The sequence below is a fragment of the Streptomyces sp. NPDC020422 genome (assembly GCF_044386705.1).
Taxonomy (GTDB): domain Bacteria; phylum Actinomycetota; class Actinomycetes; order Streptomycetales; family Streptomycetaceae; genus Streptomyces.
The window spans coordinates 110,348-167,189 of record NZ_JBIRVJ010000001.1 but is presented as its reverse complement, the minus strand read 5'-3'; the positions used below and the strand labels follow the sequence as shown (position 1 = coordinate 167,189).

Here is a 56,842-nt window from a genome sequence, read left to right as displayed (position 1 = left end):
CGAACAGGATCAGGACCACCCCGGGTCGACCGAGGCGATGGACCCCCGCCCCGACCACGGCGAGGACAGCTACCGGGGCCACGACCTGCTGGCCGGCCGCAAGGCGCTGGTCACCGGAGGGGACTCCGGGATCGGCCGGGCCGTCTGCCTGGCCTTCGCGCGGGAAGGCGCCGACGTCGTCTTCACCCATCTCCCCGAGGAGGGCGCCGAGGCCGAGGAGACCGCCCGCCTGGTCCGCGAGGCGGGCCGCACGGCGCTGGCCGTCGCGTGCGACCTCCGGGTGGAGGACGAGTGCACCGCCCTCGTCGACAAGACCGTGGCCGAACTCGGCGGCATCGACCTGCTCGTCAACAACGCCGCCTACCAGATGGCCCAGCCGGACGGGATCGAGGCGATCACCACCGAGCAGTTCGACCGGGTGATGAAGACCAACCTCTACGGGATGTTCTGGCTCACCAAGGCGGCGCTGGCGCACATGCCGCGGGGCGCGTCGGTGATCAACACCGCCTCGGTGCAGGGCTACCAGCCCAGCCCGCACCTCCTGGACTACGCCATGACCAAGGCCGCGATCATCTCCTTCACCCACAGCCTCGCCCAGCAGCTCGCCGAGCGCGGCATCCGGGCCAACGCGGTCGCGCCCGGACCGGTCTGGACGCCGCTGATCCCCGCGACGATGCCGGACGCGACGCGGTTCGGCGAGCAGTCGCCGCTCGGCCGGCCCGCGCAACCCGTGGAGATGGCACCCGCGTTCGTCTTCCTCGCCTCCCCGCAGGCCTCCTACGTCACCGGCGAGATCGTCAACGCCACGGGCGGAACCCCGCTGCCGTGACTCCGGACGAGGCCTTGCGGCAGATCGCCTTCCTGCTGGAGTGGCGCGGGGCGTCCCCCTACCGGGTGCGGGCCTTCCACACCGCGGCCGACGCCGTCCGCGAGCTGCCGCCCGGCCCGGTGGACGCCGACCGGGCCCGCCGTCTGCGCGGGGTGGGTCCGGTCACCGCCGAGGTGATCGCCCAGGCCTCGACCGGGGACGTACCGCGCTACCTCGCCCGGCTGCGGGCCGAGGCGGGGCCCGAGGCCCGGGCCGGCTGGGAGCTCGCGGCCACCAGCACCGGGGACTGCCACCTGCACTCCGACTGGTCGGACGGCGGCAGCCCGCTGGAGGAGATGGCGGCCGCGGCACGCGCCCTGGGCCACGAGTGGGCCGTGCTGACGGACCACTCACCGCGGCTGACGATCGCCCACGGCCTGAGCCGGGAACGCCTCACGCGCCAGCTGCGTGCCGTGGCCGCCGTGAACTCCGCGCAGGGCCCCGGGTTCCGCCTCCTCACCGGCATCGAGTGCGACATCCTCGAAGACGGCTCGCTCGACCAGGACGAGGACCTGCTCGGCCGGCTCGACGTCGTCGTGGCATCCGTGCACTCCAAGCTCCGCTCGGAGCCCGGACCGATGACCGCGCGCCTGCTGGCGGCGGTGCGCAACCCGCACGTCGACGTCCTGGGCCACTGCACGGGGCGGCTCATCACCGGCAAGGGGCGCCCGCAGTCCCGCTTCGACGCCGAGGCCGTGTTCGCCGCGTGCGCGGAGTCCGGCACCGCCGTGGAGATCAACTGCCGCCCCGAGCGTCGGGACCCCCCGGACGACCTCCTCGCCCGGGCCGCCGCGGCGGGCTGCCGCTTCGCCGTGGACACCGACGCCCACGCCCCCGAGCAACTGCACTGGCAGAGCACGGGCTACGCCCGTGCGGCGCGCGTCGGTCTGGGCCCTGACCGCCTGATCACGAGCTGGCCGCTCAGCCGGCTCCTGGCCGGGCGGACCGGCCGCTGACCCGCTCCTCGCGGGCGTGGTTCAGCCGGCGGTCCAGCCGCCGTCGAGGGGCAGGGAGGTGCCCGTCAGATAGCCGGAGTGGGGGCCGCACAGCCAGAGGACGGCGGCGGCGACCTCCTCGGACTCCAGGAGGCGCTTGACGGGCGAGCGGGCCAGCATCACGTTCGACAGGACGTCGCCCTCGCTGATGCCGTGGGCGGCGGCCTGGTCGCGGACCTGGCCCTCGACCAGCGGGGTGCGGACGTAGCCGGGGTTGACGCAGTTGCTGGTCACCCCGTGGGGGGCGCCTTCGATCGCCGCCACCTTGCTCAGTCCCTCCAGGGCGTGCTTGGCGGCGACGTAGGCGGACTTGTAGGCGCTGGCCCGCAGCCCGTGGACGCTGGAGACGTTGACGACACGACCCCAGCCCTGCGCGTACATGTACGGCAGCGTCCGCCGCATGAGCAGGAACGGGGCGGTGACCATCACCTTCTGGATCAGCTCGAAGCGCTCCGTCGGGAAGTCGACGAGCGGCGCGACGTGCTGGAGGCCGGCGTTGTTCACCAGGATGTCGGCCTCGGCGGGGAGGCGGTCGATGGCGGCCGCGTCGGCGAGGTCGACGACATGGGCCCGGCCGCCGACGCTCTCGGCGACCGCCTCGGCCGAGGCGGCGTCCCGGTCGACCACGTGGACGGTGGCTCCCGCCTGGGCCAGAGCGAGCACACAGGCCCGGCCGATGCCGCTGCCCCCGCCCGTCACCAGGGCCGTGCGCCCGCCGAGATCGATCTCGGCGGCGGGCGAGGGCAGAGCGGCCGGGGCAGGAAATGTGTTCGTCATGGCCGCAAACAGTAGGGAGGGCCTTCCGCCCGGCCCATGTATCAACCCACCACAGTCCTGGGCGCATCCATGGAGTGGAACACCATAGGGCCCCCGCACATCAGGGCAGCGGGCGCTCAGGAGGATGCCCCCGCGGCCCTCCCCGTGTCCAGGGAGCAGCTGTTGGCCAGCGTCGCGGGGTCCTGGCCGGGCCGCAGCGCGACGGTGCCCGAGGCGGGCGGCCGGTGGCCCGTCCGGAGCCAGTCCTCCAGGGCGGTGACGGCGGTGTGGTGGCACGGGGTGAGCGGGCGCAGCCTGCCCGGGAACGCGTCGGTGAGGGCGTCGGTGTGGGTGCCGCCCTCGATGCGGTAGTAGCGGTGCAGGAAGCCGCGGCCGCTCTCGCGGACCATGCGCGCGTAGACGTCCGAGTCCCGGCTGATCGGCAGCAGCGCGTCCAGCGTGCCGTGCAGGGTGATCAGGGGCTTGCCGATCCGGCCGGTCAGCCCGATCCTGGCGACGGCCTGCCGGACCTCGTCGGGCCGGGCCGGGTAGTCGTAGTCGGTGTCGCAGGCGGGCGTGCCCGTCGGGCAGTACGGGGTGCCGGCCTCGGTCGCGCCGTCGAAGCCGGGGTCCAGCTCCTCGCGGTAGATGCGCTGGGTCAGGTCCCAGTAGACCTTGTGGTGGTACGGCCAGAGGAACTCCGAGCCCTCGGGAAAGCCGGCCGCGTACATCTGCTGCCGGGCCGCTTCGGCGCCTTCCCCGCCCGCCGCGTACACGGGATAGGCGCGCAGGGCCTTCGGCAGGAAGTCCAGCAGGGTGGGGCCGTCGGCCCGCCACAGGGTGCCTTCCCAGTCGACGCCGCCGTCGTACAGCTCGGGATGGTTCTCCAGCTGCCAGCGCACCAGGTAGCCGGCGTTGGACAGGCCGGTGACCAGGGTGCGGGCGGGGGGCCGGTGGTAGCGCTGGGCGACCGTGGCGCGGGCGGCGCGGGTGAGCTGGGTGACCCGCTCGTTCCACTCGGCGATCGCGTCGCCCGGCGTCCTTCCGTCCCGGTGGAAGGCGAGGCCCGTGTTGCCCTTGTCCGTGGCGGCGTACGCGTAGCCCTGGGCCAGCACCCGGTCGGCGATGGCCCGGTCGTTGGCGTACTGCTCGCGGTTTCCGGGGGTGCCGGCGACCACGAGGCCGCCGTTCCACCGGTCGGGCAGGCGGAGGACGAACTGGGCGTCGTGGTTCCACCCGTGGTTGGTGTTGGTGGTGGAGCCGTCCGGGAAGTAGCCGTCGACCTGGATGCCCGGTACCCCGCTGGGAACGGCAAGGTCCTTGGGCGTGAGCCCGGCCCAGTCGGCCGGGTCGGTGTGCCCCGAGGCGACCGTGCCGGCGGTGGTGAGTTCGTCGAGGCAGGCCGCCTGCTGGAGTTCCGCGCCGGGGACGTGGAGGCGGGCGAGGCGCGCGCAGTGTCCGCCGGGGGCGGCGGGCCCCGCAGTCGGCGCCGCCGTCGCCGTCGCCGGGGCGGTGCCGAGCGTGAGCGCGGCCAGGGCGAGTGCCGCGGGGGCACCCCGCCGCCAGAGGCGGGGCGCGGAGCGGTAGGGGGGACGACGCATGTCGGTTGCCTCCGGGGCTCGTGGTTGAGGACCTGCGGGAGGCTATGACGCCGCTCGACGCCTGGACATGGGTGGGCGACCCACCATCAGCGGGCTTCGGGTGGATCTTCCCACCACCCGGCCGGGCGTCTGAACGAAGCCGGGAGCCCGGTCCCCCCTCACTCCCTACAAGTCCGGTCGGGGGACGAACCATGGATGGCCGGCACACTGACCCTTCGTCAAGGCTGGCTGTCCCGCCCATGTCGGCGCCCCTGCTCCGGCCCGCATGATGCACGCCACACCGGGGCGGCGCGAGCCGCTTCCGCCCCGGTGTGCCGCCCCCTGTTCCCCCCTCCTCCACCTCCTCCACCTCCTCCACGGAAGGCTTCAGCCATGGGACAGCCGTATCCACCGTCGCGCTCCGCGAGGGGCCGCCGCCCCCTCGGCGGGCTGCGCCGCGGGCTCGCCGTCGTCGCGGGCCTCCTCGCCCTGACGGGCGGTCTGGTCGCCGTCGGCCCCCGGGCGTCCGCCGCCGGACTGACGCAGGTGACCGGCTTCGGCACCAACCCCGGCAACCTGACCATGCACGCGTACGTCCCGGACGGCCTGGCGACGGGCGCGCCGCTCGTCGTCGCCCTGCACGGCTGCACGCAGAGCGCGAGCGACTACTACGCCAAGTCCGGCTGGCCGAAGTTCGCCGACCGGTACGGGTTCGCCCTCGTCCTTCCCCAGACGACCAGCGCGAACAACTCCAACTCCTGCTTCAACTGGTTCGATTCGGCCGACAGCACCCGCGGCCAGGGCGAGGCCCTGTCGATCCGGCAGATGGTCGACAAGGCGGTCTCCCTCTACGGCAGCGACCCGCGGCGGGTGTACATCACCGGCCTGTCCGCGGGTGCCGGCATGACCGCGGACATGCTCGCCGCCTACCCCGACGTCTTCGCCGGCGGCTCCATCGACTCCGGCCTCCCGGCGTACTGCGCGACGAGCGTGTCCGCCGCGTACACCTGTATGTACAGCCCGCCGAACAAGACGCCCGCGCAGTGGGGCGACCTCGTGCGCTCGGCCGCGCCCGCCGGAACCACCGCCTGGCCCCGGGTGGCGATCTGGCAGGGCACCTCGGACACCACCGTCGCCCCGGCCAACGCGACCGAGCTGCGCGACCAGTGGACGAACGTGTGGGGCATCGGCCAGGCGCCCACCCGCACGGAGAGCCTCTCCGGGGACACCACGCTGAGCGAGTACGCCGACGCCTCCGGCAAGCCGGCCGTCCGGGTCTACTCGGTCTCCGGGATGGCCCACGGCCTCGCGGTCGACCCGGGCAGCGGTCCCGAGCAGTGCGGCGCCACCGGCACGTACTACCTGGACACCATCTGCTCCAGCTACCACACGGCCCGCTTCTGGGGTCTCGACGGCGGCGGGGGCGGTCAGACGCCGGGCGGCCTGCCCGCGCCCGCGGGGCTCACGGTCGGAGGCACCACGGACACCTCCGTGTCGCTGAGCTGGACCGCGGTCACCGGCGCGAGCTCCTACGAGGTCTACCGCGGCGGCGCGAGGGTGGGCACCACGACGTCGGCCTCCTACACCGACGCGGGCCTGGCCGCGGCCACCACGTACGCCTACACGGTGGCCGCCGTGGACACGGCCGGGGCGGTGGGGGCGGTCTCCTCGCCGGTGTCCGCGACCACCACCGGCCACCCGCCCACCTGTTCCACGGCGAACAACTACCAGCACGTCGCCGCCGGCCGGGCGTACCAGAGCGGCGGCCAGACGTACGCCACGGGTTCCGGCCAGGCCATGGGGCTGTACAACACGTTCGTCACGCACACCCTGAAGCAGACCGCGCCCGGCTACTACGTCGTCGCCGACGCGGGCTGCTAGGCGCGGGGCCTGGTGACGGCCGCCGCCCGGAGGCGGTGGCCGTCGCCATGAGAGCACCCCTTGGTGTGTGGACGACAGCCATGGTCGCGTCCGTACCGCCTGCCTAGGCTCCCGCCCATCGGTTGTATCGGCCACCGGTGGTGACCAGCGAGGTCGTGCCGGCGGCCCGAAGGAAGGGATCCGTATGGGTCTGGACAAGACGGTCGCGAGTGCCGCGGAGGCGGTGGCCGACATCGCGGACGGCGCCTCGCTCGCGGTGGGCGGATTCGGGCTGTGCGGGATACCGGGCACGCTCATCCACGCGCTGTGGCAGCGTGGGGTCGGCGGCCTGGAGATCGTCTCGAACAACTGCGGCGTCGACGACTGGGGCCTGGGCCTGCTGCTCGCGGCCGGGCAGATCTCCCGCATGACGAGCTCCTACGTGGGCGAGAACAAGGAGTTCGCCCGCCAGTACCTGAGCGGGGAGCTGGAGGTCGAGCTCGTCCCCCAGGGCACGCTCGCGGAGCGGCTGCGGGCCGGCGGCACCGGCATCCCCGCCTTCTACACCCCGGCGGGCACCGGGACCCAGGTCGGCGAGGGCGGGCTGCCCTGGCGCCACGCCCCCGACGGCTCCGTCGCCGTGGCCTCGCCCGCCAAGGAGACCCGGGAGTTCGACGGGCGCCCCCATCTGCTGGAACACGGCATCACCACCGACTTCGCCCTGGTCCGCGCGACCATCGGCGACCGGCACGGCAACCTCGTCTTCCGCTCGTCCGCCCGCAACTTCAACCCGCTGGCCGCGATGGCCGGCCGGATCACCGTCGCCGAGGTGGACCATCTCGTCGAGCCGGGCGAGCTCGACCCCGACGAGGTGCACCTGCCCGGCATCTTCGTCCAGCGCGTCGTCCGGGTCACGCCCGGCGACCCCGCTGCCGAGCGGCGCATCGAGCGCCGGACCGTACGACCGGAAGGCGACGCCTGAGATGGCCCTCACCCGCGAGCAGATGGCGGCCCGCGCCGCCCTCGAACTGACCGACGGCAGCTATGTCAACCTCGGCATCGGCCTGCCCACCCTCGTCCCCAACCACCTCCCGCCCGGCGTCGAGGTCGTCCTGCAGTCCGAGAACGGCATCCTCGGGGTGGGCCCGTACCCGACCGAGGACGAGCTGGACGCCGACCTCGTCAACGCGGGCAAGGAGACCGTCACCACCCTGCCGGGCGCCTCGTTCTTCGACTCCGCCCTGTCCTTCGGCATGATCCGCGGCGGCCACATCGACGCCGCGGTCCTCGGCGCCATGCAGGTCTCCTCCCGCGGCGACCTCGCCAACTGGCTGATCCCCGGCAAGATGGTCAAGGGCATGGGCGGCGCCATGGACCTCGTCCACGGCGCCGGCCGGGTCATCGTCCTGATGGAGCACACCGCCAAGGACGGCACCCCGAAGCTCGTCGACGCCTGCAGCCTGCCGCTCACCGGCAAGGCCGTCGTGCAGCGCGTCATCACCGACCTCGCCGTCGTCGACGTCACCGAGCGCGGCTTCGTCCTGGTCGAACTCGCCCCCGGCGTCACCGTCGACGAGGTCCGGGCCGCGACCGCCGCCGAGCTGACCGTGCCGGCGGGCGTCGGCGGCGCGCCGGCCGGGTGAGACCTGCGCGAGGCCCGCGAGGCCGCGGTCCCGCGGGGGCCGCGGCCTCGCCCGTTTTTCCGGCTCCTCCACCGCCCCGGCGCGTGATTCGATCGCGTGCACTCTTGATTCGAGCGTCCAGTTCGGGCACTGTGCTGGAAACGAGCGCATGACCTGCCGCCCGGGCGGGGCCGGAGAGGTGCTTCATGGACGAGATCGACCGCGCCATCCTGCGGGAGCTCCAGGTCGACGGCCGGATCCCCTACGCCGAACTGGGGCCGAAGGTGGGTCTGTCGCCCTCGGCCGCCCGGCTCAGGCTGCAGCGGATGATCGACGCCAAGGCCGTCCAGGTCGTCGGAGTGACCGACCCGATGACGATGGGCCGGCAGACGATGGCGCTCCTCGGCGTGCGCGTCGACGGCGACCCCCGGGCGGTGGCCGACGAGCTGTCCCGGCACGACGAGGTCGTGTACACGGTCCTGACGTCCGGCGGCTTCGACCTGTTCGCGGAGGTCGTGTGCGCCCGGCCGCCGGACCTCCTGGACTTCGTCAACGACGTCGTCCGGCCCGTCGAGGGGGTCACGTCCGTGGAGAACTTCCCCTACTTCGGGATCCACACCCACCGCTTCCTCTGGCACGTCGACTGAGGGCACCGCCCCGTCCCAGCCCGCCCCGACCGTCCGCACCAGCCGAGGAACCCGCATGCCGCACGACGAGCACCGCACCGTCGACTTCTTCTCCGAGGACGCCCTTCCCGTGCCGCGCGTGACGCGGGCCGACGCCGAACACATCGCCGCCCGGCACCTCGGGTTCGAGGCGCACGCGCGGGAGCTCGGCAGCCAGCAGGACGCCAACTTCCTGCTCCGCGACGAAAACGGCGCCGACCTCGCCGTACTGAAGGTCGCCAACCCCGCCTTCGGCGCGGTGGAGACCGAGGCCCAGGACGCCGCCGCCGACCTGGTCTCCTCGGCCCACCCCGACCTGCGCATCGCCACCGTCCTGCGCCGCCCCGACGGCTCCGCGCGGCGTGCCGTGGTGGACACCGGCAGCGGGCCGGCCGTGGCCAGGCTGCTGCGGCACCTGGCCGGCGGCACGCTCTCGGGCCCCCGCCACCTCTCCCCCGGCACGGTGGCGGCGATGGGCACGATCGCCGGAAAGGTCAGCACCGCGCTGCGGGACTTCGCGCACCCCGGCCTCGACCGCGTGCTCCAGTGGGACCTGCGGCACGCCGACCGCGTCGTCGCCCGGCTCGCCGGACACGTCACCGAGCCCGACCGCCGCGCCGCCGTCCACGCCGCGACCGCCGAAGCATGGGCCGCCGTCCGCGGCGTCGCCGACGCACTGCCCACCCAGGCCGTGCACCTGGACCTCACCGACGACAACCTGATCCGCCGGCCCGGCAGTGTGCCGCCCGACCCGGACGGCGTCATCGACTTCGGTGACGTGACGACCAGCTGGGCGGTGAGCGAACTCGCCGTGACGCTCTCCTCGATGCTCCACCACGACGGGATGGAGCCCCACCACGTGCTGCCGGCCGTCCGCGCCTTCCACGCCGTCCGGCCGCTCGCACCCGAGGAGGCCGAGGCGCTGTGGCCGCTCGTGGTGCTGCGCACCGCCGGCCTGGTCGTCAGCGGCCGCCACCAGGCGGCCGTCGACGAGGACAACGCCTACGCCAAGGGGGCGCTGGACCGCGAGTGGCGCATGTTCGAGCAGGCCACCCGCCTGCCGCTGCCGGTGATGAGCCACCTGGTCAAGGACGCGGCCGGCCCGGCCGGCGTCCCCGCCCGGGCCGACTCCTCGCCGCTGCCCCTGCTGCGGGACCTGCCCGCCGCCGGCATCGCCGTCGTCGACCTGTCCGCCGAGGCCGACTGTCTGGACGCCGGCGCCTGGACCGACTCCGGCACCGAGGACCGGCTGCTGGCCGCGGCGGTCGCGGACGGAGCGGCCGCGGCCGCCACCCGGTACGCCGAGGCGCGGCTCACCCGGGCTCCGGCCCTGTCGGCCGTCTCGGCGGCCACGGTGCCCACGGGCGTCGACCTGCGGCTCGGCCGGGCAGCCGTCGCCCAGGCCCCCGCACCGGGGAAGGTCCTCGGCGCGGCACCGGGCCGGGTGGAGTTCGGGTACGGCCCGCTCGTGCTGGCCCTGACCTTCCCGGACACCGTCCGGCCGCTGGTCGCCTCGGGCGCCACCGTCCAGGCGGGCGAGGACCTCGCCCACCTGCCGTCCGGGGCGCGGCTCCACCTGGCCCTCCGGGACGCCGCGGGCCCGGCCGTCCCTCCCCTGGTCCGACCCGAGTACGCCGCCGGCTGGCTCGCGCTCACCGCCGACCCCGCCCCGCTGCTCGGCCTGCCCGCCGGCCTCCGCGGCCGGGACGGCATGCGGGACGGGGACCTGTTGGAGAGGCGCGGCGCCGTGTTCGCGACCGTGCAGGGCCACTACTACGCCGAGCCGCCCCGTATCGAGCGGGGCTGGCGGCACCACCTCCTGTCCACCGAGGGCCGCTCGTACCTGGACATCGTCAACAACGTGACCCCGCTGGGCCACGCCCACCCCCGGATCGAGCGGGCGGTGTCCCGGCAGCTGCGCAGGCTGAACACCAACTCGCGCTTCCACTACGCGTCGGTGGTGGAGTTCACCGAGCGCCTCGCCGCGCTCCTGCCCGCGCCCCTGGACACCGTGTTCCTCGTCAACTCCGGCTCCGAGGCGGTGGATCTGGGCCTGCGGCTGGCCATGGGGGCTTCCGGCAGGCACGACGTCGTCGCGCTGCGCGAGGCGTACCACGGCTGGACGTACGCCTCCGACGCGGTGTCCACCTCGCTGCAGGACAATCCCAACGCCCTGGCCACCCGCCCGGGTTGGGTGCACACGGTGGACTCGCCGAACTCCTACCGGGGCCGGCACCGCGGTCCGGACGCCGTGCGGTACGCCCCGGAGGCGGTCGCGGTGATCGACGGTCTGGCCGCCGCCGGGCGCCCGGCGGGGGCGTTCATCGGCGAGACCTTCTACGGGAACGCCGGCGGTGTCCCGCTGCCCGCCGGCTATCTCTCCGAGGTGTACGCGGCGGTGCGCCGGCACGGTGGCCTGGCCGTCGCCGACGAGGTCCAGGTCGGTTACGGACGCCTGGGCGAGTGGTTCTGGGGCTTCGAACAGCAGCAGGTCGTCCCCGACATCGTGTGCGTCGCCAAGGCCATGGGCAACGGGCACCCCCTCGGCGCCGTCATCACCTCCAAGGAGGTCGCGGAGCGGTACCGCGAGCAGGGCTACTTCTTCTCCTCCACCGGCGGCAGCCCGGTCTCCAGCGCCGTGGGCCTGACCGTCCTGGACACCCTGCGCGACGAGGACCTCCAGGGCAACGCGGTACGTGTCGGCGGGCATCTGAAGCGCCGGCTGGAAGCGCTGGCCGACCGCTTCGGCCTCGTCGGCGCCGTCCACGGCTCCGGCCTCTACCTCGGGCTCGAACTCGTCCGGGACCGCGTGAGCCTGGAGCCCGCCACGGAGGAGACCGCCGAGCTCTGCGACCGGATGCTCGACCTGGGTGTCATCGTGCAGCCCACCGGCGACCACCTCAACATCCTCAAGATCAAGCCGCCGCTGTGCGTCGACACCGCCGCCGCCGACTTCTTCGCCGACATGCTGGCGCTGGCCCTCGCCCAACTCGGGCACGGTCCCGCGTCCGCGCCCTCCGGAGCGGGGAGCCGAGTGCGGGTGTCCCGTGGCGCGGCGGCCACCGGGTGACGGCGCCGGCCCTGCTCGCGTTCCCTGCGCGGGTCATTCGGCGGTGAGCGTGTCCAGGAGCCGCTGCGCGGCTTTGGGCTCCTTGCCGTCGATCGCGTCGCCGAAGGCGACGACCCGCTGGAGGCAGGCGCGGGCCTCGGCCGGTTCTCCCCGTTCGATCAGGGCCTCTGCCAGATGCAGGAGCGCGCTGCTCTCGATGTGGGGAATGCCGATGCGGTGGGCCTGCGCCGCGGCGTCGCGAAGGTGGTCGGCGGCCTCGCGCCATCGGCGCAGGGCGGCGTGGCCGCGGCCGAGCGCGCCGGTCGTGTTGGCGCGGTACATGTCGGCCAGGTGCCCGTTCACCGGGCAGTCTGGCGCGTCCAGGAAGGTGATGATGCGCTGGTGCTGGACCAGGGCCTCCTCGGCACGGCCGAGCAGGCGCAGAGAGGTTCCGTGGGTGAACACGGCGCCCAGCCAGCCCGCGCGGTCGTCGGTCTCCTCGTAGAGGCCTATGGCGGCGAGCGACGTGTCGGCCGCCTCCTGGACCTCGCCGAGCTCCGACTGGGCCCACGCCGCCAGCGCCAGCGCCGAGGCCTGTTGGGCGCTGTTGCCGGCGCGGCGGGCGCACTCCAGCCCTTCGCGGGCCCGTGCGACGGCCTCCGCGTACCGGGACGCGCAGGAGAGGGACCAGGAGTGGACGTTGAGGTGGAACGCCTGCATGGACGGGTCGTCGAGCACGGCGGCGGCCTCGGCGGCCAGGCGGAAGACCTCGGGCCAGTGCCCCCAGTGGACCCACAGGTTGCAGAACCATTCCATCGCGTAGGCCGTCTCCACCACCCGGGTGTGCTCACCCCGCCGAGCGGCGACGCGCAGCGCGGCGAGCCAGGAAGGCGCTTCGCTCTGGAGCCAGGCACGGGCCTCCTCCGCGTTCTCCAGCGGGACCAGGCCCTTCCAGGAGGGCGGTGGCGCCCCGTACTCCGGTTTGTACCAGCGGCCGGCGACCCCGGCCGTCTCCAGCAGCCAGGCGCGCAGCCGGTCGTCGGCGGCCTGCCGCTCGGCGGGCGGCTCCTCGCGGGAGAGCCGGGAGCGGGCGAACAGGCGGATGAGGTCGTGGAGTTGGTAGCGGCCGGTGAAGGCGGCCTGCAGGAGTCCGGCCTCGACGAGCTCCTCCATCGCGTCCTCGGCGTCGAAGACTCCGGTGCCGGTGAGGGCGGCGCCGTAGGCGGCGGTCATGTCCGGTCCCGGGACCAGGCTCAGCAGCCGCAGCATCCGCGCGGCCTGGGTGGTGAGTTGGCGGTAGGACAGCTCGAAGGCCGCCTCGACCCGCACGTCGCCGGCGGTGAGCGCGCCGAGCCGGCGCTCCTCGTCGGCCAGCCGCCGGACCAGGTGCCCGACGCTCCACCCGGTACGGGCCGTCAGCCAGTTTCCCGCCACCCGCAGGGCCAGCGGCAGCCGTCCGCACAGCTCGGCGACCCGCGCCACGGCCTCGGCCTCCGCGTCCGCCCGTTCCTCGCCCAGGATCCGCCGCAGCAGGCCGACCGCCTCGTCCTGTGCCATCTCCGACAGCGCGAGGCGGTCGACGTCCTCGAGACCGGTCAGCGGACGTCTGCTGGTGACCAGCACCAGGCTGCGCCCGGCGGCGGGCAGCAGCGCACGGACCTGCCCCTCGTCGCGGGCGTTGTCGAGCACCACGAGGCACCGGCGGTCGGCCAGCAGTGCCCGCAGCAGCCCGGCCCGCCCGGAGGCGTCCTCCTTGGCCAGCCTGCGGTCCGACACCCCGAGGGCCTTCAGCAGCTTCAGCAGCGCCTCGTCCGTGTCGACGGGGCCGTCCACGCCGTGCAGGTCGACCACGAAACACCCGTCGGGGAACTCCCCCGCCAGATCCGCCGCCGCCTTCAGCGCCAGCGTGGTCTTCCCGCACCCCGGGGGACCCGAGACGACCCACACCGGCACCGCACCGCCGGCCGGGGCCCGTTCGGCGGCCGCCCGCAGGACCGCGAGCTCCGGCTCCCGCCCGGTGAAGTCCCCCGCCGACCGCGGCGGGACGCCCGTTCCCGCCACCGCGGCCGGGCGCGTCGGACGTGCCGCCCGCGCCGTGCTCAGCAGCGCGTCCCGCTCCTCGTCCGTGAGCCCGAGGCCCTCCGCGAGCGCCACCACCGTGCGCCGCTGCGGAACCAGGCTGCGCCCGCGTTCCATGTCGCCGATGGCCCGGACGCTCACGCCCGACGCCTCGGACAGCTCCTCCATCGTGAGACGGCCTCGCTGGCGCAGCCCGCGCAGCACGGCACCGAAGGACTTCTTCCCGTACACGGTTCTCCTTTCCCGGCCACGCCGGTCAACTGGTCGCTCGTACCGCGGTCCTGATCAGGTCGGCGACCCGCTTGGGCTCGGAGAGGCCGACGGCGTGGGAGGCGTCCGGGAGTTCGACGACGACGGCGCCGGCCCGTGCGGCGCCGAAGCGCTGGACCTCGGGGCCGATCGTGCGGTCGGCCCCGGCCACCAGCGCCCAGGACGGTTTCGTCCGCCAGGCCGCCGCGGTCGCGGGTTCGGTGAACGCGGCCGCGGCGAGCGGGCGTTGAGCGGCCGCCAGGGCACCGGCGACGTCCTCGGGCACGTCCGCCGCGAAGACGGAGGGAAACGCCGTCGTCTCGATGGTGACCTCCACCGCCAGGGCGCCGTCGTGGAGCGGGTAGGTCCACTCCTTCAGGCTGTCCGCCAGCGGAGGACCGGGGTGGCTCCCCTGGAGCCGGACCAGGCTCTCGCCCTCGTCGGGGACATAGGCGGCCACGTAGACGAGCCCCACCACGTTGTCCGCGGCGCCGGCCACGGTGATCAGCGCACCCCCGTACGCGTGGCCGACGAGGACGGCCGGACCCTCGACCTGTCTCAGGACGGAGGCGAGGTGGAGGGCGTCCGATGCCAGGCCGCGGAGCGGGTTCGGCGGGGCGAGCACCGGGATGCCGCTGCTCCGCAGTTCCGCGATGACGCCGATCCAGCCGGTCGCGTCGGCGAAGGCACCGTGCACGAGGACGACGGTGGGGTGGGGCATGGGAGTTCTCTTCTCGGTGTCGGGCGGGACGGAGCGCGCGTCTCAGCGCCGTCGCTCGTCCTGGGCGTCGGCGGTCATCGGTGCGAAGGCCGAGGTCGCCAGGGCCTGCCATGCGCTGGGGCTCATGCCGTAGGCCCCGCGGAACGTGCGGCTGAAGTGCGAGGGGCTGCTGAAGCCCCAGCGGTGTGCCATCGCGGCCATCGTGGTCCTCCGGGTGGAGCGGCTCAGCTCGAACCGGCAGGACTCCAGCCTGCGTTGCCGCACCCACTGGCTCACGGTGCTGCCGTCGTTCTGGAACAGCTTCTGCAGGTAGCGCACGGAGATGTGGTGGGCGCGCGCGATGGATTCCGCCGAGAGGTCCGGATCCATCAGGTGTTCCTCGATGTGGGCGTGGACACGGGACAGCATCTCCCGACCGGCTCCGGACGCGTCGTCGGCGGTGTCCGCCGTGTCCGCTTCGAGGAGCTCCATGACCAGGACGGAGAGGAGGTGGACGGCCGTGCGGGCGCGCCGCTCCCCGATCGAGGACCGGCGGAACTCCGCCCTGGCGGCGATCGCGGTCAGGAAGTCGGACACCAGCGCCCCGATGCCCTCTCCGCCGCGTACGGGGACGCCGAGAACCCGGTCCAGTTCCGACTCCGGGACGCCCGGATAGCACCGGGGCACGCGGCAGAAGATCATCTGGCAGTCCTCTCCGAACCGCAGCAGGTGCCGCCGGGCCGGGTCGCAGAAGACGAGGTCGTTCGGCTCCAGCGGGGTCTCGGCACGCTCGCGTACGGTCACGGGCCCACGGACGTGGACGCCGAGGTAGAGGTGGTTCCGGTCGTTCGTGTCCGGCATCTCGGAGAGCGTTTGGACCAGCCACTCCGAGCCGGAGGAGGGCGCGGTCGGCGCGGGCGCCCGCCGGGGCACCTGTTCGGGCGTGCGTGACACGAGTGTGAGGGTCATGGTGATTCCTGGCCGTGGGTTCGTGCAGACGGAGGGCGGGTTCACGCCCCTCTCGGCGGCTCCTCGGCCAGGAACTTCTCCACCACGGCGTTGAAGGCCGCCGGGTTCTCCAGGAAGGGGTAGTGCGAGCTCGCCACGTCGGAGGCGAAGACGTGCAGGCGCGCGCCGGGAATCCGCTCGGCGACGAAGCGCTGCGCGTCGGGGTGCACATGACTGCCCTCGCAGCCGATCACCAGGGTCGGCACGTCGATCCGGGGAAGCACGTCCCGCCAGTCCTGGGCGCAGTGGTCGAAGAGCAGCGGCACGCCCGGGTGGGCGGGTGTCGACCTGATCTCCTCGGCGACGAAGGCCAGCACCTCGGGGTCCGGTTCGCCGGAGAACATGCTGTTCACGAAGTCGGCGCGGACCGTGTCGCCCTCGGGGCCCGCGAGGGCCGCGCCCAGGTACAACAGCCCCGACACGTCGAAGATGGCGCCGGACTCCCGCTGTTCCCGCTCGGTCATCCAGGGCACGGCGGCGACCGCCGCGGGCTGGTCGACGGCGACGAACCGCCGGATCCGGCCGGTGCCGTACTGGTCGACGAAGCTCCACCACACGGAGACGCCCATGGACCAGCCCAGTGCGTCGAACCGGTCGAGACCGAGATGGTCGACGAGTTCGAGCACGTCGCGGGAGAGCCGGGCGACGCGGTGGCCGTGGTCCGGTTTGTCCGACCGCCCGTGGCCGCGCAGGTCGACGGTGACGACCCGACGGGTCGGGGCGAGCCCCTCGATCTGGTGGCGGAACATCGCCTGCGTCTGCCCCCAGCCGTGCAGCATCACCAGCGGGACGCCGTCGCCTCCGGTGTCCTGGTAGGCGAGCCGTACGCCGTCCGTCGTGATCAGTTGCTTCATGACCTCTCCCCTGGTCAGGGGCGGTACGTCGTCCCCGCCCGTCCCGAACATCCTCGAATGGGGCCCGTCGCGCGCACCACCGCGCGCTGTAGGAATCGGGCCGTGGATCCTCCTCGCTTTGTCGAAGCGCTCGGGGGTCACAGGGCCCTGTCGGCGTCCGGGGCGAGGAGTTCCCCGATCCTGAGGCCGAGGTGGAGGGTGAGCCGGTGGGCGCCGTCGTCGAGATCGAGTCCGGTGATCTCCTGGATCTGGCGCAGCCGGTAGTACAGCGAGGTGCGGTGGATGCCCAGCGTCTGCGCGGTCTTGGGGATCGATCCCGCGTGTTCCAGGAAACAGCGCAGGGTGTCCCGCAGCCGGTCGCCGCCGTGAGCCTCGGTCAGGGTACGGAGCGGCTTCGGGACCAGCGAGGGGGTAAGGGCGTGCTCGGGGAGCTGGAGCAGCACGGCCAGCTCCCCGAGGAGCTCCCAGTCCCCGATCTGGTTGAGGGCGGGCAGTCGGCGGGCCGCGCGGGCGGCCACGAGCGCCTGCTCGTACGAGGTCCACGCGTCGTCCAGGCCGGTGTGGCGGCCGCCGACGCCGATCACGGGGGCCACCGACGGGTCCAGGAAGGTGCGGAGTTCGTCGAGGATGTGGGCGGACTGGGCGGCGACCTCGTCCGGGTGCGGCGGCCGGTCGCGGAGCTGGAGCAGGATCGCCCGCTCCTTGTCGATCGCGACGAGTCCCTGGGCGGAGCGCGTCTGCCGGTATCCCTCGAGCGCGGCCCACAGGGCGGCCTCGGACCGGCGCAGGAGCTCCGGGCCGCAGGCCAGCCGGACGACGGTGACCAGGACGTGCTCCGCCGGGCCGAGCAGCGCCGTCTCCGTGCCGCGGCGACGCGCGGCGGTACGGGCGGCGACGTCGGGCCCGACGAGGGCGAGGGCGAGGTCCCGCTCCTCGGTCTTCCGGGTGTCGGCGGTGATCTGCTCCCCGTACATCTGGGCCGACATGGCCTCCGCGGCCCGGGTGATGGCGTGGATCTCCTGCTCTCCCAGCGTCTTCTCGGGGACGACGACCAGGAGCAGCCCGAGGAGGTGCCCGCGCTCGCGCAGCGGCACGACGTACCGGGGCAGCAGTCCGAGGTCGTCACGGCCGTCGATGAAGCCGGGCCTCGTCCACCGGGTCACGCCCTGGGCGAGGACGTAGCGGATGGCGGCGTTGTCGGCGCGGCCCTGCAGCAGGGTGCCGATGCGCACCGGATCCTCGTCGCCGAAGTGGCGGCTCGTGCAGACCATGCGGACCAGCGGGTCGTCGACGGCGACGGAGCGGCCGAGCCGCTCCGCGAGTTCGTCGACGAGTGCCTGGAGCTCGGGGCTGCCGGGGCGGGCTCGCTGGAGCCTGGCGGTCATGCGTCGTTCCTCTCTCGATCGGCTGTCCGCGCGAACTCGTCCATTCCGCGGTGCTCGATCAGTCTGGGGAAACGACGACGACGGCACATCGCACGAATCGTGCATTGCCGTGACTCCCCCGGGGGATACGAAGCGACTACTCTCCGCTGTCGCGGTGCTTCACCAGTCGGGTCAGCTCCGCGCGTGAGGTGACGTCGAGCTTGGTGAAGGAGCGGCGCAGGTGCGAACCCACCGTGTGCGGCGAGAGGGAGAGCTGCTCGGCCACCTGACGGTTGGTCATTCCTCGGGCCACGAGCCGCACCACCCGTGTCTCCGCCGGCGTCAACTCGGGCCATGCGGCGTCGGGTCGGGCCGACGCGGGCCGCTTGCGGACACCGGCGGCCCGCAGGCGCCCGCGTATCCGTGCGACGTCCCGATCGGCGCCCGCGCGCGCGGAGAGCGCCAGGGCCGTCTCCAGGTACGGCACCGCCTCGGCCTTCCGGGTGGCCGCCAGTCGGCGTCCGGCGTCCTCCAGTGCCGAGGCCCGGGCCAGCACCCTGGGGCAGTCCTCGTAGAGCCGGACGGCGTGTACGAGGGGGGCGAGGTCGTTGTCGAGGAGCCCCCTGGCGTGCGCGGCGGTGGCGGCGAGGAAGGTGAGGCCGGGATTGAGCGAGGCCCGCCGCTCGGCCTGGGCGACCGCCTGCGCGGCCCGTTCGAACGCGCCCGCCCGCAAGGCCAGCCGGACGAGCACCGGGGCGTCGGCGGGGTCGATCAGACCGGCGTAGGCGGGCCGCTCTTCGGCGGGCGACGTCATCACTCCGTCGAGCTCGGCCATGGCGAGGTCGGGCCGGCCTTCGAAGTCGGCCGTCAGTGCCAGCATCCAGGAGCCGAAGTGTCGCACGACGGGAGCGTCGTCGCTGCGCATGCGCCTCGCCTCCGCCGCGTAGGCCTGTACGGTCCGCCGGTCGCCGGTGTGCAGCGCGACGCGCAGCATCACGTACCGGAGCGTGACGTCGGCGAGGTTGCCCGGGCCGGGATCGTCGGGCGCGGACGCGGCCTCGCAGTCGGCCCGGGCGTCCGCCAGCCGTCCGGCTTCCAGGAGGATGCGGGAGCGGGTCATGAGCCACATGCGGGTGGCGGCCGTCCGGCCCTGCTGCTCGGTGGCCCGGATGCCCTCCTCCGCGACGGCGAGCGCCTCCGCGGTGCGTCCGGTGGTGTTCGCGAGGAGGGCGTGCCACAGGGCCTCCGGTACCCACAGCGAGGTGCTGACGCCCAGGGCTTCGGCCAGCGCGGCGGACCGCTCGGCCTGTCGGAACGCCTCGGTCAGGTCCATGCGGTGGAAGCTCACGGCCGAGCGGACGGTCGTCAGCGTGGCCTCGGCGGCGCGGTCCCCCGCGGTCGCCGCGGTCTCCCAGGCCTCCGCGGCGACCCGTTCGGCCGCCGTGTGCTCGCCGGACATCGACAGGCCGACGGCGAGCATGGCGAGCAGTCGCCCCCGCGCGGTCGCGGAGATCCCGGGCAGTGCCGCCCCGGCGCGGGCCTGCCGGACGGCCTCGGAGAAGTCGAAGGGTATGGCGAGGCGGGCCAGGGCGAGGCGGATGCCCGCCTCGTCCTCGGGCCCGAGACCGCCGTCCGCCAGGGCGGAGGTGCCCAACTCCCGTGCCTGGGCGGCCCGGCCCGTCTGCCAGAGCAGCGGGATCGTCTCGGAGATGATCCGCGGCCGCTGCGGGGCGTCCGCCGCGGTGAGTGCCAGGGCCTCGAGGATGCGTTCCGCGGCGGGCCCGGGAGCGGTGGCCGCGAGTTCCGCCGCTCGGGTGCGGAGCCGGTCGGCCCGCACGGCGTCATTCGGTGCCGGCCCCTCGGTCCGTGCGGCACGGGCCGGTGCTCTGCCCGGCGTCGGGCCGGCGGTCCGGCGGGGCAGGGCCCGGCGCAGGGGCAGGGGGAGGCCGGCTTCCACGGCCTCGCGGACCAGGTCGTGGCGGAAGACGAGGCGGTCGCCGCTCTCGGCGAGCAGATCGGTGTCGAGGGATTCCCGGACGGCTGTGATGAGCGCCGCCGAGGATCTGCCGAGCAGTTCGGCGAGGGCCGCGACGGTGACCGTGCCGCCGACGGCGGCCGTCGTCTGCACCAGCTCCCGCGCCTCGTCGGACAGTTGGCCGAGGCGGCGTTCGACGGAGGGGAGCCGGCGTGGGGCGGGGGGCCCGGCCGGCAGTCCGGCCGTGCCGTTCTCGATCGTCACCGCCTCCTCGGGCAGCGAGCCGAGCAGCTCGACGAGCAGCTGGGGCACCCCCTCGGCGCGGCGGGCGAGGCGGAGGACGTCCGGGTCGGGAGGGGCGCCGAGGACGTCCTCGGTGATCCGGGCGACCGCGCGGTCCTCCAGCGCTTGGAGGACCAGCTCGTGTGCGCCGGCCTGGCGGATCCTGTCCAGGGTGGTGCGCACCCCGGACGGGACGCTGCCGCCGCGCACGGCGACCAGCCACAGGATCGGGTGAGAGGAGAGTCCCGCCGCGAGGGTGTGGAAGGTGAGGAGGGTCAGGTCGTCGCACCACTGGAGGTCGTCGAGGGCGACGAGCAGGGGTCCCTTGCGAGCCGCCTCCCGCAGGCGGTCCCCCAGCTCCTGGAGCAGCCAGAACCGCCGGCCGGGTGTCGTGGCGAGGTCCCGCAGCCGCCGGGCGCCCGACAGCGGTTCCTCGCCGGCGAGGACGCCTTCGAGGAGCGGGCCGAGCGGTACGAACTGGTCGTCGGGGTCGGCGGCCCCCTCGAACACCCGGGTCCCGCGCCGCCTCGCGGCCGCCGCGGCCTCGGCGAGGATCCGGGATCTGCCGATTCCGACGGGGCCCTCCACGCGGACGATCCCGCCTGTGCCGCGGCCGAGCGCGTCGAGCCGGTCCTCGATGAACGCCAGTTCGGCGTCCCTGCCCCGGAGGGGTGTCCGTACGCCGTCGGGCCCCTCGGGCACGGTCCTGGTCGTCACTCGGTTCACGCTCATACGGCGGAACAGTACGACGCCGGGTGAACCGCTCCGGCGCGGCCCGGTGGGCGCGGCCGTGCGCCCGTCGGTGTACGCGTCGCCGTCCGGGGCCGCAGGTCCTTCCGTCGCACCTCGCGTCCCTTCCTGTACGGGGGCGCGGAGGTCGCGCTCAGGCGTCGACCGCCGCTGCGGCGTCGTCCTCCGCGAGGACGATCCGGGCCAGGTGGACCCGCGATCGCACCGCGAGCTTGCGGAAGATCGAGGCCAGATGGGTGTTGACCGTGTGCGGGGAGACGACGAGGGTCTCCGCGGCGGACCGGTTGGTGTGACCCGCGGCGATCAGCCGGGCCACCTTGCGTTCCGAGGCCGTCAGCGCGTCCCAGCCCTGGTCGGTGCGCGGCCGGAGCCGGCCGGTGCGCCGGCCGGGGCGGCGGGTGGCCCGTTGCGGATCGGCCCGGACCCGGTCGGCCTCGGCGTCGGCCCCGGCCCGCGCGTAGAGGTCGTGCGCCGTGGTCAGGGCGGCTGTCGCGGCGGCGCCGCCCGTGGGCAGGAGCGCGCGCCCCAGGTCGGCGGACGCGGCGGCGAGGGGCAGCGGCCGGGGGCCGTCGTGGAGGATGCCCACCGCCCGCTGGAGGAGTTCCCGGTCGGCGTTCACCAGGGCGGAGGCGTGGGCGGCCGTGCCCTGGACGGTCGGCACGGCGGGGTTGCGGGCGGCGTGGGCGGCGGCCTGGGCCGCGAGGTCCTCGGCGAGTTTCCGGTCCCCGCCGCGCAGGGCGATCCGCACGGCCTGGACGAGGTGGGGGCGCAGCAGCCGCCACCGGAGGAAGGGGTGGTCCCGCTGCACCGACCGGACGAGTTCGGCCGCTGCCGCGTGGTCGCCGTCGGCGTCGGCGACCACGGCCTCGAAGTACCGGAGCGTGGCGTGGTTGCCCGTGTTCGGCCGGTCGGTCACGTTCGCCCGCACCACGTCCAGGTGTGCCCCCGCGGCCTTGCGGTCGCCGCGCAGCAGCGCGATGAGGCCGCGGTTGACGCGGATGTTGACCAGGTTGCCGGGCAGGCGGAGGTCCGCTTCGAGCCGCTCGGCGGTGACGAAGTCGGCGTCCGCGTCGTCGAGCCGGCCGAGCGCCATGTTCAGGGTTCCCTGCGTCCAGGCGAGCATGGCGGGGCGCGGGTGAACGTCGCCCGCCGACCGGAGCAGTCGCCGTGCGGCGTCGAAGTCGTCCATGTGGATCAGGGCGACGGCCTCCTCGGGAAGGAAGGCCGAGTCGAACACGCTCAGCGCCGTGTGGTGGGCGACGGCGGCCGCGCAGTCGCCGGCGTTGAGGGCGATCTCGCCGAGCCCCCACAGGGCGAGGACGCGGGCCTCCCGGTCGCCTGCTCGCTCCGCCTCGGCGAGCGCCCGCTCGCCGCACTCCCGGGCGGCACCGAGGTCGCTCCCCCGGGACCGGGCCAGGGCGTGCCGGGCGGTCAGCCGGGCGCGGACCGCCGGGTCGGTGACGGCTGCCAGCGCCGTCGTCGTGCGGCGGGTCAGCTCGTGGACGTCGTCGAGGTGCCAGAGCGCGTCGCCGAGTGCGGACTGCAGACGGGCGAAGACGTCCAGGGGCGGCTGCCGGGCGAGCAGCGCGTCGCCGGTCTCCCGTGCCTGCGCGTACCGGCCGGCGCGGGTCAGCGCGACGATGGCCCGCTCCCCCACCTCGTACGCCAGGGGCGCACGGGCCGGTACGAGTTGCAGGGCCCGTACGGCCAGGTCGGCGGCGAGGTCGGGCATCACGGCGAGCACGTCGTCGGCGGCGGTGCCGAGCAGTGCGATCGCCTCCGTGTCGCCGGGTTCGGCGCTCTTCAGCAGATGCGGGACCGCGTCGCCTGAGCTCCGGCCGGCCGCGACGAGCCGGCTCGCCGCCTCCCGGTGCAGGGCCCGGCGTACGGAGGGGGCGAGGTCGGCGTACACCGCCTGGCGGAGCAGGTCGTGGCGGAACAGGAGGCGTTCGCCGTCGTCGTGGAGGAGGGCGGCGGCGATCGCCTCGTCCACTTCGGCGCTCAGTCCGGCGGCGGGCCGGCCGCACAGGGCGGCGGCGTCGGCGAGGGAGAACGCGCGGCCGAGGACCGAGCCGATCCGCAGGAAGTGCAGGGTGTCCGGCCGGAGGTCGGCCAGTCGGTCGCGTACGCCGAGGACCAGCCGCTCGGGCGGTTCCGACCCGCCGGTGCCCGTCGCCGCGATGCCGGCGAGCATCTCGGCGGCGAGGAAGGGATTGCCGCCCGCCCCGTCGAGGAGTGCACCTGCCCGCGCGGGCAGGTCCCGGCCGAGGACGTCGCGTGCCAGTTCGGCCAGGGCCGTCTCGGACAGCGGCCTCAGCGGGAGGAACGTCGTCAGCGGCCCCTGCCCGTACAGCTCCGGGTCCTCCCTGCTGGTGAGCAGCCAGAGGACCGGGGAGCTGAGCAGCCGTGCGGGCAGGACGCTCAGGGCGAACCGGCTCAGCGGGTCGGCCCATTGGACGTCGTCGACCGCGATCAGGACGGGCCTGCCCGCCGAGCGTTCCTCGATCAGCTGGGCCAGGCGTTCGACGAGCCGGATGCGCTGGTCGTGGCGGCCGGCCAGGTCCGCGAAGTCCGCGCCGGAGAGCAGCGGCGGGTCTCCGTGCAGGAGGCCCGAGGCCAGTGAGGCGAGCGGTGCCAGTTCGTGCAGTTCCTCGGCGCGTCCATGGCCGACGAGGAACCCGCGGTCCCGCCCGAGCGAGACGGCCTCCTGGAGCAGCGCGGTCTTCCCGATCCCGGGCTCGCCGAGGAGCAGCGCGACCGCGGCTCCCTCACCGTCGCGCACGGCTTCGAGCAGGGCGCGCAGCCGCTCCAGCTCGGCTTCGCGTCCCCGCAGTCCGGGCCGGCTCAGTCCGGTCGCCGCACCGTGCCCCCCGGGCCGGCCGGGGCTCATCCCTTGACCGATCCGGCGAGCAGTCCCCGTGCGAAGTGCCGGCGGAGCAGGAAGAAGACGAGCAGCGGAACGAGGGCGGCCACGAAGGCTCCCGCGGTGAGCCGCTGCCACTCGCTGCCGTAGGTGCCGGCCAGGCTCACCAGTCTGACCGTCATGGGCGCGGTCTCCGCCGTTCCACCCGACAGGGTCAGTGCCACGAGGAGGTCGTTCCACACCCAGACGAACTGGACGACGGCGAGGCTGACGAGGGCCGGGCGGGCCAGCGGCAGCACGATCCGGAGCAGCAGCGTCCCGTGCGACGCGCCGTCGACGCGGGCGGCCTCGATCAGGTCCCGGGGCAGTGCCGCCAGGAAGTGGTGCAGGAGGAACACCGCGAACGGCAGCGCGAAGGCGGTGTGGGCGAACCAGACCTGGCCGAACCGCGCCGGACCGGTGAGGTGCCAGGCGGGCAGGAACAGCCAGCCCCCGGAGAAGAGCCTCAGGAGCGGGACGAGCGCCATCTGGAGCGGCACGACCTGGAGCGCGAAGACGCCGACGAGGAGCGCGTCGCGCCCCCGGAAGTCGATCCAGGCCAGGGCGTACGCCGCGAAGAAGGCCAGGACGAGCGGGAACAGCACCGAGGGGAGGGTGATGACGACGGAGTTGACGAAGTGCTCCGCGAGCCGGCCCGAGCCGTTCCCGCCGCCGGAGAGGACCTCGCCGTAGTTGTCGAGCGTGAGGTGCGGCGCACCGAACACGGTCCACCAGCCCGTCGTCTTGATGTCCTCCTCGGGGCGGAGCGAGGAGAGCAGCAGGCCGAGGGTGGGGGTCGTCCAGAGGATCGCGATCAGCACGGCGACGGACGAGAGGGCGCGGGAGGCCAGACGCTCCCGGATGCCGTTCACCCCGTCCTCCGCTGCGCCCGGACCTGGTGGGCGACGAGGGGGGTGACGAGGAGGAAGAGGAGCACGGCGAGCGCCGCGCCGCGGCCCGTCTCGCCGTAGCGGAAGGCCTGCTCGTACATGGCGTGCGCGAGGACGCCCGTGTCGAACTGGCCGCCGGTCATGGTCTTGACGATGTCGAAGGCCTTGAAGGTGCCGACGGCCTGGGCGAGGAGGACGACGAGCAGGGTGGGCCTGATCGACGGCAGGGTGATCCGCCGGAAGATCTGCCCGGGGGACGCGCCGTCGAGCCGGGCGGCCTCGGTCAGCTCCGCGGGTACGGCTCTGATCGCGCCGGCCAGCAGCACGGCCGCGAAGCCCGTCTGTGTCCACACCATCGCGACGATGAGGAACAGGACGTTCCAGGGGGAGTCCACGAGCCATTGCCGCGGTTCGCCGCCGAACGCGACGACGAGCCGGTTCAGCAGCCCGATCTGGCCGGCCCCGGCCGGACGGTAGGCGTAGACGAACTTCCAGACGACACCCGCGCCGACGAACGAGATCGCCATCGGCGTCAGGAGGAGGGACAGCGCGAACGTCCGGCACCGCGACCGTGCGACGGCCGCGGCGTAGAGCAGACCGACCCCGGTGGACGTCAGCGGTACGAGGACCACCCACGCCAGGGTGTTGCGCAGCGCCACGAGCGCCCCGCGGTCGGTGAACATCCACACGTAGTTGTCCAGGCCGGCCCAGGTGTCTCCGCCGCTGCCGGTGAACGACAGCGCCAGGGTGCGCAGCCCGGGCAGGAGGAGGCCGATCGTGAGCAGCAGCAGCGCGGGGGCGAGCAGGAGGAGGGCCGCGGCCCTCCTCCGTACCGGCCCCCGGTGCAGCGCGAGGAGGATCAGGGAGACGACCGCCGCGAAGGCGGCGAGGCCCTGGAGCAGGTACAGCAGCTTGGGCTGCTGGGCGACGACGTCGAACGACTTCACCTTCCCGGCCAGGACCGTTCGATGGAGGCGGCGACCTGCCGGGTGCTCGCGCCGCCGATCCAGTCGACGGCTCCCTTCCAGAACGTCCCGGCGCCGACCGAGGCCGGCATCAGGTCCGAACCGTCGAACCTGAACTGCGTCCCGGGATCCTGGAGCAGCTGGATCGAGAGCCGGTCGACCGGGGTGGCGGCGTTCGCCGGATCCACGCCCCTGTTCGCCGAGACGAAAGGGCCCTTCCTCATGCGCGCGTTCGCGAAGTCCGCGGAGGCCAGATACTCCTGGAACGCCCGCACCTCGGGTCGGTCGGCGAACGCCGCCGTGAACACGCCACCGCCCAGTACGGGGCGGCTCGCCGGGTCGCGACCCGGCAGGAGGAAGGTGTAGACGTCCTTGTCCGGTCCGATCTCGGTGCCCTTCGGCCACAGGCCGGCGTAGAACGAGGCCTGGCGGTGCATCGCGCAGTCACCGGAGAGGACCGGTGCCCCGGCCTCCTGGAAGGAGATCGAGGCCATCGACCGGGCCGGGCCGAAACCGCCGTTGGCGTACCGGTCGTTCCTGAGGAGGGACCCCACGGTGTCCATGGCCCTGATGACCCGCGGGTCGTCGAACGGGATCTCGTGGGCGACCCACTGGTCGTATACGTGCGTGCCCTGCTGACGCAGCAGGACGTCCTCGATCCAGTCCGTCACGGGCCAGCCGGTCGCCTCGGCGGACTCCACGCCCGCGCACCACGGCTTGACGCCCGAGGCGGCGATCTTCTCGGTGACGGCCATCAGCTCGGTCCACGTGCGGGGAACGCTCAGTCCCCGGTCCCGGAAGAACGTCGGGGAGTACCAGACGAGCGACTTCACGTTGGCGTCCAGCGGAGTGCCGTAGAGGGTTCCGTCCACGGTCGCGTAGCCGTTCCAGTCTGCCGACCAGCCCTGCTTGGCGAGAGCGGCGACGCCGGAGCTCACGGGCTTCAGCCTCCCGGCCCGCGCGAAGCGTTCCATGAGGCCGGGCTGGGGGAAGAACGCCACGTCAGGGGCGTTCCCGCCGTCGACCCGGAGCTGGATCTGCGCCTCGAACTCCCCGTCGCCCTCGTACTGGACGTCGATTCCCGTGCAGTCGGCGAAGTCCGCCCACGCCTCCTCGAAGAGGTCGGCTTCCCGGTCCCGGTTCTCCGCGTACACGGTGACCCGGGTCCCCGGGTGCTCGCCGTAGCGGGCGTACGGGGCGCAGTCCGCGGCGGTGTGCGACCGCGGACCGCCGTCCCGCGGGGTGCCGCAGGCGGTGGCGGTGACGGCGAGGACGATCACGGCGAGCGCGAGCCTCGCGCCGGACCTCATGGGTGTGCTTCCTCCGATCGCCCGCCGCGCGTTCTCGGCGGGCGTTTCGGAAAGCTACCGGGTTCGCACGACATAGACCAATCGTTCGACGTCGAAGGGCCAGGTCAGTGGCCGGTCGACCGCGCCGCGTCCAGGATCAGCTCCGCCACGGCCTTGGGCTGGGAGAGCATCACCAGGTGGGAGGAGTCGACCTCGACGGTCGTCATGCCGGCCCGCGCGTACCCGTACCGCTCCACATCGGGGTTGATCGTACGGTCGGAGGAGGCGACCAGTCCCCACGAGGGCTTGGTCCGCCACGCGGCGACCGGTGCCGCCTCGGAGAAGGCCCGTGCGGCGAGGGGGCGCTGGGAGACGGCGAGCACCTCGGCGAGCCGGGGCTCGACGTCGGCCGCGAAGAGTTCGGGGAACCGGTCGACCGCCACCGAGACGTCGGTGCCGGTCTCGCTGGTGCCGGGGACCGGGAACGGGGTGTAGACGAGCGCGTCGGCGAGACCGGAGTCGGGGAAGCCGCCCTGCAGCTCGCCCAGGCTCTCGCCCTCCTTCAGCGCGTATCCGGCGAGGTACACCAGCGCGCGGACGTTGTCCTCCGCACCGGCGAGGGTGATGACGGCGCCGCCGTAGGAGTGCCCGACCAGGATCACGGGGCCTTCGACGGCACGGACCACGGAGGCGATGTACGCGGCGTCGTCGACGAGGCCGCGGTTGGGCACGGCCGGAGCCACCACGTCCAGACCGGCTGCGGTGAGTTCGGGGATGACGCGGGCGAAGCCGGAGGCGTCGGCGAAGGCGCCGTGGACCAGGACGACGGTGGGTCGGGCGTGTCGGGGCATGGGTCAACTCCTGGGTGAGTGGCTGCGGTTGATGATGATCGGCAGTCGGTTCACAGGCCGAAGCGGGCGCGGCGCGCCTCGGGCACCAGCTCGGTGTACTCGGGGTGCTTGCCGATCCATCCGCGGATGAAGGGGCAGTACGGCAGGACGCGCAGCCCACGGGCCCGGGCGTCGTCGAGGGCGCCGCGGGCGAGCAGCCCGCCCAGGCCCCGGCCGCCGAAGCGGGGGTCGATCTCGGTGTGGAGGAAGGCGATCTCGCCCTCGGAGAGGTGGTACTCGGCGAAGCCTGCGGTCTCGGCGCCGGTCTCGGCATCGGGCTCGGCGAGGATCTCGTACCGGGACTTCTCGGGCCGGTCGATGACCTGGGGTTCCATGGGTGCTCCTGTCGTTCGCGGTGGTTCGGGGGCCGGTGGCGGGTCCGGGGGCCGGGGGGCCGGGGGCCGGGGGGCCGGGGGCCGGGGGGGCCGGTGGTTCGGGGGCCGGGGTCCGGTGGCCGGCGTCCGAGGCCGGTGGTTCGGGGGCCCGGTGGCCGGGGTCAGAGGGTGCGGCGCACGCCCGCCTGGCGCTCCAGGTTGCGGAGCTGGACGGCGAGGTCGCCCTCCACCGCGAGGTGGGCGGGGCCGCTGCGGCCGAGGGGCAGAATCTGCTCGCTGCGCATGTCCTCGAGCATCAGGGCGAACGCCGTGTACATCGCGACCAGCGCCACCACGAGCCCGAGCACCCCGGACGTGCGCGTCAGCCACTCGGCGCCGGTGACGCCCGCGAGGCCGGTCGCCGCCCACCGGGGCAGGGAGACCGCGAGGACGAGCCAGAGCGCCCGCTTGGGCCCGGTCACGGCGGTCATCAGCGCGCCGAAGCAGAGAAGGGCCAGGTTGAAGATGCCGAGGACCTTCGGTCCGTCCGCCGCGCCGCTCAGCATGATGAGCGAGTAGGGCAGCCAGCTGCCGGCGAACACCGCCATCAGCGTGGCGGCGATCACGTCGCGGGCGCCGAAGGCCAGGAAGCTGACCAGGAGTTGGAGGACGAAGGCGGGCAGCACGGTGAAGGCGACCGCGGTGCGGGCCTCCTCGCCGAGGATCCCGAGCTGGAGGCAGCCCGTCATCACGGACGCGATGGCGATCGTGAAGAAGCCGAGCGGCATGGGTGAGGCGATGGGGCGCAGGTTGATCCGCGTCATCGACCGGAGGTCCGGCTCGAATCGGCGTCCGGGCGGGGCGCCCGGGTCTTCTTCGCCGTCGGCGGCCGGGGAGGCGGCAGTCATCGGGTGTCTCTCCTTCAGTGGTCGAAGCAGGGGTCGACGAAGGGCGGCGCCGTCTCGGGGACGGAGCCGCGCGCGACGCGCCACCTGCGGTGCTGCTCGGACTCGGCGGCGGCCTCGGCCACCGACGACGCCTGACGGGCGCCGGCCCGGCCCGCCTGGTAGCCGCCGAAGCGGGCCACCGGGCTCCATGCGGGGCTCACCGGCGGGACGGCCTCGTCGAGTCCCTCGTACTCCGCGGTCGCGTAGACGATGCGGCCGCCGACGACGGTGAGGACGGACTCGATGTCGGGGATGACGTCCTCGGGCACGGTGAGGAAGTCGTCGGAGAGGACCGCCAGGTCGCCGTAGTAGCCCTCCCGCAGGGTTCCCTTGACGTCCTGCTCGCCGGTGAGCCGCGCTCCGCCCCGGGTGTAGAGGCCGAGGGCGGTCTCCCGGTCGAGCAGGTTCGCGGCCGGGTAGAGCGCGGTGCCGCCGACGGTGCGCCCGGTGACCAGCCAGTGGAGGGCGACCCACGGGTTGTACGAGGAGACGCGGGTCGCGTCCGTTCCGGCGGCGACGGTCAGGCCGCGGTCCAGCATGGCCCGGACCGGCGGGGTGTGCGCGGCCGCCTCGGCGCCGTAGCGGTCGCGGAAGGCGGCGCCCTGGAAGGACATCCGGTTCTGGACCGAGACCGCTCCGCCGAGGGCGGCGATCCGGTCGAGGCTGCCGGCCGAGACCGTCTCCGCGTGGTCGAAGAGCCAGCGGTTGCCGCCGGGGAAGAGCCCCTCCGCGGCGAGCTTCTCGAAGACGGCCAGGTCGCGGCGGATCGTCTCGTCGTAGGTCGCGTGGAGCCGGAATCCCCAGCCGTTCTCGAGCAGGAGCCGTACGGCCTTCTCGAACTCGGTCTCGTAGCCCGCGGCGAGCTCGGGGCGGGGCTCGGAGAAGTTCTCGAAGTCGGCGGCGGCCCAGGTCAGGTTCTCGCCGGCGCCGTTGAGCCGGAGCCACTCGTCTCCGTCCCCGGGCTTGACCGTCTCGGTCCAGCGCTTGAGGTCGGCGAGCTCCTGGCCGGCCGTCTGCGGGAAGAGGTGGTAGGCGATCCGCAGGGACAGCTCCCCGGACCGGGCGAGGTCGACGACCGTGGCGTAGTTGTCGGGGAAGTTCTGGAACCCGCCGGCGGCGTCGACGGCGGACGTCAGCCCGAAGCGGTTCAGCTCGCGCAGGAAGTGGCGGGTCGACGTGCGCTTGTCGGCCTCGTCGAGGGCGGGTGCCTTCGCCAGGGTCGAGTAGAGGATGAGCGCGCTCGGCGCCGCGAGGAGCACGCCGTTGGGTTCGCCGTCCCGGCCCCGGACGATCTGGCCGCCGCGCGGGTCGGGGGTCTCCCGGGTGAAGCCGGCGGCCTTCACCGCGGCGCGGTTCAGCAACGCCGACTGGTACAGGTGGAGGACGAACACCGGGGTGTCGGGGGCGGCCGCGTTCAGCTCGGCGACGGTCGGCATCCGACGCTCGGCGAACTGCTCCGCGGTCCAGCCGCCGACGATCCGGATCCACTGCCCCTTGGGCGTGCGGCCGGCCTGCTCGCGCAGCATCGCCAGGGCCTGGCGGAGGCTGCGTACGCCGTCCCAGCGCAGCTCCAGGACGTAGTTGAGGCCGCCCCGGATGACGTGCAGGTGCGAGTCGTTGAGTCCCGGGACCACCCGGCGGCCGAGGGCGTCGACCACCTTGGTGCCGGGACCGACGAGGTGGGCGAGGTCGTGGTCGTCGCCGAGGGCCGCGACCCGGCCGTCGCGGATCGCGACGGCATGGGCCCCGGGGCGGTCGGGATCACCCGTGAAGACCTTGGCGTTGCGGACGAGGAGGTCGGCGTGCTCGGCTTCCCGACGCGGGGCGGGCACGAGGCCCGCCACCGGCATGCCGGTCGACGGCCCGGTCATGCGAGGGCCTTGCGCAGGGCGTCGGTGGCGACACCGATGGCGAGCTCCGCACCCCGCGTCTCGCGCAGCGCGTTCAGCATGACGAAGTCGTGGATGACGCCCTGGACGCGCAGGGCGGTGACGGGCACCCCGGCGGCACGGAGCTTGGCGGCGTACGCCTCGCCCTCGTCGCGCAGGACGTCCGCCTCGGCCGTGACGACCAGGGCCGGCGGCAGACCGGTGAGCTGCTCGGTGGAGGCGCGCAGCGGGGAGGCGGTGATCTGGGCGCGGTCGGCCTCGTCGGTCGTGTACTGGTCCCAGAACCACTTCATGGCCTCGCGGCGCAGGAAGTAGCCCTCGGCGAAGGCGTGGTACGACTCGGTGTCGAAGCCCGCGTCCGTGACCGGGTAGAAGAGGACCTGCTGGAGGAGCGTGACGTCGCCGCGCTGCTTGGCCATGAGGGTGAGGGCGGCGGTCATGTTGCCGCCGACCGAGTCGCCCGCGACGGCCATGCGCGTGCCGTCGAGGTCCTTGTGGTGGCCCTCGCGGGCGACCCACTGGGCGACGCTGTAGTTCTGCTCGATCGCGACGGGGTAGCGGGCCTCGGGCGACAGGTCGTACTCGGGGAAGACCACGGCCGCCCCGCTGCCGACGGCGAGTTCGCGGACGAGCCGGTCGTGGGTGTGGGCGTTGCCGAAGACCCACCCGGCGCCGTGGATGTAGAGGACGACGGGGAGCGGGCCGGTCGCGCCGCGCGGGCGGACGATCCGGGCCCGGACGTCGCCGGTCGGGCCGCCGTGGACGGTGACCCACTCCTCGTCGACCTCGGGCAGGGGGACGCCCTCGCCGCTCTGGACGTCGTCCACGGCCTTGCGGCCGTCCGCGACGGGGATCTCGTAGAGGAAGGGCGGCTGGGCGGTGGCGTCGGCGAACGCCTGGGCGGCGGGTTCGAGGACGGGGCGGTCGTTCATCAGGGACTCTCCTTGGGGATGTGCGCGGTGAACGCGGTGTGCGCGGTGTGCGCGGTGAACGGGATGTGCGAGGCGAACGGGATGCGGGGGAAGCGCGGATCGGGGTTCAGCGCGTCGCCCGCGCCGCGGCGAGGATCACGTGGGTGACCACGGCGGGGCGGGAGACGGCCACGGCGTGCGACGCGTCCACTTCGGTGACGTGGGAGCCGGCGCGCCGGGCCATCCACTGCTGGGCGGCCGGAGGGATGTTCTTGTCGGCGGTGGCGATCAGCGCCCAGGACGGGACCGTCCGCCAGGCCGTCCGGCCGGCCTTCTCCTCCAGCGCGGCGGTGGCGACCGGTCGCTGGCTCACGGCCATGACGGACGCGTCGGCGGTGGGGACGTCGGCGGCGAACTGCCGGCGGAACTTTGCGGGTTCGACGACGAGTTCGGTGCCGGTGCCACCGCCGGGCAGCGGGTAGGACCGCGGGTTCACGGTGTCGCCGAGGGTGGAGCCGGGGAACTTGGCGGCGAGCTCGGCCGCGCTCTCGCCCTTGTCCGGGGTGAACGCGGCGATGTAGACGAGGGCCTTCACACGGCTGTCGCCCACCGCGGCACCGCTGATGACGGCGCCGCCGTAGGAGTGCCCGACCAGGACGACGGGGCCGTCGACGGCGGCCAGCACGCTGCGCAGGTAGGCGGTGTCCACGGCCAGGCCGCGCAGCGGGTTGGCGGGGGCCAGGACGGGGTAGCCGGCGTGCTGCAAGCGCCGGATCGTGCCGCTCCAGCTGGAGGCGTCCGCGAACGCTCCGTGGACCAGGACGATCGTGGGCTTGGGCACGTGCCGGTCGGTGCCGGCGGGGGCCGGGCGGCTCGCGGGTGCGGCGGGTCCGGCGCCGACCAGGGCGGCAAGCGTGGCGGGCAGGGCGAGGCCGAGGGTGAGGGCGCGCCTCGTGGGATGCATGGGGGTTTCCTTGTCGGGTGGTGGGACGTTCGGGTGTGGTCGGCGGTGCGGGAGGCCGCGGTGGGCGGGAGCGACGGCGGGAGCGCCGGCGGGAGCGACGGTCACGCGAGGTCGCGCCTCAGAGGCCGTACGCCTCCAGGAGCCGGAGCCAGACCTCGCTCACCGTCGGGAAGGCGGGCACGGCGTGCCAGAGGCGCTCCAGCGGGACCTCGCCCACGATGGCGACGGTGGCGGTGTGGAGGAGCTCGGTCGCCATCGGGCCGGTGAGCGTGCAGCCGACGACGACCCCTCGGGTCTCGTCGACGACGAGTTTGGCCAGGCCGCGGTAGTCGTCCGCGTGGAGCGCGGCCCCGGCGACGTCGTCGATGCGGTACTCCACCGTGCGCACCGCGAGACCCGCTTGGCGGGCCGCGCGTTCCGTGAGCCCGACGCTCGCGATCTCGGGACGGGTGAACACGGCCTGCGGGACGGCGAAGCGGTCGGCTTCCGCGCTCCACGGCTGTCGGCCTCCGGTGGCGGCCGGGCGCCCGGCGGCTCGCTCGGCGATCGCGGCCGCGCAGGCACGGGCCTGGTACTTGGCCATGTGGGTCAGCGGGGCACGGTGGTTGACGTCGCCGACGGCGTACAGCCAGTCGCCCTCGACCCCCGCGACCCGGCACGTGTCGTCGACCGGGAGCCAGTCGCCCGCCGGCAGTCCGACGGAGTCGAGGCCGAGGTCCGCGGTGAGCGGCCGCCTGCCGACGGCGGCGAGGACCTCGTCGCAGTCGAGCGTCGTGCCGTCGTCCAGGTCCAGGGTCACCGTGCGGGTGTCGTCGTCACGGGCGGCCCGGACGGCCGACACCCCGAAGCGGAGGGTGACGCCCAGCTCGCCCAGCCCCCGGGTGACCTCCTCGGCGGCACACGGCTCCCAGCCGGTCAACAGGGCTTGGTCGCGGACGAGCAGGGTGACGGAGGAGCCGAGCGAGCGCCAGGCGGTGGCCATCTCGCACGCCACCACTCCCCCGCCGATGACGACGAGCCGCTCGGGCACCGCGTCGGCCGTGGTGGCCTGCCGGTTGGTCCAGGCGCCGATCCGGTCGATCCCCTCGACCGGCGGAAGAGCGGGTTCGGTTCCGGTGCAGACCACGACCGCGCGCCGGGCCCGCAGCGTACGGACCCCGCCGTCGGCTTCCGTCACCGCCACCCGGCGCTCTCCGGCGAGCCGCCCGTGCCCCCGTACGAGCGCGATGCCCGCGCCGTCGAGCCAGTCGGCCTGGCCGCTGTCGTCGCCGCGCCCGGTGAAGCGGTCGCGGCGGGCCAGGACGTGTGCCGGGTCGACGGCCGCCGTGACCGCCTGCCGGGCCCCGTCGACCGATCGGGCCTCCGCCCGTGCGGCGCCGGGTCGCAGCAGGGCCTTGCTGGGGACGCAGGCGCGGTAGGAGCACTCGCCGCCGACCGCGTCGGCCTCGACGACGACGGCGGTCAGCCCGGCCCGGACCGTCCGGTCTGCGACGACCTCACCGGCGGGTCCGCCGCCGACCACCACGACGTCGTACGTGTCCATCAGCCGCGCACCAGAGGGGTGTCGACGAGGTGCTCGGCCAGGAACCACACCTGCGCCTCGCCGGTGCGGATGACATCGGAGACGAGCAGGTCGGCGCTGCCCTCGTCGCCCTCTCCGGAGAGCCGGGCGGCGGCGTCCCGGGCGTCGATCAGGATCCGCTCGTGCGCGTCGAGGAGCCGCGACAGCATGACGGGCACCGGCTCGACGCCGTCCGGCGGCCGGGGGACCGAGGTCAGCTCGGCGACGTGGCGGGGGTCTCCGACGGCGACGCCGCCGAGGCTCTGGACCCGTTCGGCCAGCGCGTCCACGATGGCCAGTTGGGCCTCCGCGTGCTTGTCCAGCATCAGGTGGAGCGAGTAGAAGGTCGCCCCGCGCATGAGCCAGTGGTGCTTCTTGTACAGGGAGTAGAGGATCTGCGTGTCGGCGAGGACGCGGTTGAGCCGCTGGCAGGCGTACATGCGGGTGTCGTGGCCGAGGCCGATCGGCAGCTGCTTGAGCGTGCCGAACGCCTGGGTCTCGGCGCCCTTCTGGTGCAGCAGCGGCTGGCCGCCGTGCTGGGGCGTGCGGGTGTCCATCGGGTGCTCCTGTTCGGGAAGAGGGGTGGGAAGGGCCCGGCCGCCCGGTCGGGGGTGCGCGGGCGGCCGGACCCGGTCTGCGGGGCGCGCGCTCAGCGCGCGGCGTCGGCCGGGGCGGGGAGCCGGTGCAGGACGAGCCGGGTGATGAGGCCGCTGCCGAGGCCGGCCGCGAGCGCGAGGGCGGCCCACCACAGGGGGTACGGCGTGAGGCCGAGGGCCGCGTCGAGGGACCAGGCCCCGGGGCCGGTGGCGGCGAGGGCGGCGGCGGTGCCGATGAGGACGAGCGGGTACTCGTATCCGTCGTTCTGCACCCAGAGCCCGTGGCGCCACTTCACGGTGAGCGCGACGGTCATGACCCCGATGGTGCCGGTCGCGGCGAGCGGGGTGAGGAGCCCGGCGGCGAGCAGCAGGCCCGAACCGATCTGGCCACCTCCTGCCGCGAGGGCGGTGAGGACCCCGCCGCGGAAGCCGTCGGCGCGGAACTCCTCGGCGCCGCCGGCCAGGCCCCTGCCGCCGAGATGCGAACTGACCTTCTGCACGCCGTGTCCGGCGACGAGCAGTCCCACCAGCAGACGCAGGATCAGAATGCCGGTGTCCACGGGGTCAGCCGGCCGCGTGGGCGCCGATGACGCTCTGCGCGTACACGATCCCGAGGCCGTACGCGCCGGCGTGGGCCTTCACTATCTCCGTGACGGGGACGTACGTCTCCTGACGGGCCCAGTCGCGCTGGAGCTCCAGGAGCACCTGCACCCAGGTCACCGGCACCGCGCCGGCGGCGATCATCCGCTGCAGGGCGTGCTCGTGGGCGGCCGGGCTCACGCCGGCGGAGGCGTCGGCGACGACGTACACCTCGTACCCCTGCTCCAGGGCCGAGAGGGCGGGCAGCACCAGGCAGACCTCGGTCCACAGGCCCGACAGGACGATCTTCCTGCGCCCGGTCGCCTTGACCGCCGCGACGAGCGCCTCGTCCTCCCAGGCGTTCATGGTGGTGCGGTCGATGATCTCGTGCTTGGGGAACACCTCGGCGAGCTGCGGCAGCAGCGGGCCGGAGAACGACTCGGCGGCGACCGTCGTCAGGACGACCGGAACGTCGAACGCCCGGGCCGCCTTGGCGAGGCCCACGGTGCTGTTGACGACGGCGGCGCGGTCGCCGCTGCCGGCGCCGAAGAACATCTGCGGCTGGTGGTCCACGAAGAGCATGACCGAGTTGTCGGGCGTGAGCAGGTCCTTGCTCGGAGCGGCCTGCACCTTGTCGATGTCGAACACGAGGGGTCCCTTCGGAGCTGTGGGTGACGTGCCCGCCGCTTCCGCGGTCCGGCACTCCCCGAAGCTACGGGCGACCCGGCCGCCCGAGTTGACCCCCGGCGCCCGGGGGTTGGCACGACAGCGCACAACCGCCGGTGCGCCGGACGCCACCGACGGCAGCGGCGACGCCGACCCTCCCCCGGGTCAGCGCACCCGCCCCCGGGCCTTCAGCCGGTTCGCCGGGACCTCCGGCGCGTCCAGCCGGCCTCCGTCGTAGCCCTTCACCTCGCCGAAGCGGTCGCCCGTCATCCACGCCTCCCTCGCCTCGCGGATCTCCTCGTCCGTGCGGCCGACGAAGTTCCACCACATGACGATCTCCTCCTCGAACGGCTCGCCGCCCAGGAGCATCAGGCCCGCGTCGGAGTCGGCGCGCAGGGGGAGTTCGGTGCGGCCGCAGCCGAGGTAGAGCATCGAGCCGGGGAGGACGGGGACACCGTCGACATGGGCCTCGCCGGACATGGCGAGGACCGCGTACTCGAAGTCCGGTTCGAGGGGCAGGCGGGCCTCGGTGCCGGCGGTGAGGGCGAGGTCGGCGCCGGTGAGGGGGGTGTAGGCCGTGCCGGGCGAGACGGCGCCGGCGAGTTCGCCGAGGATCACTGTCGCGGTCAGGCCGGGGGCCGTGACGTGCGGGAGCTCGGCGTGGTGCTGGAAGTGGGGTTCGACGTGGCGGTGGGCGTCGGGGAGGGCGACCCAGAGCTGGGCGCCGTGCAGATAGCGGGCGTGCGAGCGGGGGCTCTCCTCGGAGTGGGAGATCGCCCGGCCGGAGGTCATCAGGCCCAGCTCGCGCGGCCGGATGGTCTGCAGGCTGCCCGTGGAGTCGCGGTGCAGCACCTCGCCCTCGTGGAGCCAGCTGACGGTCTGCAGACCCATGTGGGGGTGGGGCGGGACCTGCATGCCGGGTTCGCCGGCGATGTCGTCGGGGCCGTAGTGGTCGACGAAGGCCCAGGCGCCGACCATGCGGCGGCCGAGGTTGGGGAGCAGGCGGCGCACCTCGGTCGACTCGCCGAGCTGGACGCGCCGGGGGCTGAGGAGTTCCCGTACCGGTTCGGCGACGACGAAACCGCGGCCGCCGCAGACCTGGAGGGCGGCCTGGCGATCAAGATTGCTCATGGCGTTCAACCTATTCCTGTCCGGGGCGGAAGGTCCTGGATCGGCGTGGACCCGCCGCACCGCAATATTGGTGGAATGTTCAACCACATGGCGGTGTTGCACGGGCACCAGCATTTCCGCCCACAGGAGAGAGAGCCAGAGCGGTGAGCGAGGAGACGTACTACGAGTTCGGGACGGCGGGCGAGCGGTGGGACCGCGCCCAGCTGTTCTTCGAGGCCAAGGAGTACCTGACGGCCGTGCGCATCCTGCGCGGTCTGGTCGCCGAGCACCCGGACCAGACGGCCCAGCGACTGCTGCTCGCCCGCGCGTACTACCACTCCGCCCAGCTCTCCCGGGCCGAGGACGAGCTCCGGACCGTCCTGGAGCGCGATCCGGTCGAGCACTACGCCCGGCTGATGCTCGGCCGCACCCTGGAGCGTCAGGGGCGCACCGAGGAGGCGGCGCCGCACCTGCGGCTGGCCGCCGCCATGGCGGGTGAGCTGCCGGAGTGAGCCGGCCGGCGCCCGGCGCGCTCACGCCTTGAACCGGAGGTCGGCGGCGCCCTTCAGCAGAGGGGCGTCGTCGGCCTCCGTCCATTCCCGGTGGTTCGGCAGGTCCTGGAGGCAGGTGTCGTTCGCCGTGGCGATCACCGTGCCGGGCTGGACCGCCGGGGGATAGCCCCGGGTGCGTCCCGTGTTCCCGTGGACGGTCCCGCGGACGGACGCCAGGGCCACGTCCGCCCGCGGCGCGCCCGGAAAGGTCGCCTGGAGGACGAGGACCCCGCCGCCCTTGGCGAAGCGCGGCTCCGCGAGCGGGACGCGGTGCTCGTCGTACCCGCAGGCGTTGCCGGTGATCTCACTGGCCGCGTCGGTGCGGACGGTCACCTCCGTGACCCCGAAGACCTCCCGCAGGATCGCCGTCCACATGTCCGGGACGCCGCCCATGTTCCCCTCGGTGTCGGCGTAGGGGACGATGCCGCCGCCCGGCCGGTCGGAGGTGATGTTCCCGGTGAACCGGGTGCCGGTGAGGGTGAGGTCGGCGTTGCGGGCCGAGATGCCGCCGCCGCCCGGCTTGGCCCGGCGCGGCTCCCCCGGCCGCGGGGCCGCTTCGAGGCCGCGCGAGACGTTGTCCTTGATCACGCACCGCTCGACGGTGCCGGCCGAGCCCCTGGTGATCCGTACGCCGCCGCCCGTGCTGCCCGTGGACGCCGAAGAGTTCGCCGGCGTACGGGAGGGTGCCGGCGAACTCGCCGACGGGCCGGCCTGCGCGCACGGGCCCCGGCACGGGCGCGGTGAGCACCCCGCACCGGGCCGGCCGGGCCGCCGGCGGAGGTCGCGAACGGGGTCACCGTCCAGGCCCGCCCGGGGCCCTGGTCGCGGACGACGAGGAGGAGGTCCCGGTCCGCTTCGGTCGGCGGTGCGACGAAGGAGAGGGCCTGCGGTCCGGTCCCGGTGACCGTCCGGCCCGCGTACCGGCGCCCGGAGCCGGGGCCGCCTCGGCGAAGGCGCCGTCGGGGGCGGGCACCCCGGGGAAGAGCGCCGGGTCGCGCAGGTCCACGTCGGCGGGGAGGGCCAGGGCGAGCCGTTGCCCGGGGCGGAGGTCGGCCGGGCTCGACGACTGCACCCGGGAGGACCAGATCGGGTACCAGGATCCCGCGGTGGGGAGCGGGGTCCTTCCGGCGAAGGTGACGACGATCGACATGGGCGCGCCTCCCGGCATGGTCACGGCGGACGGGCGGATGCCAGGGCACTGCGGGATCAGGGTCGGGCCGCGGGTGAGGCCGTGTCACCGGCTTGGCGGAGGTGCGCCAGGGGGCGCCCGGGGGCGTCGAGGGACGTCCGGGAGCACGCGGACGGGGTACCCGTGCGGGGTATCCGCCTCCGGGTTCGGTAAGGTCGGGGCCAGGAGGTCGAAGCGGTGGACGCGGGACGAGCGGGACGCGGCGGTACGCGAGCGGGAGGTGCCCTGGCGCACCTGCTGCTCGTCGTGGTGCTCGCGCTCGGCGTGTTCGTGATGCACGCGGTCGGCCACCCGGAGGGCTCGTCGGCCGGCGACGGCACGAGTCATGCCGCGGCCCCGACGCAGCCGGGCCCGCAACACCACCGGGGCGCTTCCGCGCAGCCGGCCCCGCACGACTCCCCGCACAGCTCCGGCATGGGGATGGACATGACCACGCTCTGCGTGGCCGTGCTCGGCGGCTGGCTGCTCGCCGCCCTCCTCAGGGCCGCCCTGCGCCGCGGCGCCGCCGGGTTCGCCCCGCTCCTCGCGCGGCTGCTGTCCTGCCTCGGGCCGAACGCCCCGCCGCCGCGGCCCCCTGACCTCGCCCACCTGTCGATCCTGCGGATCTAGGCCGTATCGCCGCCGCGGGCGCCTCGCGCTGCCCGCAGACGTGCACGGCCCATTCCGTCATCGAACGAACGACAGCACACGAGGTGTGACACCCATGCGTACCTTCAGCCGCCCCGGCTCGCGCACCACCCGCGCCATCCGCATCCCCCACGCCACCCGCACCACCCGCACCACCCGCACCACCCGCAAGCTTGCCCTGACCGGCGCCCTGGCAGCGGCGGGGCTTCTGCTCGCCGCCTGCTCGGGCTCCGGCGACTCCACGCAGGGCACGGACCACGGCGGGAAGACCTCCGCCGCCGCGCCCTCGGCGTCCGCGCCGTCGGGCGCCTTCAACGACGCGGACGTGATGTTCGCGCAGATGATGATCCCGCACCACGAGCAGGCCCTGGAGATGGCGAAGCTCGCCGACGGGCGCGCCGAGGACGCCGAGATCAAGAAGATCGTCGGCGCGGTCGAGCAGGCGCAGGACCCGGAGATCCGGAAGATGAAGGGCTGGCTCAGGACCTGGGGCAAGCCCGAGTCCACGGGCGGCGGCCACGGCATGGCCGGGATGATGTCCGACGCGGACATGGCGGAGCTCGCCGCCGCGAAGGGAAAGGCCTTCGACCGCAGGTTCGCGGAGCTGATGATCGCCCACCACGAGGGTGCGGTGGAGATGGCGAAGACGGAGCAGGCGAACGGCGGTGACGCGGCGGCCAGGAAGGTGGCCGACGACGTGGTCCGTACCCAGGCCGCCGAGATCGCCCAGCTGAAGAAGATCCTCAAGCGGCTCTGACCGCCGGAGCGCCGGTTGGATCCCGCCTCTGGGATCCAACCGGCGCTCCCTTGGATCCAACGGGCCCCTCCCACCGCCCCTCCGCTCCCCCTCCCCCTCTCCCTCGGACACGTCATCATGAAGAAGCACCGCGCTGCCCTCGCCGCCGCTCTCGCGGCGGCCCTCTCCCTCGCCCTGACCGCCTGCGGCACCGGCGACGCTCCCGCCGCGCGACCGGACGCGGACGCCGCCACGGCCCTCAGCCACATCCACGGCGTCGCCACCGTGGCGGGGAAGCTGTACGTCGCCACCCACGAGGGCCTCTACACGCCCGGCGCCGACGGGCGGCCCGCCCTCGTCGGAGACCGCAAGGACGACTTCATGGGGTTCACGGTGACCCCGAAGGGCGCCTTCCTCGCCAGCGGCCACCCGGCCCCCGGCACGGACGCCCCCCTCGACCTCGGCCTGATCGAGTCCACCGACAAGGGCGCCACCTGGAAGGACAAGTCGCTGGCCGGCGAGGTCGACTTCCACGCCCTCGACACCGCCGCCGACGCCACCGTCTACGGCTACGACAGCACCAACCGGCGGCTGAAGGCCAGCCGCGACGGCGTCACCTGGGAGGACCGTGCCGAGCTGAGCGCCCTCGACATCGCCGTCTCCCCCGCCGCGCCGGGCACGGTCCTCGCCACCACCGAACAGGGCGTCGTCCGCAGCACCGACGGCGGCCGGACCTTCGGGGAGCCGCTGACCGGACGGCTCGTCGCGTACGTGTCCTGGGGCGCCAGGGACGCTCTGTTCGGCGTCGACCCGGCCGGGCTGCTGCTGCGCAGCGCGGACGGCGGCGCGACGTGGAGCCGGGTGTCGACGGTGCCGGGCGGCGCACCGCAGGCGCTGACCGCGGTGGACGCGCGGCGGCTCCTGGCGGCCACCCAGGACGGGGTGTACGAGTCGGTGGACGGCGGCAGGTCGTTCACCCGGCGGATGGCCGTGGCCTCGGGCGGCGACGACCACTGAGGCCGGCGCCGCCGGTCAGTAGCCGATCCGCACCCCCGTCACCGTGTGCCGGTCGGTACGGCCGCCGGTCGTGCCGCCGAAGCCGACGAGGACGTTCTTCGGGAGCGTCACGGCCACGTCGATCACCCGGGTGCCGTCGACGCTGACCTGGAGGTGTCCGGTGGCGGTGACGACGGCGTCGACGGTGTGGCTGCCGCTGCGCAGGTTCGGGACGTTCGTCGCGGTGGCCGCGTAGGTCAGGGTGGTGCCGCTGCCTCCGGTGGCGACCGCGACGAAGTTGCCGGAGGGGTCGTTCACGCCGTTGTCGTAGGTGTCGAGGGTGACGGCCACCCCCGGCAGTCCGGCGAAGCCGAGGCTGCCGCCGCTGTTGACGGCGAGCGCCTTCGGGGTCGCCCTGCTCGCGTCGAGCAGCAGCAGGGCGAGCCCGTCGGCTCCGGTGCCGCCGCCGATGGTGGCGGTGAAGCGGGCCTTCAGCTGGGCCGAGGGCACGGCGGTGGCCTGGATCGCGGAGCCGCGCTGGTAGGTCTGGACGGGGGTGAGTTCGAGGCTGGTGCCGGAGAGCCGGGCGCTGCTGTTGTACGTCCAGCCGTTGGGGCCGGGCGGCGGCACCGCGTACGCCGTCGCGGTGATGTCCGCCTTGCGGACGCTGTGGATGTCGGTGAGGCCCCCGGTCGCGCCGGTGAAGGCGACGAAGGCGGTGGGCGGCAGGGAGGCCACGCTGGTGCTCAGCCGCTGGGTGCCGTCGACGGAGACGGTCAGGGTGCGGCCGGAGACCGCGACGGCGACGGTGTGCCGGCCGGAGCGCAGGTTGGGCACGTTCGTCGTGGTGGAGGCGTAGGTGAGGGCGGCGCCGCTGCCGGAGGTGGCGATGCCGACGAAGTTGGACGAGGGGTCGTTCGTACCGTTGTCGTAGGTGTCGAGGGTGACGGCCACGCCGGGCAGGGCGGAGTAGCCGAGGCCGCCGCCCGCGGCACCCAGCGCGCTCGGGGTGGTCCGCGCGGGATCGAGCAGCGCGAAGGTCAGGCCGTCGGCTCCGGTGCCGCCGCCGATGGTGGCGGTGAAGGAGGCCTTGAGGCCGTCGGTGACGACGGGGACGGGCCAGACGGCCGAGCCGCGCTGGTCGGGGGTGGCCTGGGTGAGCGCGAGGTCGCTGCCGGAGACCTGGGCGTTGCCGTTGAGCTTCCAGCCGCCGGCGTCGGGGCCGGGGACGGTGACGCCGGTGCCCGCGGCCCCGGTGCCGGTGAGGGCCTCGCTGAGTGCGCCCTGTCCGTCGTCGGCGGTCAGTTCGTAGGCGGCGTTCACGGGGCCGATCGAGGTCGGCGAGAAGGTGACGGCCTGGTGGACGACGTCCTCGGGGCCGAGGACCTGGCCCTCGCTGATCGGGTCGGAGACGTGGAAGGGGGCCGTGGGCGGTTTGGCCTTGGTGATGGTGAGCGGGATGTTGCCGGTGTTGCTGATGTCGAAGGTCCTGGTGACGGACTGTCCGACCTTCACCGAACCGAAGTCGGTCGAGGTGGGGGTGACGGTCAGCCGGGCCCGTCCGGTGACGGCCGTGCCCTTCAGGGCCACCGTGGCCGTGCCGTTCCGGCTGGTCACCGCGAGGCTGCCGGTGTCGTCGCCGCCGGTGGTCGGCGCGTAGGCGACCTGGACGGAGACGGACTGCTGGGGCTGGACGACCGTCCCGGCGGCCGGCAGACCGGTGGCGCTGAACGGTGCGCCCGGCGGGGTGGTCGCGGCGACGGTCTCGGGCTCGGTCCCGGTGTTGGTGAACGTGACGCCGAGGGACTTCTCCGTGGTGGTGGCCACGGTGCCGAAGTCGAGTGCCGCCGGGGCGGCGAGGAAGCCGGGTCGGGTGCCGTATCCGGTCGTGCCGACCGCGCTGTCGCCGAGGTCGGTGGCGAAGGTCAGCACCGAGCTGTCCGGTCCGGGTGCGGTCGGCGCGAAGGTGACGGGCACGGAGTAGGTGTCGCCGTTGTGGAGGGTGCGCGGGAGCCCGGTGGGGCTCGCCGTGAAGGCGCTGCCCGCCGGTGTGGTGACCGCGCTGATCGTGACGTCACGGGTGGCGGTCACCTTCGCCGTCGCGCTGCCGGTCGAGCCGACCGCGACCTTGCCGAGGTCGACGGGGGCGGCGGTGAGCGCCGTGTTGGCGGGGCGGCCGAAGGCGAGGACGTGGCCGTCGCGGGTGCCCACGTAGACCCGGCCGTTGTCGGTGGCGGGCACGGTGAACTTGGCCGCCGTGCCGATCGGCGCGGACCAGCGCAGCTTCAGGGTGCCGCCCACGGGGACGGCGTCGTACGCGCGCAGCCGGGCGCCCGCGCCGTTGGAGCCGTCCGCGTGGACGGCCCAGACGAGGGCGGAGCCCGGGTTGGTGCCGGTGGAGGTGATCACGGGAGAGCCGGAGGTGTAGCCGAACGTCTCCGTGCTGCTCCCGGTGTTGGTGAGGGCGGGCTCGCCGGTGCCGGTGAGGCCGTAGGCGAAGGCGCGCAGCGGGCCGCGGGAGCCGATGGTGTAGACGTAGCCGCCTTGTCCGCCGTACACCCCAGGGTGGCCCCAGACTCCCTCGTACGGTCCGAAGGTGCCGAGGACCTTGTCGGTGCCTCCGGGGCCCTGGGAGCGCCCGCCGAGGTTGTCCCGGTCGAGCAGGAAGAGGCGCCCGTCCTTGCCGATCTGCACGAGGAGCCGGGGGTGGCCGCTGGTGCCGAAGGGCGTGCCGGGCAGGGCGACCGGGCCGCCGGAGCCGAAGTCGGTGTCGTTGAGGTCGAGCTGGTTGGCGTTGGACGGGCTGAAGAAGTCCTGCGCGGACATGGTGCCGTCGCTGTTGACGCCGAGCCGGACGACGGACTCCGACAGCTGGCCGGGCGGCATGGTGCCGGGGCCGGGCGCGGGGGTGACGCCGTTGCCGGTGGAGAAGAGGATCCGGCCCGGTCCGTCGGAGACGAGGCCGCCGCCGCTCATCCAGATCCCGGCCATGCCGTTGGCGGAGGAGTCCTCGGTGGCCCACAGGGTCTGCTTGCGGGTCGAGGTGTTCACGCCGAGGACGTAGCCGACGTACGGGCCGCGGTCGCAGTGCGAGGCGAAGCCGGCGTAGACGGAGCCGCCCATCAGGAGCAGCCCGGGCCGCTGTCCCGCGGTGTACGGGTTGAACGCGCGGCCCGGGTCGTTGGTCGGCGAGCCGCCGATCTTGACGGGCCAGCCGCTGCGCTCGGCGCCGGTGGCGGGGTCGAGGGCGTGCAGGTACCAGTTGGGGTGCTGCTCGTCGGGGCCGTCGTTCACCTTGGAGGTGAGGTAGAGGGAGCCGCTCGCCGGGTCGTAGACGGGGGTGGCGGTGACGCCGATGTTCGGCACGAGGTCGCCGCAGGTGATGGCGGAGGCCGGCCAGGGGGCGCCCAGGTTCCTGGTCCAGCCGATGGCGCCCGAGGCGGCGTCGAGGCCGTAGACCTTGTTGTTCTCGGTGGCGACGACGAGGGTGCCGCCGACGACGACGGGCTGGGCGTAGACCTGTCCGTCGACGGCGGTCGAGAACTGCTGGCCGAAGTCGGAGCTGGAGACCTGGTCGGGGGCGAGGCCCGGCTCGTCCTGGTCCCAGCCGGTGCGCAGGTTGTCGTGCGAGATGGTGGTCTGGTCGGCGGCGGGGGCGCGTGCCTCGACCGGGGCCGGGGCGGGCGGGGACGACGAGGCGGCGCGGGGTGCCCCCAACAGGCCACCCGCGCCGATGATCAGACACATCGTCAGGATCCGGGACAGGGTCCTGCTTCTGCCGGTCGTCGCGTCCATGCAGCGAGCCTGCCCCCGCGGGCGGGCCACCCGACGGGGAAGCGGCTCACTTCACCTGGTCGGGTGGCAGCCGATGGAAGCCCGCCTCCTGCGTGTGGAGGGTGACGGTGCCTCCGCCGAGCATCTCGGCCTTCCTGAGCAGCCGCTCGACGACGGCCGGGCCCGGTCGGCCGTAGACGTCGATGGACCGCATGCGGATGAGCCCGGCGAACCCGCGGAACTTCTCGGCGCCGAGGTCCATGTGGAACTCCATGGAGGCGGAGTCGGGGTGGACGGCCACCAGGGTCATCGTGGACCCGGCCTCGTCGACGAAGAAGTGGTACGCGATCAGCCGGGGCTCGTTCGCCTCGACGAACGCGGCCAGGTCGCGCATCCGGCTCCGGACCTCCTCGATGCTCCCTTCGAGAAGGTCCGAACGGTCGACGTAGTACAGGGGGTCGGACATGGCGCCCGAACCTACCCCTGCCGACCCCTTCGGGATCCGTGCGACGCGCGCGACGCCGGATCAGAAGGGCTTGGTCGGCAGGTACTTGCCGTCCAGGGTGATGACGGCGCGCTCGCCGCCCTCGGGGTCGGCGACCTTGCGCACGTCGAGCCTGAAGTTGATCGCGGAGATGATGCCGTCGCCGAACTGCTCGTGGACCAGCGCCTTGAGGGTGGTGCCGTAGACCTGGAGCATCTCGTGGAAGCGGTAGACGGTCGGGTCGGTGGGGATGCCGCCCGGGATCGAGCCGCGGGTCGGGACGGTGGTCAGCAGAAGGGCCGCGTCCGCGTCCAGGCCGAGGAGCTCGGCGACGGCCTGCGCGGAGTGCTCCGGCAGCGCGTGCTGGCCGAGGACGGCGGCGGTGACGAACGCGACGGAGAGGCCGGCGGCGTCGGCGATCTGCTGCCAGGAGAGGTCCTTGCGGGTCTTGGCCTCGACGGCGGCGTTCGCGAGGTTCTGGCGGGCGGTGGGGTCGAACTGGGCGTGCAGCATGATCGGTGGGTCCTTTTCCGGTGGGTGGGGCCGCTACGGCCTCGGGTCGGCCGCGCGCGGTGGATCGATGGGGGGAGGGGGTGAGGGGCCGGTGGCGCAGGGGGCCGGGGGTGAGGGGCCGGTGGCGCAGGGGGCCGGGGGGCCACCAGGGCGGGGGTCAGGCCGCGACGGTCGGGGCGCTCAAGGCGGTCGGACCGGTCGGGGCGGTCGGGGCGCTCAAGGCGGTCGGATCGGTCGGGGCGGTCGGGGCGGTCGGGGTCAGGTCCTCGACGCGGCCGCTGCCGATGTCGTAGACCCAGCCGCGCAGGGTCACCCGCCGCTCCGCCAGGGCCCTGGCGACCGAGGGGTGGGTGGCCAGGTTCGCCAGCTGGGCGAGCACGTTCTGCCGTACGAGGGCGGGGACGTCGCCCGAGGCGGCGGCCGCGCGGGCCCGGGAGGCGTCGGCGTGCCGCAGCCAGGCGGCGACCGCCGGAGCGCCGCTGAGGTCCTGCCCCTGGGCGAGCGCGGTCATGGCGCCGCACGCCGAGTGGCCGCAGACGACGATCTGCCGGACGCCCAGGGCGGCGACGGCGTACTCGATGCTGGCGGCGACGCCGTCCGCCTCCGGGGTGTGGGCGGGCACCAGGTTTCCCGCGGTGCGGACGACGAACAGGTCGCCCGGCTCGGTGCCGGTGATCAGCTCGGGCACGACACGGGCGTCCGAGCAGCCGATGAAGAGGGTGTGCGGGGCGTGATGGGTGGCGAGGCGGGCGAACAGCTCCGCCTTGGCCGGGAAGACGTCCCGCTGGAAACGGGCGACGCCCTCGGCGAGGTCCTGCATGGGTGGCTCCCTTCGGTGACCGCCGTCCCCTCGGGGGCGGCGAGATCCACCCTGCACGAGCTGCGCCTATAGCGTCCAAGACTTGGTATCCATGGCAGCCAGTGGTGACATCTATGGCCCCGCTACAGTGGTGTCATGGCCGCCGCCCCGGAACTGCGACATCTCCGCTATCTGCTCGCCGTCGCCGAGCACGGCAACTTCACCCGCGCCGCCGAGGACCTGCACCTCTCGCAGCCCACGCTCTCCCAGCAGGTCAGACAGCTGGAACGCGCCCTGGGCGTCCAGCTCCTCGACCGCACCGGGCGCACGGTGCGGCTCACGGACGCCGGTGCCGTCTACGCGGAGCACGCCCGGCGCGCCCTGCGCGACCTGGCCGCCGCCGAGCGCGCGGTCCACGACGTCCAGGACCTCTCCAGCGGGCATCTGCGCCTGGGGTTCACCCCCACCTTCGCCGCCTACCTCGTCGGCCCGCTCACCGCCGCGCTCCACGCCCGGCACCCCGGGATCGCCCTGACCCTGACGGAGACGCCCCAGGACCGGATCGAGGGCGCGCTGCTCGCGGACGAGCTGGACCTGGGCATCGCCTTCACGGGCCCGCACCCGGCCGGGGTCGCCGCCGAGGCGCTGTTCACCGAGACCCTCGGGCTCGTCACCGCCGGACCGGACGCCGCGACGGCCCCCGCCCCGCTCCCGGTCCGGGCCCTGGAGGACCGGCAACTGGCCCTGCTGAGCGCCGACTTCGCCACCCGTACCCATATCGACGCCTACTTCGCCGCCCATCGCGTCACGCCCCGCGTCGTGGTGGAGGCCAACTCCGTCCAGGCCCTCACCGAGATCGTCCGGCGCGGTCCGCTGGCCACCGTCCTGCCCGACGCCATCACCCACGACCACCCCCACCTCACCCCGATCCCCCTGGACCCTCCGCTGCCGTCCCGCACCGTCGCCCTGCTGCACCGCCAGGGCGCCTATCGCACCGCCGCCACCAGGGCCTTCGTGCGGCTGGTGCACGACCTGGTCCGGGAGCGGGGCTACCGCGGGGCCGGGGCCGCCGGGCCCGGGGGCTGAGCCCGGCGGGGCCGGCCCCGGCCTGTGCCCGCCCCGCGGCCGCGCCCACGCCTACCCGGCGGTGTGCACCACCTCGCCGCCCACGACGACCGTCTCCGCGACCGTCCCGGGGATGGCGTCGGGCTCGATGCGGAGGATGTCCCGGGACAGCACGACGAAGTCGGCGAGCTTGCCCACGCTGAGGGAACCCCGGTCGTCCTCCAGGAAGTTGGCGCGGGCCGAGCCCATCGTGTAGCCCTCGACGGCGGTGGCGACGTCGATCGTCTCGCCCGGCGTCCAGGCCGCTCCGCCACCGGGCGGGCGCCGGGTGACGGCGGCGTGGATGCCGATCATGGGGTCCATCTCGGCGACGTTCCAGTCGCTGGACAGGGCCAGCAGCGCGCCGGCGCGGTGCAGGCTGCGCAGCGGCCAGGCCTTGTGCCAGCGCTCGGGGCCGATGTTCTCGGCCCAGTCCTGGCCGGGGCCCGCGATGTCGGGGGCGGCGTGCCGTGGCTGCATGCAGGCGGTGACGCCGAGCGCGGCGAAGCGCGGGGTGTCGGCCGGGTCCAGGCACTCGACGTGGACGATCTGGTGGCGGGCGTCGCGCGGCCCGTTCACCGCGCGGGCGCGTTCGACGGCGTCCAGCACGGTGCGGATGCCCCGGTCGCCGGTGGCGTGCACGAAGCACTGGAAGCCGCGCGCGTCGAGGCGGGTGAGCAGGGCGGCGAACTCCTCGGGCGGGTAGAAGGTGTCGCCCCGGTGGTGGCCACAGCCCGCGTACGGTTCGAGGAGGGCGGCGGTGCGGGGTTCGACGACGTCGTCGATGTAGAGCTTGAGCGGCCCGACCCGCAGCCGGTCGTCGGCGAACTCCCGTGCGGCGGCCTCGAACGCGTCCAGGTCGGCGTCGGTGGTGCCGCGCGGGTGGAAGAGCGCGGCGACGATCCGGGAGCGGAGCCGGCCCTCGGCGCGGGCGCGCTGGTAGAGGGCGAGGTCGTCGAGGGAGTTCTGGGGTTCGACCACGGTGGTGATGCCGAAGCGGACGGCGTCGTCGAGGCTCTTGGCGAGGCGCCCGTACTGGCGGTCGGCCGAAGCCCACGGGACGCCGAGCTCGCGCAGGGCGCGGTGTCCGTCGCGGGACAGGCCCTTGACGGCGAAGTCCTTGACGAATCCGGTGGGTTCGCCGGTGGCAGGGTCGGTGACGGCGGTACCGAAGGGCAGTTCGGTGCGGTCGGCTCGGACGTCGAGTCGGCGCAGGGCCGCGGTGTTGAGCCAGGCGGTGTGGACGTCGTAGCTCAGCACGAGCGCCGGGGTGTCGCCGGTGGCGGGGTCGAGGTCGGCGGCGGTGGGCATCCGCCCGCCGGGGATCACGGCGTAGTCGAAGGCCTCGCCCTCGATCCAGGGGGCGTCGGGATGGGCGGCGCGCCAGGCGCGGATGCGGGCGTGCACGGCGTCCAGGTCGCGGGCGCCGGCGAGTTGGACGCAGGCGTCGTCGGAGCCGAGGCGCACGTGGTTGTGGGCGTCGACGAAGCCGGGCAGGACGAGCCGGCCGCCGGCGTCGACGACCCGGGTGTCCGGTCCGGCCCAGGCCTCGGCCTCGGCGGCGGTGCCGGTCCATACGATCCGGTCGCCGCGGACCGCGAGGGCCTCGGCCCGCGGCCGGGCGGGGTCGACGGTGTGGATACGGGCGCGGGTGAGGAGGAGGTCGGCGGGGGCGGGGCGGTTCATGGGGTTCTTCGTTTCCTTGGGGAGGGCGGGCGGAGGGTGGCGGTCAGGCCGCCGGGGTGGGCCGCACGGCGCGGCGGGCGAGGAGGACGTAGACGAGGGCGGAGACGACGGAGCCGAGCAGGGTGAGGTCGGCGCCGCCGAGCGGGGCGACGAGCGGGCCGGTCCACAGCTCGGAGTCGCAGGTGAGGGCGGCGAAGACCATTCCGGCGAGGAGCGCGGCCAGCCCGGCGGGGTGCCAGCCGGCGCGGTATGCGTAGGCGCCGCCCTCGGCGGTGTGCAGGGCCGCGGAGTCGTAGGTGCAGCGGCGCAGCACCATGTCGGCGAGGAAGACGCCGCCCCAGGGGGCGAACACGATGATCAGGAGGGAGAGGAAGGAGAGCAGCGAGGTGGTGAAGTCGGCGAGGAAGAGGGCGCCGAGGGAGCCGGCCGCGGTGACGGCCGCGCTGACGACGATGGCGCGGGCACGGCTCCACGGGATGCCGAGGACCTGGAGGTTGAGGCTGGAGGAGTAGAGGGTGATGATCGAGTTGGTGACGGAGCCGCCGAGGACCAGCGCCAGGAAGACCGGCTGGAACCAGCCGGGCAGCAGCCCCTCCGTCCCGGCGACCGCGTCCGTCATGTCGGCCTGGGTCGCGGCGGCGGCCCCCGCGATGCCGAGCGCGACGGAGGACAGCAGCCCGCCGAGGCCGCCGCTCCAGGTGAGCGCCTTGAGACGGGTGGTGCGCGGCAGGTAGCGGGTGTAGTCGGCGGGCATCGGGACGTACGAGAAGGGGCCCGCGAACATCACGACGAGGGCGAGGCTCCAGCCGGAGGCGTCGGGTGCCGCCGCGGGGGCGGCGGTGTCGGTGCCGGGCAGGACCAGGGCGATGAGGACGGCGAAGCCGGCGGCCAGGACGTAGGCCATCCAGCGCTCGGCCCACTGGACGGTGGCGTGGCCCCACAGGGCGACGGCGAAGGTCAGGGCCAGGGTCACGGCGAGGGCGAGCGCGCGCGGGAGCGGGCCGCCGCTCCAGCCGAGGTCGGCGAGGAAGGCTTCGAGGGCGAGGGTGCCGACGACGGTGTTGACGATCGTGTAGCCGATGCTGACGACCCAGTTGAGCAGTCCGGCGGGCCAGTTGCCGCGGACGCCGAAGGCGGCGCGGGAGATGACGAGGGTGGCGGTGCCGGTGCGGACGCCGCTGAGCCCTGCGGCGCTGATCGCGAAGAAGGACAGTCCGCCGAGCAGGACGACGGCGGTGGCCTGCCAGAAGGAGAGGCCGAAGGCGACGGCGAGGGCGCCGTTGATGACGTAGGTGAAGGTGAGGTTCGAGCCGAACCAGAGCCAGAAGAGGTCCTTCGCGCCGCCGTGGCGTTCGGTGTCGGGGATGGGGTCGATGCCGTGCCCCTCCACCTGGAAGACCTCGTCCCGGCCCGCTGTCACGGGCGTCGTCTCGTGTCCGGGCACATCGCACTCCTGTCGTGGACGTCGTCCTTGGATGCCGTTCGGGCATGGCGTTCTCGCCCGACGTTCTCGAATGTTCTTGAACGGCGTTCTAATTCTTTGAACGGCATTCAAGATGTGGGATGGGTTCCGGCCACGTCAAGACCTCGGCGGGAAGCGGTTAGGGTCGACCCGTACGAGGAGTCGAAGCGAGGACGGCGGCGGTGGCTGGGGCAGCGCGGGCGGGACGGCGGCGGGACGGCAGCATCACGCGGGAGCGGATGCTGGAGGAGGCCATGACCGCCATCGCCGAGGACGGCCTCGCCGCGCTCACCATGTCCGCGCTCGCCGAACGCCTCGGCACCAGCGGCGGCCACATCCTCTACCACTTCGGCAGCAAGGACCTGCTGCTGCTCGCCGCGCTGCGCTGGAGCGAGGCGGCCCTGGCGGAGGAGCGCCGCCTGCTGCTCGGGCGCCGGCTCACCGCCCCGCGCCGGCTGGACCTGTTCCTGCGGCTCTATCTGCCGCGCGGCCCGCGCGACCCCCGCTGGACCCTCTGGATCGAGCTGTGGGCCCGCACCCCGTCCAACGAGGAGCTGCGCGAGGCCCAGCGCGAGCTCGACCGGGGCTGGCAGGAGGACCTGGAGACCCTGCTCGTCAAGGGCGTCGAACGCTCCCAGTTCGCCCCGCTGGACGCACCCGCCCGCGCTTCCGAGATCCTCGCCCTCCTCGACGGGTTGAGCACCCGGGTGGTCCTCGGCCAGGAGTCGGCCCTGGACGCCAGGCCCGCCCTGGAGGCCGCCCGCGCGGCGGCCGCGCTCCTGGTCCCGCCCCCCTGACCTCAGCCCGTGGGCGGCGGCTCCCACGGCAGCGGCTCCACGGGGCTGAACGGCCAGGCGGGGGCGTCCGGATGACGGCTCGTCTGCTCCGCGTACCACAGCGTCTGCTCGGTGTGCAGGGCCGGTCGGGAGAGCCGGGCGAGCGGAGCGTGGCGGGCGCCGATCTCCTGTGCCACGAGCAGGCTCGCCTCGGCGTCGGAGGCCGGCTCGCCCGGGTGCGCGTGCGCGACGCCGTACCACTCGGCGACCGCGCGCAGCGAACGTCCGCCGGGGCGGTAGCGGTCGGCGTGCCGGTCGAGGACGAGCGGGTCGCACACGGGCGCCACGCCCGCGGGCAGGCGCTCGGAGAGCGGGGCCAGGCCGTGCCGGACGAGCTCGGCGTGCAGGGTGCCGAGGACGTACGGGGCGAACCAGACGACGAGGAGCTCCTTGGCGGCGAGGTGGGCGGTCAGGAGGGTGGCGAGTTCGTCCAGGGCCGGGCCGGATCCCGTGTCCGTCCTCCAGTCGTACGCCGTCCCGTCGCTCCCCCGCAGCGCGGCCGACCGGATCCGGTCCACGGCCGGCCGGTTCCCGGTGGATCCGATGTCCAAGGCCAGCAGGGTGCGCCGGTGCCACCCCGGGTGGTCGCCGCGCGGCGGCGGCCCCGGCTCCGGGGCGTGACCGCGGTGGTAGACGAGCCAGCCCTTCGCGCCGTGCCGCAGCAGCCCGGAGCCCGCCGGGACCGGCCGGCCGCAGTCGGCGCAGGAGGCGTCGTACTCGTTGACGCGCTCCCCGGCGCTCACGCCGGGCCCGCCCCGTCCCGGTAGGCCTCCAAGAGCCGCAGCCAGGCCTCGCTGAGGGTCGGATACGCCGGAACGGCGTGCCAGAGGCGCGCGATCGGGACCTCTCCCGTGACGGCGACGGTGGCCGAGTGGAGGAGTTCGCCGGTGCCCTGGCCGACGAGGGTGACGCCGAGGACGGTCTCCCGGTCCAGGTCGACGACCATGCGCACGCGCCCGCGGTAGCCCTGGGCGTACAGCCCGGCGCCCGCGACGGACGCCATGTCGACGTCCACGGCCCGCGCCCGGTGTCCCGCGGCCTCGGCCGCGGCGAGCGTGAGGCCGACCGAGGCGACCTCGGGATCGGTGAACACCACCTGGGTGACGGCCGCGTGGTCGGCGGTCGCGGAGTGCGGACCCCAGGCGGCGGTGTCCAGGGAGCCGCCCCCGGCCGCCCGGGCCGCGATGGCCGCGCCCGCGATCCTGGCCTGGTACTTGCCCTGATGGGTCATCAGGGCCCGGTGGTTGACGTCGCCCACGGCGTACAGCCAGTCGTGGCCCGTCACCCGCAGGGAGTCGTCCACCGTGAGCCAGCCCCCGGGTTCCAGGCCGACCGTCTCCAGGCCGATGTCCTCGGTCCGCGGCCGTCGCCCGGTCGCGAAGAGCACCTCGTCGCCCTCGACGTGGTCGCCGCCCTCCAGGACGACGGTGACCGGGCCCTCGTGCCCGTCCCGTACCACCGCGGCGACCGCGACGCCGGTGCGGACGTCGGCGCCGCGTTCGGCGAGGGCGTCGGCGACGTGCTCGCCCGCGAACGGCTCCATCCTCGGCAGCAGCCCCCCGCCCCGTACGAGCAGCGTCACCCGCGCGCCGAGGGCCTGCCAGGCGGTCGCCATCTCCACGCCGACCACTCCCCCGCCCACGACCACGAGCCGCCCCGGCACCGTGGCCGAGCTGGTCGCCTCGCGGCTGGTCCAGGGCCGGGCGCCGGGGAGTCCCGGGAGCTCGGGCAGGACGGCGCGGGTTCCGGTGCACACGGCGACGGCGTGCCGCGCGGTGAGCACCTGCCGGTCGCCCTCGGGGCCCTCCACCACGACCCGGCGGGCGCCGTGGAGACGTCCGTGGCCCCGGTAGAGGTGGACGTCGACGGACGCCAGCCAGTCCACCTGGCCGTCGTCCTTCCAGTGCCCGACGACGTCGTCCCGGTGGGCGAGCACCTCGCGGGCGTCGAGGGGCCCGTAGGCGTGGCCGCGGAGGCCGGGCACCCTGCGCGCCTCGGAGCGGGCGATGGCGGGCCTGAGCAGTGCCTTGCTCGGCATGCAGGCCCAGTACGAGCACTCGCCGCCGATCAGTTCGCCCTCCACGACCGCGGTGCTGAGCCCGGCGGCCCGCACCCGGTCCGCGACGTTCTCCCCGACCGGTCCCGCGCCCAGGACCACCACGTCGTACTCGTGCTCGCGCGTGTGCCCGTCCCGCTCCGCTGGTGTCATGGTTTCCAGTCTGCGGGCGGTGGGGCGGAATAGCGCGGCTCGATACGCCGTTGTGCACGGCGGGTCCCGAGGGGACCGTGAGGAAGGCGCGCCAAGGACGCCGGCCCTGAGAGGTAGGAAGCATGAGCACTGTCGAGCTCACCAAGGACAACTTCGACCAGATCGTGAGCGAGAACGAGTTCGTTCTCATCGACTTCTGGGCTTCCTGGTGCGGTCCGTGCCGCCAGTTCGGGCCGGTCTTCGAGGCGGCCTCCGAGCGCCACGAGGACCTGGTGTTCGCGAAGGTGGACACCGAGGCGCAGCAGGAGCTGGCGGCGGCGTTCGAGATCCGCTCGATCCCGACCCTGATGATCGTCCGCGACAAGGTCGCGGTCTTCGCCCAGCCCGGCGCGCTGCCGGAGGCCGCCCTGGAGGACGTCATCGGCCAGGCGCGCGGCCTCGACATGGACGAGGTCCGCAAGTCCATCGCGGAGGCGCAGGCGCAGCAGGGGCAGTGACCCGCGTGCGGCGAGGGGTGGTCCGGAGTTCCGGGCCACCCCTTCCGTGTGCCGTGGGGCGCGGTGGGTACGGCGGGGGCAGGCGCATGCCCTTACGCGCCTTGCGGCAGGGGGCATACGCACGCCCCTGACGCGCCTTGCGGCAGGGGACAGGCACGCCCTTGACGCGTCCTTGCGGTGCGGGGCATGGCATACGTACGCCCCTGACGCGTCCTTGCGGTGCGGGGCACACGCACGCCCTTGACGCGCCCTTGCGGCGTGGGGCACACGCACGCCCTCGACGCGTCCTTGCGGTGCGGGGCATGGCCATGCGTACGCCCCTGACCGGGGTGGTGCGTACGAAGGCCCCTGACGCGTCCTCGCGGTGCGGTGCGGGGTCAGCGCTCCAGGACGAGCGCGAGGCCCTGGCCGACGCCGATGCACAGGGCGGCCAGGCCGGTGCCCGAGCCGGCCGCGGCGAGCTGGTGGGCGACGGCTCCCGCGAGGCGGGCGCCGGAGGCGCCGAGCGGGTGGCCGATGGCGATGGCGCCGCCGCGCGGGTTGACCACGGCGGGGTCGAGTTCCGGCCATTCGGCGAGGCAGCCGAGGGACTGGGCGGCGAAGGCCTCGTTCAGCTCGAACGTGGTCAGGTCCGCGAAGCCGCGGCCCGCCTTCTCCAGGGCCCGGCGCACGGCCTCGACCGGGCCGAGCCCGAAGAGCTGGGGCTCGATGCCCGTGACGGCCGAGGCGCGGATCCGCGCGAGGGGCTCGCGGCCGGTCGCGCGCAGGCCCTCCTCGTCCACGATCAGCAGGGCGGCGGCGCCGTCGTTGAGCGGGGAGGCGTTGCCCGCCGAGACGGTGCCGCCGTCGGGGCGGAAGGAGGGCTTGAGGCGGGCCAGCGCCTCCAGGGAGGTGTTGTCGCGGATGCACTCGTCGCGTTCGAGCTCGACGCCCGGGTAGGGGACGACCTCGCCGTCGTAGAGACCCTTGGCCCAGGCCTCGGCCGCCTTCTGGTGGCTGGCGAGGGCGAAGGCGTCCTGCGCCTCGCGGGTGAGGCCGTGCTTGTCGGCGACGAGTTCGGCGCCCTCGCCCAGCGAGACGGTCCACTCGGCGGGCATCCGCGGGTTGGTCATGCGCCAGCCGAGGGTCGTCGAGTGCAGCTGCTGGTGGCCGGCCGGGAAGGCCCGCTCGGGCTTCTGCAGCACCCAGGGGGCCCGCGACATCGACTCGACGCCGCCCGCGACGGCGACGGAGGCGTCGCCGAGGGCGACCGCGCGGGCGGCCTGGATGACGGCCTCCAGGCCGGAGCCGCAGAGCCGGTTGACGGTCACGCCGGGCACCGAGGTGGGCAGCCCGGCGAGCAGCACGGCCATGCGCGCCACGTCGCGGTTGTCCTCGCCGGCGCCGTTGGCGTCGCCGAAGTACACGTCGTCGATGCGGGCCGGGTCCAGGTCCGGGCTGCGGTCCACGAGCGCCTTGACGACGTGGGCGGCGAGGTCGTCCGGGCGGACGGAGGAGAGGGCACCGCCGAACTTGCCGATCGGGGTGCGGACGGCGTCGACGATGTAGACGTCGCGGATGCTCATCGGTTTCTCTCCCACGTGACCTTCGCGTACGGACGACGGCGCGAGGACGACAGGAGTGTTCGCCTGGTGAACTATTCTTCGTCCCTGCGGGCCCGAGTCTCCGCCCCTCCACGGCCCCTGTCAACGCCGCCCCGGGCCGTTCCCGGCCCCCTGATCAGCGCCGTCAGACCGTAGTCGAGCTCGTTGCCGTCGACGAGCAGCGCCTCCACCGTGCCCGTCTCGGGATCGATGTCGGCGATCAGGCCGTGCCCCTCGTAGATGGGGTAGCCGGACTCTCCGGTGCGACCGGTCGCCTCGACCACCGCCGACCGTACGGCGCTGTCCTCCACGGAGGCCTCGCCCCGGTCCTCGACGTGCGCGGGCACCAGCAGGATCTCGAAACGCTTCGGGTGAGTACTCATGGACCGACGCTAAGCGGAACGGCCTCCCGGCGCCGCCGGGAGCGCCCCGACCCGGCCCACCCTCGCGACCCGGCACAGCCCGGCCGTCCGGCCGGCCCGCCCCGGCCCCGGTCAGCTCGACTCGCGCCGCACCACGCGGGAGTCCAGCAGCTCCTGACGCTCCGGCGCCGACTCCGGGTCGCGGACCACGCGGTCGACCAGTTCGGCGAGCTCGCGCCCCATGACCATGTCGATGTGCACCGTGCTGAGCCGCGGCCGCAGCAGCCGCCCGAGCACCAGGTCGT

Annotated in this window: 49 protein-coding genes and 1 pseudogene (2 of these 50 cut by a window edge); 14 read left to right on the top strand and 36 right to left on the bottom strand. The window is 74.2% G+C overall.

Annotated features, from left to right (window positions below; translation table 11 throughout):
- Window positions 1-829: the 3' portion of an SDR family oxidoreductase gene (locus ACH414_RS00770; protein ID WP_382544953.1), read on the top strand. It extends 65 nt beyond the left edge of the window; only the last 829 of its 894 coding nucleotides appear in the window; its start codon lies off the left edge, out of view; the stop codon is at window positions 827-829.
- Window positions 826-1,824, top strand: a complete 999-nt coding sequence (locus ACH414_RS00765; RefSeq protein ID WP_398940468.1) for a PHP domain-containing protein — start codon at window positions 826-828, stop codon at window positions 1,822-1,824. The genes ACH414_RS00770 and ACH414_RS00765 overlap by 4 nt, the downstream gene beginning before the upstream one ends.
- 21 nt (window positions 1,825-1,845) lie before the next feature.
- On the opposite strand, the gene ACH414_RS00760 is transcribed toward ACH414_RS00765, so the two are convergent.
- Window positions 1,846-2,640 carry a 3-hydroxybutyrate dehydrogenase gene (locus ACH414_RS00760; protein ID WP_386561638.1) on the bottom strand — a complete coding sequence of 265 codons (795 nt, stop codon included), beginning with the start codon at window positions 2,638-2,640 and terminating at the stop codon, window positions 1,846-1,848.
- Between the two features lie 116 nt (window positions 2,641-2,756).
- Window positions 2,757-4,220, bottom strand: a complete 1,464-nt coding sequence (locus tag ACH414_RS00755; protein WP_398940467.1) for a tannase/feruloyl esterase family alpha/beta hydrolase — start codon at window positions 4,218-4,220, stop codon at window positions 2,757-2,759.
- Window positions 4,221-4,592: 372 nt separating this feature from the next.
- On the opposite strand from ACH414_RS00755, the gene ACH414_RS00750 reads away from it, so the two are divergent.
- From ACH414_RS00750 to ACH414_RS00730, 5 genes are all read left to right on the top strand, one after another.
- A complete protein-coding gene (locus tag ACH414_RS00750; RefSeq protein ID WP_391768030.1) occupies window positions 4,593-6,080 on the top strand; it encodes a PHB depolymerase family esterase in 1,488 nt (495 codons plus the stop codon).
- A gap of 184 nt (window positions 6,081-6,264) precedes the next feature.
- Window positions 6,265-7,041, top strand: coding sequence for a CoA transferase subunit A (locus tag ACH414_RS00745; RefSeq protein ID WP_398940466.1), 777 nt, complete (start codon window positions 6,265-6,267; stop codon window positions 7,039-7,041).
- A gap of 1 nt (window position 7,042) precedes the next feature.
- Entirely contained in the window at window positions 7,043-7,702 is a 660-nt protein-coding gene (locus ACH414_RS00740) for a CoA transferase subunit B (RefSeq protein WP_398940465.1), read from the top strand.
- 185 nt (window positions 7,703-7,887) lie between these two features.
- Complete coding sequence (locus ACH414_RS00735) at window positions 7,888-8,328, top strand: Lrp/AsnC family transcriptional regulator (RefSeq protein ID WP_382544973.1); 441 nt, start codon at window positions 7,888-7,890, stop codon at window positions 8,326-8,328.
- 55 nt (window positions 8,329-8,383) lie between these two features.
- Entirely contained in the window at window positions 8,384-11,416 is a 3,033-nt protein-coding gene (locus ACH414_RS00730; RefSeq protein ID WP_398940464.1) for an aminotransferase, read from the top strand.
- Window positions 11,417-11,449: 33 nt separating this feature from the next.
- On the opposite strand, the gene ACH414_RS00725 is transcribed toward ACH414_RS00730, so the two are convergent.
- The 21 genes from ACH414_RS00725 to ACH414_RS00625 form a co-directional block, all read right to left on the bottom strand.
- Window positions 11,450-13,705, bottom strand: coding sequence for an NB-ARC domain-containing protein (locus ACH414_RS00725; RefSeq protein WP_398940463.1), 2,256 nt, complete (start codon window positions 13,703-13,705; stop codon window positions 11,450-11,452).
- A 25-nt stretch (window positions 13,706-13,730) separates the two neighbouring features.
- Complete coding sequence (locus tag ACH414_RS00720; RefSeq protein ID WP_382544981.1) at window positions 13,731-14,444, bottom strand: alpha/beta fold hydrolase; 714 nt, start codon at window positions 14,442-14,444, stop codon at window positions 13,731-13,733.
- A 42-nt stretch (window positions 14,445-14,486) separates the two neighbouring features.
- Window positions 14,487-15,392 (bottom strand): helix-turn-helix domain-containing protein, encoded by a 906-nt coding sequence (locus ACH414_RS00715; RefSeq protein ID WP_398940462.1) that lies wholly within the window; start codon window positions 15,390-15,392, stop codon window positions 14,487-14,489.
- A gap of 41 nt (window positions 15,393-15,433) precedes the next feature.
- Window positions 15,434-16,285 carry an alpha/beta fold hydrolase gene (locus tag ACH414_RS00710; RefSeq protein ID WP_398940461.1) on the bottom strand — a complete coding sequence of 284 codons (852 nt, stop codon included), beginning with the start codon at window positions 16,283-16,285 and terminating at the stop codon, window positions 15,434-15,436.
- A 137-nt stretch (window positions 16,286-16,422) separates the two neighbouring features.
- Entirely contained in the window at window positions 16,423-17,670 is a 1,248-nt protein-coding gene (locus ACH414_RS00705; protein ID WP_398940460.1) for a PucR family transcriptional regulator, read from the bottom strand.
- Between the two features lie 136 nt (window positions 17,671-17,806).
- Complete coding sequence (locus ACH414_RS00700) at window positions 17,807-20,638, bottom strand: ATP-binding protein (RefSeq protein WP_398940459.1); 2,832 nt, start codon at window positions 20,636-20,638, stop codon at window positions 17,807-17,809.
- A 151-nt stretch (window positions 20,639-20,789) separates the two neighbouring features.
- Window positions 20,790-23,546: an ATP-binding protein gene (locus ACH414_RS00695; RefSeq protein WP_398940458.1), complete on the bottom strand. Its 2,757-nt coding sequence runs from the start codon at window positions 23,544-23,546 to the stop codon at window positions 20,790-20,792.
- Window positions 23,543-24,430: a carbohydrate ABC transporter permease gene (locus tag ACH414_RS00690; RefSeq protein WP_398940457.1), complete on the bottom strand. Its 888-nt coding sequence runs from the start codon at window positions 24,428-24,430 to the stop codon at window positions 23,543-23,545. Before ACH414_RS00690 ends, ACH414_RS00695 begins: the two co-directional genes overlap by 4 nt.
- Window positions 24,427-25,395: a carbohydrate ABC transporter permease gene (locus ACH414_RS00685; RefSeq protein ID WP_382544997.1), complete on the bottom strand. Its 969-nt coding sequence runs from the start codon at window positions 25,393-25,395 to the stop codon at window positions 24,427-24,429. The genes ACH414_RS00690 and ACH414_RS00685 overlap by 4 nt, the downstream gene beginning before the upstream one ends.
- Entirely contained in the window at window positions 25,392-26,723 is a 1,332-nt protein-coding gene (locus ACH414_RS00680) for an ABC transporter substrate-binding protein (protein ID WP_398940456.1), read from the bottom strand. The genes ACH414_RS00685 and ACH414_RS00680 overlap by 4 nt, the downstream gene beginning before the upstream one ends.
- Before the next feature lie 104 nt (window positions 26,724-26,827).
- Window positions 26,828-27,553: an alpha/beta fold hydrolase gene (locus tag ACH414_RS00675; RefSeq protein ID WP_382545003.1), complete on the bottom strand. Its 726-nt coding sequence runs from the start codon at window positions 27,551-27,553 to the stop codon at window positions 26,828-26,830.
- Between the two features lie 50 nt (window positions 27,554-27,603).
- On the bottom strand, window positions 27,604-27,927 hold the full coding sequence (locus ACH414_RS00670) for a GNAT family N-acetyltransferase (protein ID WP_398940455.1): 324 nt from the start codon (window positions 27,925-27,927) through the stop codon (window positions 27,604-27,606).
- Window positions 27,928-28,088: 161 nt separating this feature from the next.
- Window positions 28,089-28,814 carry a GPR1/FUN34/YaaH family transporter gene (locus tag ACH414_RS00665; RefSeq protein WP_398940454.1) on the bottom strand — a complete coding sequence of 242 codons (726 nt, stop codon included), beginning with the start codon at window positions 28,812-28,814 and terminating at the stop codon, window positions 28,089-28,091.
- A 14-nt stretch (window positions 28,815-28,828) separates the two neighbouring features.
- Window positions 28,829-30,724 (bottom strand): amidohydrolase, encoded by a 1,896-nt coding sequence (locus tag ACH414_RS00660; RefSeq protein WP_398940453.1) that lies wholly within the window; start codon window positions 30,722-30,724, stop codon window positions 28,829-28,831.
- Entirely contained in the window at window positions 30,721-31,674 is a 954-nt protein-coding gene (locus tag ACH414_RS00655; RefSeq protein ID WP_386561614.1) for an alpha/beta hydrolase, read from the bottom strand. The genes ACH414_RS00660 and ACH414_RS00655 overlap by 4 nt, the downstream gene beginning before the upstream one ends.
- 106 nt (window positions 31,675-31,780) lie before the next feature.
- Window positions 31,781-32,617, bottom strand: coding sequence for an alpha/beta fold hydrolase (locus ACH414_RS00650; RefSeq protein ID WP_398940452.1), 837 nt, complete (start codon window positions 32,615-32,617; stop codon window positions 31,781-31,783).
- A gap of 118 nt (window positions 32,618-32,735) precedes the next feature.
- Complete coding sequence (locus tag ACH414_RS00645; protein WP_382545019.1) at window positions 32,736-34,160, bottom strand: dihydrolipoyl dehydrogenase family protein; 1,425 nt, start codon at window positions 34,158-34,160, stop codon at window positions 32,736-32,738.
- Window positions 34,160-34,735: a Dps family protein gene (locus ACH414_RS00640; RefSeq protein WP_382545022.1), complete on the bottom strand. Its 576-nt coding sequence runs from the start codon at window positions 34,733-34,735 to the stop codon at window positions 34,160-34,162. Before ACH414_RS00640 ends, ACH414_RS00645 begins: the two co-directional genes overlap by 1 nt.
- A gap of 92 nt (window positions 34,736-34,827) precedes the next feature.
- Window positions 34,828-35,334 (bottom strand): DoxX family membrane protein, encoded by a 507-nt coding sequence (locus ACH414_RS00635; RefSeq protein ID WP_386561606.1) that lies wholly within the window; start codon window positions 35,332-35,334, stop codon window positions 34,828-34,830.
- 4 nt (window positions 35,335-35,338) lie between these two features.
- Window positions 35,339-36,001, bottom strand: a complete 663-nt coding sequence (locus ACH414_RS00630) for a hydrolase (protein ID WP_382545028.1) — start codon at window positions 35,999-36,001, stop codon at window positions 35,339-35,341.
- Window positions 36,002-36,184: 183 nt separating this feature from the next.
- A complete protein-coding gene (locus ACH414_RS00625; RefSeq protein ID WP_382545031.1) occupies window positions 36,185-37,150 on the bottom strand; it encodes a pirin family protein in 966 nt (321 codons plus the stop codon).
- Window positions 37,151-37,293: 143 nt separating this feature from the next.
- Here ACH414_RS00625 and ACH414_RS00620 point away from each other — a divergent pair, with 143 nt between their 5' ends.
- Window positions 37,294-37,641 (top strand): tetratricopeptide repeat protein, encoded by a 348-nt coding sequence (locus ACH414_RS00620; RefSeq protein ID WP_382545034.1) that lies wholly within the window; start codon window positions 37,294-37,296, stop codon window positions 37,639-37,641.
- Between the two features lie 21 nt (window positions 37,642-37,662).
- On the opposite strand, the gene ACH414_RS00615 is transcribed toward ACH414_RS00620, so the two are convergent.
- Entirely contained in the window at window positions 37,663-38,268 is a 606-nt protein-coding gene (locus tag ACH414_RS00615) for a hypothetical protein (RefSeq protein ID WP_398940451.1), read from the bottom strand.
- A 205-nt stretch (window positions 38,269-38,473) separates the two neighbouring features.
- A complete protein-coding gene (locus tag ACH414_RS00610; RefSeq protein WP_398940450.1) occupies window positions 38,474-38,830 on the bottom strand; it encodes a hypothetical protein in 357 nt (118 codons plus the stop codon).
- 216 nt (window positions 38,831-39,046) lie between these two features.
- Between ACH414_RS00610 and ACH414_RS00605 the strand changes: the two genes are divergently transcribed.
- From ACH414_RS00605 to ACH414_RS00595, 3 genes are all read left to right on the top strand, one after another.
- On the top strand, window positions 39,047-39,478 hold the full coding sequence (locus ACH414_RS00605; protein ID WP_398940449.1) for a DUF6153 family protein: 432 nt from the start codon (window positions 39,047-39,049) through the stop codon (window positions 39,476-39,478).
- A gap of 94 nt (window positions 39,479-39,572) precedes the next feature.
- On the top strand, window positions 39,573-40,253 hold the full coding sequence (locus ACH414_RS00600) for a DUF305 domain-containing protein (protein WP_398940448.1): 681 nt from the start codon (window positions 39,573-39,575) through the stop codon (window positions 40,251-40,253).
- Between the two features lie 117 nt (window positions 40,254-40,370).
- On the top strand, window positions 40,371-41,249 hold the full coding sequence (locus tag ACH414_RS00595) for a F510_1955 family glycosylhydrolase (RefSeq protein ID WP_398940447.1): 879 nt from the start codon (window positions 40,371-40,373) through the stop codon (window positions 41,247-41,249).
- Window positions 41,250-41,264: 15 nt separating this feature from the next.
- On the opposite strand, the gene ACH414_RS00590 is transcribed toward ACH414_RS00595, so the two are convergent.
- The 4 genes from ACH414_RS00590 to ACH414_RS00575 all read right to left on the bottom strand — a co-directional run bounded on the left by ACH414_RS00590 (window position 41,265) and on the right by ACH414_RS00575 (window position 46,819).
- A complete protein-coding gene (locus ACH414_RS00590; protein WP_398940446.1) occupies window positions 41,265-45,023 on the bottom strand; it encodes a choice-of-anchor D domain-containing protein in 3,759 nt (1,252 codons plus the stop codon).
- Between the two features lie 46 nt (window positions 45,024-45,069).
- Window positions 45,070-45,468 carry a hypothetical protein gene (locus ACH414_RS00585; protein WP_382545052.1) on the bottom strand — a complete coding sequence of 133 codons (399 nt, stop codon included), beginning with the start codon at window positions 45,466-45,468 and terminating at the stop codon, window positions 45,070-45,072.
- Between the two features lie 60 nt (window positions 45,469-45,528).
- The gene (cynS, locus tag ACH414_RS00580) at window positions 45,529-45,999 is read right to left on the bottom strand and encodes a cyanase (RefSeq protein ID WP_398940445.1); all 471 of its coding nucleotides are present in this window, start codon (window positions 45,997-45,999) and stop codon (window positions 45,529-45,531) included.
- A 157-nt stretch (window positions 46,000-46,156) separates the two neighbouring features.
- A complete protein-coding gene (locus ACH414_RS00575) occupies window positions 46,157-46,819 on the bottom strand; it encodes a carbonic anhydrase (protein ID WP_398940444.1) in 663 nt (220 codons plus the stop codon).
- Between the two features lie 135 nt (window positions 46,820-46,954).
- Between ACH414_RS00575 and cynR the strand changes: the two genes are divergently transcribed.
- Window positions 46,955-47,884, top strand: coding sequence for a transcriptional regulator CynR (cynR, locus tag ACH414_RS00570; RefSeq protein WP_382545060.1), 930 nt, complete (start codon window positions 46,955-46,957; stop codon window positions 47,882-47,884).
- 51 nt (window positions 47,885-47,935) lie between these two features.
- Here the strand turns inward: cynR and ACH414_RS00565 are convergent, their stop codons facing one another.
- Window positions 47,936-49,588, bottom strand: coding sequence for an amidohydrolase (locus tag ACH414_RS00565; protein ID WP_382545063.1), 1,653 nt, complete (start codon window positions 49,586-49,588; stop codon window positions 47,936-47,938).
- Window positions 49,589-49,631: 43 nt separating this feature from the next.
- Window positions 49,632-51,032, bottom strand: a complete 1,401-nt coding sequence (locus ACH414_RS00560) for a purine-cytosine permease family protein (protein WP_398940443.1) — start codon at window positions 51,030-51,032, stop codon at window positions 49,632-49,634.
- Between the two features lie 257 nt (window positions 51,033-51,289).
- On the opposite strand from ACH414_RS00560, the gene ACH414_RS00555 reads away from it, so the two are divergent.
- A complete protein-coding gene (locus ACH414_RS00555; protein WP_382545370.1) occupies window positions 51,290-51,847 on the top strand; it encodes a TetR/AcrR family transcriptional regulator in 558 nt (185 codons plus the stop codon).
- A 2-nt stretch (window positions 51,848-51,849) separates the two neighbouring features.
- Here the strand turns inward: ACH414_RS00555 and ACH414_RS00550 are convergent, their stop codons facing one another.
- Both ACH414_RS00550 and ACH414_RS00545 read right to left on the bottom strand, forming a co-directional pair.
- Complete coding sequence (locus ACH414_RS00550) at window positions 51,850-52,629, bottom strand: hypothetical protein (RefSeq protein ID WP_382545069.1); 780 nt, start codon at window positions 52,627-52,629, stop codon at window positions 51,850-51,852.
- A complete protein-coding gene (locus ACH414_RS00545) occupies window positions 52,626-54,095 on the bottom strand; it encodes a dihydrolipoyl dehydrogenase family protein (protein WP_398940442.1) in 1,470 nt (489 codons plus the stop codon). Before ACH414_RS00545 ends, ACH414_RS00550 begins: the two co-directional genes overlap by 4 nt.
- A 122-nt stretch (window positions 54,096-54,217) precedes the next feature.
- Between ACH414_RS00545 and trxA the strand changes: the two genes are divergently transcribed.
- On the top strand, window positions 54,218-54,592 hold the full coding sequence (gene trxA, locus ACH414_RS00540; RefSeq protein WP_046909586.1) for a thioredoxin: 375 nt from the start codon (window positions 54,218-54,220) through the stop codon (window positions 54,590-54,592).
- Between the two features lie 377 nt (window positions 54,593-54,969).
- On the opposite strand, the gene ACH414_RS00535 is transcribed toward trxA, so the two are convergent.
- The 3 genes and pseudogenes from ACH414_RS00535 to ACH414_RS00525 form a co-directional block, all read right to left on the bottom strand.
- The gene (locus ACH414_RS00535; RefSeq protein WP_398940441.1) at window positions 54,970-56,157 is read right to left on the bottom strand and encodes a thiolase family protein; all 1,188 of its coding nucleotides are present in this window, start codon (window positions 56,155-56,157) and stop codon (window positions 54,970-54,972) included.
- 149 nt (window positions 56,158-56,306) lie between these two features.
- Window positions 56,307-56,558: pseudogene (locus tag ACH414_RS00530) on the bottom strand (hypothetical protein); the annotation flags it as partial.
- 111 nt (window positions 56,559-56,669) lie between these two features.
- Window positions 56,670-56,842, bottom strand: partial view of a LacI family DNA-binding transcriptional regulator gene (locus ACH414_RS00525; protein WP_382545077.1) — the 3' portion only. Its footprint extends 850 nt past the window's final position; 173 of the gene's 1,023 nt are visible here — the last part of the coding sequence; the start codon falls outside the window, past its right edge; the stop codon is at window positions 56,670-56,672.

Coding starts and splice junctions, on each gene's coding strand:
- ACH414_RS00760 (WP_386561638.1), bottom strand. CDS start 2,640: ATGACGAACACATTTCCTGCCCCGGCCGCTCTGCCCTCGCCCGCCGCC.
- ACH414_RS00755 (WP_398940467.1), bottom strand. CDS start 4,220: ATGCGTCGTCCCCCCTACCGCTCCGCGCCCCGCCTCTGGCGGCGGGGT.
- ACH414_RS00750 (WP_391768030.1), top strand. CDS start 4,593: ATGGGACAGCCGTATCCACCGTCGCGCTCCGCGAGGGGCCGCCGCCCC.
- ACH414_RS00745 (WP_398940466.1), top strand. CDS start 6,265: ATGGGTCTGGACAAGACGGTCGCGAGTGCCGCGGAGGCGGTGGCCGAC.
- ACH414_RS00740 (WP_398940465.1), top strand. CDS start 7,043: ATGGCCCTCACCCGCGAGCAGATGGCGGCCCGCGCCGCCCTCGAACTG.
- ACH414_RS00735 (WP_382544973.1), top strand. CDS start 7,888: ATGGACGAGATCGACCGCGCCATCCTGCGGGAGCTCCAGGTCGACGGC.
- ACH414_RS00730 (WP_398940464.1), top strand. CDS start 8,384: ATGCCGCACGACGAGCACCGCACCGTCGACTTCTTCTCCGAGGACGCC.
- ACH414_RS00720 (WP_382544981.1), bottom strand. CDS start 14,444: ATGCCCCACCCCACCGTCGTCCTCGTGCACGGTGCCTTCGCCGACGCG.
- ACH414_RS00715 (WP_398940462.1), bottom strand. CDS start 15,392: ATGACCCTCACACTCGTGTCACGCACGCCCGAACAGGTGCCCCGGCGG.
- ACH414_RS00710 (WP_398940461.1), bottom strand. CDS start 16,285: ATGAAGCAACTGATCACGACGGACGGCGTACGGCTCGCCTACCAGGAC.
- ACH414_RS00705 (WP_398940460.1), bottom strand. CDS start 17,670: ATGACCGCCAGGCTCCAGCGAGCCCGCCCCGGCAGCCCCGAGCTCCAG.
- ACH414_RS00700 (WP_398940459.1), bottom strand. CDS start 20,638: ATGAGCGTGAACCGAGTGACGACCAGGACCGTGCCCGAGGGGCCCGAC.
- ACH414_RS00695 (WP_398940458.1), bottom strand. CDS start 23,546: ATGAGCCCCGGCCGGCCCGGGGGGCACGGTGCGGCGACCGGACTGAGC.
- ACH414_RS00680 (WP_398940456.1), bottom strand. CDS start 26,723: ATGAGGTCCGGCGCGAGGCTCGCGCTCGCCGTGATCGTCCTCGCCGTC.
- ACH414_RS00675 (WP_382545003.1), bottom strand. CDS start 27,553: ATGCCCCGACACGCCCGACCCACCGTCGTCCTGGTCCACGGCGCCTTC.
- ACH414_RS00670 (WP_398940455.1), bottom strand. CDS start 27,927: ATGGAACCCCAGGTCATCGACCGGCCCGAGAAGTCCCGGTACGAGATC.
- ACH414_RS00665 (WP_398940454.1), bottom strand. CDS start 28,814: ATGACTGCCGCCTCCCCGGCCGCCGACGGCGAAGAAGACCCGGGCGCC.
- ACH414_RS00660 (WP_398940453.1), bottom strand. CDS start 30,724: ATGACCGGGCCGTCGACCGGCATGCCGGTGGCGGGCCTCGTGCCCGCC.
- ACH414_RS00655 (WP_386561614.1), bottom strand. CDS start 31,674: ATGAACGACCGCCCCGTCCTCGAACCCGCCGCCCAGGCGTTCGCCGAC.
- ACH414_RS00650 (WP_398940452.1), bottom strand. CDS start 32,617: ATGCATCCCACGAGGCGCGCCCTCACCCTCGGCCTCGCCCTGCCCGCC.
- ACH414_RS00645 (WP_382545019.1), bottom strand. CDS start 34,160: ATGGACACGTACGACGTCGTGGTGGTCGGCGGCGGACCCGCCGGTGAG.
- ACH414_RS00640 (WP_382545022.1), bottom strand. CDS start 34,735: ATGGACACCCGCACGCCCCAGCACGGCGGCCAGCCGCTGCTGCACCAG.
- ACH414_RS00625 (WP_382545031.1), bottom strand. CDS start 37,150: ATGAGCAATCTTGATCGCCAGGCCGCCCTCCAGGTCTGCGGCGGCCGC.
- ACH414_RS00610 (WP_398940450.1), bottom strand. CDS start 38,830: ATGTCGATCGTCGTCACCTTCGCCGGAAGGACCCCGCTCCCCACCGCG.
- ACH414_RS00600 (WP_398940448.1), top strand. CDS start 39,573: ATGCGTACCTTCAGCCGCCCCGGCTCGCGCACCACCCGCGCCATCCGC.
- ACH414_RS00595 (WP_398940447.1), top strand. CDS start 40,371: ATGAAGAAGCACCGCGCTGCCCTCGCCGCCGCTCTCGCGGCGGCCCTC.
- ACH414_RS00590 (WP_398940446.1), bottom strand. CDS start 45,023: ATGGACGCGACGACCGGCAGAAGCAGGACCCTGTCCCGGATCCTGACG.
- ACH414_RS00585 (WP_382545052.1), bottom strand. CDS start 45,468: ATGTCCGACCCCCTGTACTACGTCGACCGTTCGGACCTTCTCGAAGGG.
- cynS (WP_398940445.1), bottom strand. CDS start 45,999: ATGCTGCACGCCCAGTTCGACCCCACCGCCCGCCAGAACCTCGCGAAC.
- ACH414_RS00575 (WP_398940444.1), bottom strand. CDS start 46,819: ATGCAGGACCTCGCCGAGGGCGTCGCCCGTTTCCAGCGGGACGTCTTC.
- cynR (WP_382545060.1), top strand. CDS start 46,955: ATGGCCGCCGCCCCGGAACTGCGACATCTCCGCTATCTGCTCGCCGTC.
- ACH414_RS00565 (WP_382545063.1), bottom strand. CDS start 49,588: ATGAACCGCCCCGCCCCCGCCGACCTCCTCCTCACCCGCGCCCGTATC.
- ACH414_RS00555 (WP_382545370.1), top strand. CDS start 51,290: ATGCTGGAGGAGGCCATGACCGCCATCGCCGAGGACGGCCTCGCCGCG.
- ACH414_RS00545 (WP_398940442.1), bottom strand. CDS start 54,095: ATGACACCAGCGGAGCGGGACGGGCACACGCGCGAGCACGAGTACGAC.
- trxA (WP_046909586.1), top strand. CDS start 54,218: ATGAGCACTGTCGAGCTCACCAAGGACAACTTCGACCAGATCGTGAGC.
- ACH414_RS00535 (WP_398940441.1), bottom strand. CDS start 56,157: ATGAGCATCCGCGACGTCTACATCGTCGACGCCGTCCGCACCCCGATC.